The 56,914-nt window shown below is 68.7% G+C and carries 56 protein-coding genes (1 of these 56 cut by a window edge); 24 read left to right on the forward strand and 32 right to left on the reverse strand.

The window, feature by feature from the left end; translation table 11 throughout:
- The 4 genes from ON29_RS34885 to rimP all read right to left on the reverse strand — a co-directional run.
- Positions 1-619 (reverse strand): translation initiation factor IF-2 N-terminal domain-containing protein (locus tag ON29_RS34885; protein ID WP_306307222.1); only part of this gene is annotated, 619 nt, incomplete at its 3' end.
- A gap of 51 nt (positions 620-670) precedes the next feature.
- Positions 671-1,003 (reverse strand): YlxR family protein, encoded by a 333-nt coding sequence (locus ON29_RS19265; protein WP_040868140.1) that lies wholly within the window; start codon positions 1,001-1,003, stop codon positions 671-673.
- A gap of 122 nt (positions 1,004-1,125) precedes the next feature.
- The gene (gene nusA, locus ON29_RS19270; protein ID WP_040868142.1) at positions 1,126-2,154 is read right to left on the reverse strand and encodes a transcription termination factor NusA; all 1,029 of its coding nucleotides are present in this window, start codon (positions 2,152-2,154) and stop codon (positions 1,126-1,128) included.
- Positions 2,151-2,816, reverse strand: coding sequence for a ribosome maturation factor RimP (rimP, locus tag ON29_RS19275; RefSeq protein ID WP_040868144.1), 666 nt, complete (start codon positions 2,814-2,816; stop codon positions 2,151-2,153). The genes nusA and rimP overlap by 4 nt, the downstream gene beginning before the upstream one ends.
- Positions 2,817-2,976: 160 nt before the next feature.
- Between rimP and ON29_RS19280 the strand changes: the two genes are divergently transcribed.
- Together ON29_RS19280 and ON29_RS19285 are read left to right on the forward strand one after the other, a co-directional pair.
- Complete coding sequence (locus tag ON29_RS19280; protein ID WP_306307223.1) at positions 2,977-3,573, forward strand: hypothetical protein; 597 nt, start codon at positions 2,977-2,979, stop codon at positions 3,571-3,573.
- On the forward strand, positions 3,570-4,004 hold the full coding sequence (locus ON29_RS19285) for a ferritin-like domain-containing protein (RefSeq protein WP_040868148.1): 435 nt from the start codon (positions 3,570-3,572) through the stop codon (positions 4,002-4,004). Before ON29_RS19280 ends, ON29_RS19285 begins: the two co-directional genes overlap by 4 nt.
- Positions 4,005-4,106: 102 nt before the next feature.
- Here the strand turns inward: ON29_RS19285 and ON29_RS19290 are convergent, their stop codons facing one another.
- Both ON29_RS19290 and ON29_RS19295 read right to left on the reverse strand, forming a co-directional pair.
- Positions 4,107-5,858, reverse strand: a complete 1,752-nt coding sequence (locus ON29_RS19290; protein ID WP_040868150.1) for an acyl-CoA dehydrogenase family protein — start codon at positions 5,856-5,858, stop codon at positions 4,107-4,109.
- A gap of 187 nt (positions 5,859-6,045) precedes the next feature.
- Complete coding sequence (locus ON29_RS19295) at positions 6,046-7,803, reverse strand: proline--tRNA ligase (protein WP_040868151.1); 1,758 nt, start codon at positions 7,801-7,803, stop codon at positions 6,046-6,048.
- Positions 7,804-7,861: 58 nt separating this feature from the next.
- On the opposite strand from ON29_RS19295, the gene yaaA reads away from it, so the two are divergent.
- From yaaA to ON29_RS19310, 3 genes are all read left to right on the forward strand, one after another.
- Positions 7,862-8,605, forward strand: coding sequence for a peroxide stress protein YaaA (gene yaaA, locus ON29_RS19300; RefSeq protein ID WP_040868152.1), 744 nt, complete (start codon positions 7,862-7,864; stop codon positions 8,603-8,605).
- A gap of 288 nt (positions 8,606-8,893) precedes the next feature.
- Entirely contained in the window at positions 8,894-10,384 is a 1,491-nt protein-coding gene (locus ON29_RS19305) for a CoA-acylating methylmalonate-semialdehyde dehydrogenase (protein ID WP_040868153.1), read from the forward strand.
- Positions 10,385-10,456: 72 nt separating this feature from the next.
- Positions 10,457-10,870 (forward strand): PPOX class F420-dependent oxidoreductase, encoded by a 414-nt coding sequence (locus ON29_RS19310; protein ID WP_040868227.1) that lies wholly within the window; start codon positions 10,457-10,459, stop codon positions 10,868-10,870.
- A 7-nt stretch (positions 10,871-10,877) separates the two neighbouring features.
- On the opposite strand, the gene ON29_RS19315 is transcribed toward ON29_RS19310, so the two are convergent.
- A complete protein-coding gene (locus ON29_RS19315) occupies positions 10,878-12,338 on the reverse strand; it encodes an MFS transporter (protein WP_040868155.1) in 1,461 nt (486 codons plus the stop codon).
- A gap of 270 nt (positions 12,339-12,608) precedes the next feature.
- Positions 12,609-13,883, reverse strand: a complete 1,275-nt coding sequence (gene cobA / locus ON29_RS19320; protein WP_051175388.1) for a uroporphyrinogen-III C-methyltransferase — start codon at positions 13,881-13,883, stop codon at positions 12,609-12,611.
- Between the two features lie 244 nt (positions 13,884-14,127).
- Here cobA and ON29_RS19325 point away from each other — a divergent pair, with 244 nt between their 5' ends.
- Positions 14,128-14,571, forward strand: a complete 444-nt coding sequence (locus ON29_RS19325; protein WP_040868230.1) for a nucleoside deaminase — start codon at positions 14,128-14,130, stop codon at positions 14,569-14,571.
- Positions 14,572-14,596: 25 nt separating this feature from the next.
- Here the strand turns inward: ON29_RS19325 and ON29_RS19330 are convergent, their stop codons facing one another.
- Both ON29_RS19330 and ON29_RS19335 read right to left on the reverse strand, forming a co-directional pair.
- The gene (locus ON29_RS19330; RefSeq protein WP_245549024.1) at positions 14,597-15,937 is read right to left on the reverse strand and encodes a DoxX family protein; all 1,341 of its coding nucleotides are present in this window, start codon (positions 15,935-15,937) and stop codon (positions 14,597-14,599) included.
- A gap of 101 nt (positions 15,938-16,038) precedes the next feature.
- Positions 16,039-17,397 carry a DoxX family protein gene (locus tag ON29_RS19335; protein ID WP_245549025.1) on the reverse strand — a complete coding sequence of 453 codons (1,359 nt, stop codon included), beginning with the start codon at positions 17,395-17,397 and terminating at the stop codon, positions 16,039-16,041.
- A 238-nt stretch (positions 17,398-17,635) separates the two neighbouring features.
- On the opposite strand from ON29_RS19335, the gene ON29_RS19340 reads away from it, so the two are divergent.
- Positions 17,636-18,766: a phosphotransferase family protein gene (locus tag ON29_RS19340; RefSeq protein WP_040868156.1), complete on the forward strand. Its 1,131-nt coding sequence runs from the start codon at positions 17,636-17,638 to the stop codon at positions 18,764-18,766.
- A 2-nt stretch (positions 18,767-18,768) separates the two neighbouring features.
- Positions 18,769-19,866 (forward strand): Rv3169 family protein, encoded by a 1,098-nt coding sequence (locus ON29_RS19345; protein ID WP_040868236.1) that lies wholly within the window; start codon positions 18,769-18,771, stop codon positions 19,864-19,866.
- A gap of 340 nt (positions 19,867-20,206) precedes the next feature.
- Here the strand turns inward: ON29_RS19345 and ON29_RS19350 are convergent, their stop codons facing one another.
- From ON29_RS19350 to mqo, 6 genes are all read right to left on the reverse strand, one after another.
- A complete protein-coding gene (locus ON29_RS19350) occupies positions 20,207-20,575 on the reverse strand; it encodes a cobalamin biosynthesis protein (RefSeq protein ID WP_040868157.1) in 369 nt (122 codons plus the stop codon).
- Positions 20,562-21,992 (reverse strand): cobyrinic acid a,c-diamide synthase CobB, encoded by a 1,431-nt coding sequence (locus ON29_RS19355; RefSeq protein ID WP_040868158.1) that lies wholly within the window; start codon positions 21,990-21,992, stop codon positions 20,562-20,564. The genes ON29_RS19350 and ON29_RS19355 overlap by 14 nt, the downstream gene beginning before the upstream one ends.
- A 79-nt stretch (positions 21,993-22,071) precedes the next feature.
- Positions 22,072-22,686 (reverse strand): cob(I)yrinic acid a,c-diamide adenosyltransferase, encoded by a 615-nt coding sequence (gene cobO / locus ON29_RS19360; RefSeq protein ID WP_040868160.1) that lies wholly within the window; start codon positions 22,684-22,686, stop codon positions 22,072-22,074.
- 168 nt (positions 22,687-22,854) lie between these two features.
- Positions 22,855-24,789: a magnesium chelatase subunit D family protein gene (locus tag ON29_RS19365; RefSeq protein WP_040868162.1), complete on the reverse strand. Its 1,935-nt coding sequence runs from the start codon at positions 24,787-24,789 to the stop codon at positions 22,855-22,857.
- A 321-nt stretch (positions 24,790-25,110) separates the two neighbouring features.
- The gene (locus ON29_RS19370) at positions 25,111-25,560 is read right to left on the reverse strand and encodes a GNAT family N-acetyltransferase (RefSeq protein ID WP_040868163.1); all 450 of its coding nucleotides are present in this window, start codon (positions 25,558-25,560) and stop codon (positions 25,111-25,113) included.
- Positions 25,561-25,579: 19 nt separating this feature from the next.
- Complete coding sequence (gene mqo, locus ON29_RS19375; RefSeq protein ID WP_040868166.1) at positions 25,580-27,094, reverse strand: malate dehydrogenase (quinone); 1,515 nt, start codon at positions 27,092-27,094, stop codon at positions 25,580-25,582.
- Positions 27,095-27,392: 298 nt separating this feature from the next.
- Here mqo and ON29_RS19380 point away from each other — a divergent pair, with 298 nt between their 5' ends.
- Complete coding sequence (locus tag ON29_RS19380; RefSeq protein WP_051175390.1) at positions 27,393-28,454, forward strand: alpha/beta hydrolase; 1,062 nt, start codon at positions 27,393-27,395, stop codon at positions 28,452-28,454.
- Here the strand turns inward: ON29_RS19380 and ON29_RS19385 are convergent.
- From ON29_RS19385 to map, 5 genes are all read right to left on the reverse strand, one after another.
- Complete coding sequence (locus tag ON29_RS19385; protein ID WP_040868168.1) at positions 28,434-28,997, reverse strand: alpha/beta fold hydrolase; 564 nt, start codon at positions 28,995-28,997, stop codon at positions 28,434-28,436. The two genes, ON29_RS19380 and ON29_RS19385, sit on opposite strands and share 21 nt — an antisense overlap.
- A gap of 56 nt (positions 28,998-29,053) precedes the next feature.
- Positions 29,054-29,446 (reverse strand): type II toxin-antitoxin system VapC family toxin, encoded by a 393-nt coding sequence (locus ON29_RS19390; RefSeq protein WP_040868170.1) that lies wholly within the window; start codon positions 29,444-29,446, stop codon positions 29,054-29,056.
- Entirely contained in the window at positions 29,443-29,676 is a 234-nt protein-coding gene (locus tag ON29_RS19395) for an AbrB/MazE/SpoVT family DNA-binding domain-containing protein (RefSeq protein WP_245549026.1), read from the reverse strand. Before ON29_RS19395 ends, ON29_RS19390 begins: the two co-directional genes overlap by 4 nt.
- Positions 29,677-29,818: 142 nt before the next feature.
- The gene (locus tag ON29_RS19400; protein WP_040868171.1) at positions 29,819-31,357 is read right to left on the reverse strand and encodes a cobyric acid synthase; all 1,539 of its coding nucleotides are present in this window, start codon (positions 31,355-31,357) and stop codon (positions 29,819-29,821) included.
- Positions 31,358-31,409: 52 nt separating this feature from the next.
- Positions 31,410-32,273 (reverse strand): type I methionyl aminopeptidase, encoded by an 864-nt coding sequence (gene map, locus ON29_RS19405; RefSeq protein ID WP_040868172.1) that lies wholly within the window; start codon positions 32,271-32,273, stop codon positions 31,410-31,412.
- Between the two features lie 348 nt (positions 32,274-32,621).
- Here map and ON29_RS19410 point away from each other — a divergent pair, with 348 nt between their 5' ends.
- Both ON29_RS19410 and ON29_RS19415 read left to right on the forward strand, forming a co-directional pair.
- Positions 32,622-33,320 (forward strand): hypothetical protein, encoded by a 699-nt coding sequence (locus ON29_RS19410; RefSeq protein ID WP_157172831.1) that lies wholly within the window; start codon positions 32,622-32,624, stop codon positions 33,318-33,320.
- A gap of 169 nt (positions 33,321-33,489) precedes the next feature.
- Positions 33,490-34,107, forward strand: a complete 618-nt coding sequence (locus ON29_RS19415; protein ID WP_085994913.1) for a DUF4126 domain-containing protein — start codon at positions 33,490-33,492, stop codon at positions 34,105-34,107.
- Positions 34,108-34,325: 218 nt separating this feature from the next.
- Here the strand turns inward: ON29_RS19415 and ON29_RS19420 are convergent, their stop codons facing one another.
- The 3 genes from ON29_RS19420 to ON29_RS19430 all read right to left on the reverse strand — a co-directional run bounded on the left by ON29_RS19420 (position 34,326) and on the right by ON29_RS19430 (position 36,575).
- A complete protein-coding gene (locus ON29_RS19420) occupies positions 34,326-34,769 on the reverse strand; it encodes a DUF4254 domain-containing protein (RefSeq protein ID WP_040868174.1) in 444 nt (147 codons plus the stop codon).
- Between the two features lie 459 nt (positions 34,770-35,228).
- On the reverse strand, positions 35,229-35,609 hold the full coding sequence (locus ON29_RS19425) for a DUF1304 domain-containing protein (protein WP_040868175.1): 381 nt from the start codon (positions 35,607-35,609) through the stop codon (positions 35,229-35,231).
- A gap of 150 nt (positions 35,610-35,759) precedes the next feature.
- Entirely contained in the window at positions 35,760-36,575 is an 816-nt protein-coding gene (locus tag ON29_RS19430; protein ID WP_040868176.1) for an amidohydrolase family protein, read from the reverse strand.
- Between the two features lie 180 nt (positions 36,576-36,755).
- Between ON29_RS19430 and ON29_RS19435 the strand changes: the two genes are divergently transcribed.
- Positions 36,756-40,175 carry a serine/threonine-protein kinase gene (locus tag ON29_RS19435; protein ID WP_040868178.1) on the forward strand — a complete coding sequence of 1,140 codons (3,420 nt, stop codon included), beginning with the start codon at positions 36,756-36,758 and terminating at the stop codon, positions 40,173-40,175.
- 107 nt (positions 40,176-40,282) lie between these two features.
- Here the strand turns inward: ON29_RS19435 and ON29_RS19440 are convergent, their stop codons facing one another.
- From ON29_RS19440 to ON29_RS19450, 3 genes are all read right to left on the reverse strand, one after another.
- The gene (locus ON29_RS19440; RefSeq protein WP_245549027.1) at positions 40,283-41,572 is read right to left on the reverse strand and encodes a GGDEF domain-containing protein; all 1,290 of its coding nucleotides are present in this window, start codon (positions 41,570-41,572) and stop codon (positions 40,283-40,285) included.
- Positions 41,573-41,689: 117 nt separating this feature from the next.
- Positions 41,690-42,802, reverse strand: a complete 1,113-nt coding sequence (locus ON29_RS19445; protein WP_245549028.1) for a terpene synthase family protein — start codon at positions 42,800-42,802, stop codon at positions 41,690-41,692.
- 284 nt (positions 42,803-43,086) lie between these two features.
- The gene (locus ON29_RS19450; protein ID WP_040868180.1) at positions 43,087-43,758 is read right to left on the reverse strand and encodes a PAS and ANTAR domain-containing protein; all 672 of its coding nucleotides are present in this window, start codon (positions 43,756-43,758) and stop codon (positions 43,087-43,089) included.
- A gap of 567 nt (positions 43,759-44,325) precedes the next feature.
- Here ON29_RS19450 and ON29_RS19455 point away from each other — a divergent pair.
- The 3 genes from ON29_RS19455 (at position 44,326) to ON29_RS19465 (ending at position 47,264) form a co-directional block, all read left to right on the forward strand.
- A complete protein-coding gene (locus tag ON29_RS19455) occupies positions 44,326-45,195 on the forward strand; it encodes a helix-turn-helix domain-containing protein (protein WP_040868182.1) in 870 nt (289 codons plus the stop codon).
- A 90-nt stretch (positions 45,196-45,285) separates the two neighbouring features.
- Positions 45,286-46,674: an APC family permease gene (locus ON29_RS19460; protein WP_040868184.1), complete on the forward strand. Its 1,389-nt coding sequence runs from the start codon at positions 45,286-45,288 to the stop codon at positions 46,672-46,674.
- Between the two features lie 92 nt (positions 46,675-46,766).
- Positions 46,767-47,264, forward strand: a complete 498-nt coding sequence (locus ON29_RS19465; RefSeq protein ID WP_040868185.1) for a hypothetical protein — start codon at positions 46,767-46,769, stop codon at positions 47,262-47,264.
- Here ON29_RS19465 and ON29_RS19470 read toward each other — a convergent pair whose 3' ends face one another.
- On the reverse strand, positions 47,265-47,717 hold the full coding sequence (locus tag ON29_RS19470) for a DUF4254 domain-containing protein (RefSeq protein WP_040868187.1): 453 nt from the start codon (positions 47,715-47,717) through the stop codon (positions 47,265-47,267). It abuts the gene before it with no gap.
- A gap of 460 nt (positions 47,718-48,177) precedes the next feature.
- The gene (locus ON29_RS19475) at positions 48,178-48,942 is read right to left on the reverse strand and encodes an SDR family oxidoreductase (protein ID WP_051175385.1); all 765 of its coding nucleotides are present in this window, start codon (positions 48,940-48,942) and stop codon (positions 48,178-48,180) included.
- Between the two features lie 64 nt (positions 48,943-49,006).
- Between ON29_RS19475 and ON29_RS19480 the strand changes: the two genes are divergently transcribed.
- The 3 genes from ON29_RS19480 (at position 49,007) to ON29_RS19490 (ending at position 51,361) form a co-directional block, all read left to right on the forward strand.
- On the forward strand, positions 49,007-49,357 hold the full coding sequence (locus ON29_RS19480; protein ID WP_040868191.1) for a winged helix-turn-helix transcriptional regulator: 351 nt from the start codon (positions 49,007-49,009) through the stop codon (positions 49,355-49,357).
- A gap of 165 nt (positions 49,358-49,522) precedes the next feature.
- Positions 49,523-50,578 (forward strand): DNA polymerase III subunit beta family protein, encoded by a 1,056-nt coding sequence (locus ON29_RS19485; RefSeq protein ID WP_040868193.1) that lies wholly within the window; start codon positions 49,523-49,525, stop codon positions 50,576-50,578.
- A 282-nt stretch (positions 50,579-50,860) separates the two neighbouring features.
- Complete coding sequence (locus tag ON29_RS19490; protein ID WP_040868195.1) at positions 50,861-51,361, forward strand: hypothetical protein; 501 nt, start codon at positions 50,861-50,863, stop codon at positions 51,359-51,361.
- A gap of 48 nt (positions 51,362-51,409) precedes the next feature.
- Here ON29_RS19490 and ON29_RS19495 read toward each other — a convergent pair whose 3' ends face one another.
- Entirely contained in the window at positions 51,410-52,765 is a 1,356-nt protein-coding gene (locus tag ON29_RS19495; RefSeq protein WP_373283892.1) for a TIGR03118 family protein, read from the reverse strand.
- 114 nt (positions 52,766-52,879) lie between these two features.
- Here ON29_RS19495 and ON29_RS19500 point away from each other — a divergent pair, with 114 nt between their 5' ends.
- Entirely contained in the window at positions 52,880-53,377 is a 498-nt protein-coding gene (locus tag ON29_RS19500; RefSeq protein ID WP_083863801.1) for a peroxynitrite isomerase, read from the forward strand.
- 6 nt (positions 53,378-53,383) lie between these two features.
- Here the strand turns inward: ON29_RS19500 and ON29_RS19505 are convergent, their stop codons facing one another.
- Positions 53,384-53,812, reverse strand: coding sequence for a DUF4254 domain-containing protein (locus ON29_RS19505; protein ID WP_040868197.1), 429 nt, complete (start codon positions 53,810-53,812; stop codon positions 53,384-53,386).
- Positions 53,809-54,135: a hypothetical protein gene (locus ON29_RS19510; RefSeq protein ID WP_245549029.1), complete on the reverse strand. Its 327-nt coding sequence runs from the start codon at positions 54,133-54,135 to the stop codon at positions 53,809-53,811. The genes ON29_RS19505 and ON29_RS19510 overlap by 4 nt, the downstream gene beginning before the upstream one ends.
- A gap of 418 nt (positions 54,136-54,553) precedes the next feature.
- Here ON29_RS19510 and ON29_RS19515 point away from each other — a divergent pair, with 418 nt between their 5' ends.
- The 5 genes from ON29_RS19515 to ON29_RS19530 all read left to right on the forward strand — a co-directional run.
- Positions 54,554-55,402: a helix-turn-helix domain-containing protein gene (locus tag ON29_RS19515; protein WP_063825351.1), complete on the forward strand. Its 849-nt coding sequence runs from the start codon at positions 54,554-54,556 to the stop codon at positions 55,400-55,402.
- Positions 55,399-55,611, forward strand: a complete 213-nt coding sequence (locus ON29_RS34890) for a DUF397 domain-containing protein (protein WP_083863804.1) — start codon at positions 55,399-55,401, stop codon at positions 55,609-55,611. The genes ON29_RS19515 and ON29_RS34890 overlap by 4 nt, the downstream gene beginning before the upstream one ends.
- Positions 55,612-55,818: 207 nt before the next feature.
- Positions 55,819-56,391, forward strand: a complete 573-nt coding sequence (locus tag ON29_RS34315) for a DUF3558 domain-containing protein (RefSeq protein WP_040868202.1) — start codon at positions 55,819-55,821, stop codon at positions 56,389-56,391.
- A gap of 26 nt (positions 56,392-56,417) precedes the next feature.
- Positions 56,418-56,891 carry a hypothetical protein gene (locus ON29_RS19525; RefSeq protein ID WP_040868203.1) on the forward strand — a complete coding sequence of 158 codons (474 nt, stop codon included), beginning with the start codon at positions 56,418-56,420 and terminating at the stop codon, positions 56,889-56,891.
- A protein-coding gene (locus ON29_RS19530; RefSeq protein ID WP_040868204.1) for a hypothetical protein crosses the window boundary here: on the forward strand, positions 56,888-56,914 show its start. It continues 1,131 nt past the right edge of the window; only the first 27 of its 1,158 coding nucleotides appear in the window; it begins with the start codon at positions 56,888-56,890; its stop codon lies beyond the right edge, outside the window. The genes ON29_RS19525 and ON29_RS19530 overlap by 4 nt, the downstream gene beginning before the upstream one ends.

A 56,914-nucleotide genomic window follows, 5' to 3' on the forward strand; every position in this document is an offset into this window, starting at 1 on the left:
CCGGACGCGGCGCCACCCTGACGCTGGCCGCCCTGGGCGGGGGCGCCGGGACGCTGCTGCTGCTGCCCGGGACGGGGCCGCCCGGCGTCGGCCGTGGACCGGCCGGAGCGGGGGCGGAACTCGCGGTCGCGCCGGAGGCCGCGGCGGCCTGCGGGGCGACCGATTCCTGAACCGGGGGCTTGGGCGACGGCGCAGGCCCCGGACGCGCGGCGGGACCCGGCTTCACGGCCGGGGATTCGCCGGTGCGCGCGGCGGGAACGACGGTCTCCTGCGCGGTCGGCGCCGGTGTGGGCGTCGACGGACGGGGACCGGGACGCGGGCCACCGCCCGCGGGCTTGGGGGCCGGACGGCCGGACGGGCCGGGACGCGCACCCGACTTGTTGCCGTTCGACGGGGCGGATTTGGTCGCGAACGACTCACGCAGCCGACGCGCGACGGGAGCTTCCACCGTCGAGGACGCCGACTTCACGAACTCGCCTTGCTCCTTGAGCGTTGCGAGTAGTTCCTTGCTCGTGACACCGAGTTCTTTAGCCAACTCGTGCACGCGGGCCTTGCCTGCCACTGCTCTCCTCACTGAGAGGTCGAGCAGCTCCACCGTTCTGGGGACGGCGGCCCGCACGACCTCGGGTTATCTCCGATGGACGTTCATCGTTGGTACTTCACGGTGTGCTCATGAGTGCTCGTGCCTGTTCTCGAGGTAATGCTCCAGGGCTGAGATATCCAGATGTCCGGACACTCGTAGTGCTCTGCCGATCGCTCGGCGCCGCTCTGCCGCGCGCAGACAAGCCGAAAGGGGGTGCAGCCAGGCACCCCGTCCGGGAAGTCTGCGCCGCGGATCGGGAACGATCTCGATGACCTGAGAGCCGTCGCCGGCCTCGAGGTCCCGAGCCACGATCCGCAACAGATCGCCGGCCAGTTCGCGCTTCCGGCACCCGATACACGTCCGCACCGGAGCGGCTCGGCGCTGGGGCGCCGGGTACTGCTCGGTGGTGCGGTCGGGCATTGGAGCCGAGGGCTCGGACTGAACCTTCGACCACTCTACCGCTGCCACGCTCGGAACGCCGAACCCCTCCCCCACGGAAGTTACGAACATGTCATCCCGAGCACTCCGCGAGGGGGCTCCGGTCAACTCCGATGCGCCTCCGTTCGCACGGATCCGCCCATGTCAGGGGCGGCGTCGCTGCGGATATCGATGCGCCAGCCGGTCAGCCGCGCGGCCAGCCGGGCGTTCTGCCCCTCCTTGCCGATCGCCAGGGAAAGCTGGAAATCGGGCACTACGACGCGGGCCGCCCTGGCCTCGGCGTCGACAATTGTGACCGAAACCACTTTCGACGGCGAGAGGGCATTGCCCACGAAGGTCGCCGGATCCTCGGCGTAGTCGATGATGTCGATCTTCTCGCCGGCCAGTTCACTCATCACGTTGCGCACGCGTTGCCCCATCGGCCCGATACAGGCGCCCTTGGCGTTGACGCCGGGCACCGTGGTGCGCACGGCGATCTTGGAACGGTGACCCGCCTCGCGCGCGACGGCCACGATCTCCACCGAGCCGTCGGCGATCTCCGGCACCTCCAGTGCGAACAGGCGCCGCACCAGATTCGGGTGGGTGCGCGACAGCGTGATCTGCGGCCCGCGCGGACCACGGGAGACACCGACTACGTAGCACTTGATCCGGTCGCCGTGCTCGTAGGTCTCGCCCGGCACCTGCTCGGCGGGCGGGATCAGTCCCTCCGTGCCGTGCAGCTCGCTGCCGATGCGCACCACGACGGTGCCGCGGGCGTTGGCGCGCGCGTCGCGCTGCACCACGCCGCCGACGATGTCGCCCTCGTGGGTGGAGAATTCGCCGAAGGACTTCTCGTTCTCGGCGTCGCGCAGCCGCTGGAGCACCACCTGCCTGGCGGTGGTCGCCGCGATCCGGCCGAACCCCTCCGGGGTATCGTCCCATTCGGAGATCACGTTGCCGTCGGCGTCCAGTTCTCGCGCCATCACCCGGACCACGCCGGTCCGCTGGTTGATGTCGATGCGCGCGTTGGGCTGGTGGCCCTCGGTGTGGCGGTACGCGGTGAGCAGCGCCGACTCGATCGCGGAGATCACGGTCTCGATCGAGATCCCCTTGTCGGCGACGATCGCGCGCAGGGCTTCGATTTCGATGTTCATTCCACGATCCCTTCGGTCGGCGAATCGGACGCTGTTACGGATTCGGACAGTGCATTCGGTGTTCCTGGGTGCTGCGCGGCGTCGTCGATCGCCACCGCGTCTTCCTGGCCCGGAGCGGGCCGCCCCGGAACGACTCCGCCGGCGAGTTCCAGCTCCCGCGCGCCGGGCGGGGAGAACTCGACTTGGACGACGGCGGTGGCGATGTCGGCGAGCGGGACCGTCACGCGGTGCGGGTCGCGTTTGCCGCCGAGCACCAGCGCCACCGAGTCACCGGTGAGCGCGCCGACCCTGGCCTCAAAGGTCGCCGACCGCTCCGGCGGCTGCGCGCCTTCGCGCAGCGTGACGCGCACCTTCCGGCCGCGCGCCCGCCGCCAGTGCCGGTCGGCGGTCAGCGGGCGATCGATGCCGGGGGTGGTGACTTCCAGCAGGTAGGGCGTCTCGCCGAACTCCCCCGCGTCGTCCAGCAGCTCCGACAGCTCCGTGCTGAGACTCGCGAGCGCGTCCAGATCGGAGGTGTCGCGATCCACGGTCACCTGCACCCGAGCCTGCGCGTCCACGCGCGTGCCCGCCGTCGAGATCTCGACGCCCTCGAGGTCGAATCCTCGGCGTTCGACGAGACCAGCTAAGAGCTGGCTCACCCTTTCCTCGGTCGGCATCGGCATGTGGGCGGCTCCTGGTTCAGTTGTGACGCGGTGGGAAAATTCTCTACCAAAGGTCTAGCGTAACGCGCCACGAGAGTGTAAAGGACCAGTGGTCGAGGAGTACGCACGCCACGACCACCGCTCGTCCGGCGGCGCCCCGTGAGTCTGGCACGATGGTGCCGTGCCCATCCGCCTTCCCGCCCCGCCGCGTGCCGGGCGCACTACCGGCATGCCCTCCGACCGGCACGAGCCCCGCGCCGACGCCCTGGATCGTCGCAGCGCGATCCGTCTCGCGGGCGGTGCGACGGTGGGCGTGCTCGCCCTCGGCGCCGCGGCGGGCTGCACCGGCGACGACGTGGTCCACGAACCGGATCCCCTTGCCGCACAGGAGGTCGCGGCCCGTGCCGACGCCGCGGCGGCGACCGCGGCCATCGCCGTCGCACCCGACCGGCACGCCGCCTTGACGGCGATCGCGGCCGAGCGCACCGCGCACGCTGACGCCTTGCGCTCCGAAATCGACCGCGTCATCGGCGTTTACGCCGACGGCACCAAACCGGCGCACCGCACCCGCGCGAGCGAATCCGGCCCGTCGGCCGTGGCCTCGGGCAGCGCGGTGCCGCCCAACACCCCGCCGAGCGTCGAGACGCTGCGGGCGCGGCTGACCGAGTCACGGAAATCGGCCGCCGATCTGGCCCGCGCCCTGGACGGCTACCGGGCAGGCTTGCTCGCCTCGATCAGCGCGGCCTGCGCGGTGCAGGCGGGGGTGCTGCTGAGATGACCGAAGACGAACGCCAGGCCCTCACCGACGCGTTGAACGCCGAATACGGCGCGGTGTACGCCTACGGCGTGATCGCCGCCTACGCCTCACCCGAGCGCGCCAGGCTGGTTGCCGAGCACACCGCCGCGCACCGCGCCAGGCGCGACACCACCGTGGACACCCTCACGTTGGGCGGCGCGACGGTGCCGCCGCCCGACGCGGCCTACACGGTCCCGTTCCCGGTCACCGATCCGATCTCGGCCGCGCGGCTGGCCGTCACGGTCGAGTCCGACACCGCCGTCGCCTGGCGGTCGGTGGTCGAACGCGGTGCGTCCATGGCGATCCGGCGCGCCGGTGTCGACGCGCTCACCGAAGCCGCCGTCCGGCTGGCCACGTGGCAGTCGATCCTCGGCGCCGACCCGCCCACCATCGCGTTCCCCGGCAAGGCCTGATCCGGCGCCGACCCGAAGCGCCGCGGGCATTCTCGCGGCGAACGGCGAACGGCGAACGGCGGCCCGGTGCGGTGCCCGGCCGCCGTCGGCTCGACGCGCGACCTACGGCCGCATCTCGTAGGCGCCGTTGTAGGAGGCCACCTCGGCCCACACCCGGTCGAAGCGCGGGCGGTCGGCGACCGGCGGCCGCAGCGCCGAGGCCGCCCAGCCCTGCTGGGCGGGGCTGGCCGACGGCTTGCCGTACAGGGATGTGGCGTAGGCGTTGAAATCGCGGACCTGGAAGTCGAAGATCTGGTCGATCAGGTCGCGATCCAGGCCGGTGATCGCGGCCTGCTCCAGGATCAGCTGGCCGTAGACCACCAGCGAGAACAGGTGGCCGACGGTCAGCATGAAGTCCAGGTCCTTCTGCTGCCCGGCGTCCGGCGCCGCGGTGGTCAGCAGCGTGCGCAGCGCCTGCGCCTGCTCGTAGAACCGGCCCACGTTCGGGATGTCGGCATGCTTGTCGTAGATCGGCGTCCAGTCGGCGAAGCGCACCTTGCCCGCGCCCCGCGCCGGGCCCTGCCGCCAGAAGAACGCGTCGTCGGCCGCGTCCTGCCGGGTCCCGATCTCCGGGTAGTCCTGCGGGTCGAACAGGTAGTTGGGCATGAACTTCAGGATCTGCCCGACGTTCACGTGCACCGTGCCCTCCAGCCGGGGCAGCGTGCTGATCAGCCGCTGCACCTCGGCGAAGTAGGTGTTCTTCTCGAATCCCTTGGCGGCCAGCACATCCAGCAGCAACGTCATGACGGTCTCGCCCTCGGAGGTCACCTTGGACTTCGTCATCGGGTTGAACAGCAGGTACCGGCGGTCCTCCAGGCTCGCGCTGCGGAAGTAGTCGACGGCGCGGTCGCTGAACAGCTTCATCGCGAGGATGCGCGCGTAGGCGTCGACGAAGTTCGCCCGCACGTGCGGGAAGTCGGTGACCGGGTTGCCGTAGAGGATGCGATTGCCCGCGTGCGTGATCGCCTCGTAGAACGAGTGCTCGACCATGCCGATCCCGCCGTGGCAGAGGTTGAACTTGCCCACGTTCACGGTGTTGAGCGCCGCGGAGAATGCCTCGGGCCCCGTGTGCAGGATGTCCTCGGCGCGCACCGGGTAGTTCTCCAAGCGGAAGGTGCTGACATACATCTGCTGGTGCACGACGTTGCCGAGCAGGCGGTAGTTCTCGTGCCGGGAGTCGGCGGCGAACCAGACGTACGCGTCGGCGCCCTCGAGATCGGCGCGGCGGGAGAACACCGACACCATGCTGGCCACGTTGCCGTTGCCGATGTAGTACTTCTCGCCGTTGGCGCGGAACAGGATGCCCGCCTCCGCGTCCGCGCTGCCCGGTTCGGTCGGGGTCAGCACCAGGTCGGTGTTGTAGATGTCGGCGCCGTGGGTCTGCTCGGACAGACCGAACGCCATCACCTCACCGGCGAGCAGGTCGGCGGCGGCACGTTTCTTGGCCGCTTCGTTGTCGCTCTGCCAGATCGGGCCGAGGCCGAGAATGGTCACCTGCTCGGCGTACCAGTACGCCAGACCGTAGAAGCCGAAGATCTCCGACAGCGCCGCGTTGCGGGCGGCGTCCCAGCGGCGATTCGGGTCGCCGTCGGCGTAGGCCGCCGGGGTCAGGAAGGTGGCGAACAGCTTCTCCTTCTTCACGAAGTCGAGGAAGTCGGCCGTCCACACCGCGTTCGCGTCGTCGGCGAGCAGACGCTGTTTACCCCGGCCCTCGAACCACTCGATGGTGGCACGCAGCAGACGCCGCGTCTCCGCGTCGAACTGCTGCGGGTCATAGCTGGCGGGGTTGAACAACCGCGCGTCGGTGTTTGTCATGCCGGTTAACTTACCAGCGGGTAACAGCAGTCAGGACACGGTCCGCGGATCTGTGACCAGCGAATTCAGGTTACGGTCGCGTAAGTAATCGCCGCCCGGTCGCGGGGCTGCGAGCGCCTTCCCCTCGGCCTCGCTACTCGACAGGGAACGGGCCCCGGCGGATTCCGCCGGGAGCCGTTCACGTCGGTCAGCCGCGGACTCTGGCCACCACCGCGTCCACCGCGGACGCGGCGGGCAGTTCCTCGGTCTCGCCGGTGAAGCGGTCGCGCAGTTCGACCTTGCCCTCGGCCCAGCCGCGGCCGATCACCAGCACCAGCGGCATGCCGAGCAGTTCGGCGTCCTTGAACTTCACCCCCGGCGAGGCGGTGCGGTCGTCGAAGAGCACGTCCAGGCCCTGAGCGTGCAGGCCCGATACCACCTCTTCGGCGCCCGCGCGAGCGGCGTCGTCCTTGTTGGCGATGACGACGTGCACGTCGTAGGGCGCGACCGCGGCGGGCCAGCGCAGCCCCTTGTCGTCGTGCTGCTGTTCGGCGATCACCGCCACCATGCGGGAGACGCCGACACCGTAGGAGCCCATGGTCAGCCGCACCGGCTTGCCGTTCTCACCGAGCACGTCCACCTCGAACGCGTCGGTGTACTTGTTGCCGAGCTGGAAGATGTGGCCGATCTCGATGCCGCGGGCCGCCACCAGCGTGCCCCGGCCGTCGGGCGAGGGGTCGCCGTCGCGGACCTCCGCGGCCTCGATGGTGCCGTCGGGCGTGAAGTCGCGGCCCGCGACCAAGCCGACGACGTGCTTACCCGGTTCGTCGGCGCCGGTGATCCAGCTGGTGCCGGTGCCGACCCGCGGATCGACCAGATAGCGAACACCGTTGGCCTGCAGCGCCTTCGGGCCGATGTAGCCCTTGACCAGGAACGGATTCTCGGCGAAGTCGGCTTCGGTGAGCAGCTCCACCTCGGCCGGTTCGACCGAGGCGCCGAGGCGCTTGTCGTCGACCTCGCGGTCACCGGGAATGCCAATGCCGAGGATTTCGGTCTTCCCGTCCGGGTGACGCAGCTTGACCATGACGTTCTTCAAGGTGTCGGCCGCGGTGACCGGACGACCGTAGCGCTCGGCGATACCGGCGCCGTTGGCCCAGTCCACCAGCGTCGCGATGGTCGGAGTGTCCGGGGTGTCGTGCACGACGGCCTCCGGCTGTCCTTCGATCGGCAGCGGTTCGGGAGCGGGCGTGACCACCGCCTCCACATTGGCCGCGTAGCCGGATTCCGGGCAGCGCACGTAGGTGTCCTCGCCGACCGGGCTGTCGGCCAGGAATTCCTCCGACGCGCTGCCGCCCATCGCGCCCGAGGTGGCGGCCACGATGACGTACTTGACCCGCAGCCGATCGAAGATGCGCTGGTAGGCCTGGCGGTGCGCGTCGTAGCTGGCCTTGAGGCCGTCCTCGTCCAGGTCGAACGAGTAGGAGTCCTTCATCACGAACTCGCGCCCGCGCAGGATGCCCGCCCGGGGACGCTCCTCGTCGCGGTACTTGGTCTGGATCTGATACAGCGTGACCGGCAGGTCCTTGTAGGAGCTGTACTCGCCCTTCACGGTGAGGGCGAAGAGCTCCTCGTGGGTGGGGCCGAGCAGGTAGTCCGCGCCCTTGCGGTCGCGCAGCCGGAACAGGCCGTCGCCGTATTCGGTCCACCGGTTGGTGGTCTCGTACGGTTCGCGCGGCAGCAGCGCGGGTAGCGAGATCTCCTGGCCGCCGATCGCGTCCATCTCCGCGCGCACCACGTCCTCGACCTTGCGCAGCACGCGCAGGCCCAGCGGCAGCCACGAGTAGACACCCGGGGCGACGCGGCGCACGTAGCCGGCACGGACCAAGAGTTTGTGGCTCGGCACCTCGGCGTCGGCGGGATCGTCGCGGAGGGTTCGCAGGAACAGGCGGGAGAGGCGGGTGATCACGGAAGCACAGGGTAGTCGCTGGCCGGACGCCGTTCCCAGCGCATTACCGTATTCGTTCGTGCTGGTGCTGCTGCCTCCTTCCGAAACCAAGTCCGATGGCGGCGCCGGGGCGCCGCTCACCCTGGACTCGCTGGCGATGCCGCAGCTCACGGCGGTCCGCGCACGGCTGATCGAGGAAGTCGTGCGGTTGGCGGCCGACCCCGAACGCTCCCGGACCGTCCTGGGGCTCGGCAAGGGGGCCGACGGCGAGATCGCCCGCAACGCCGCGCTGCGCACCTCCCCGACCCGTCCCGCGCTGGAGCGCTACACCGGCGTCCTCTACGACGCGCTCGACGCCCGCTCGTTCACCAAGGCGCAGCGGGCCAAGGCGTATGCCCGCCTCGGCATCGGCTCCGCCCTGTTCGGCGCGGTCCGCGCCTGCGATCCGATCCCCGCCTACCGGCTCTCCGGCGGCGCCAAGCTGCCCGGACTGCCGACCCTCTCGGCCGTCTGGCGCGACGAGCTGGCCACCGCGCTGCTCACCGAGGCCGCGGGCGAGCCGGTCGTCGACCTCCGCTCGGGCACCTACCAGCAGCTGGGCCGGGTGCCCGGCGCGATCACCGCCAACGTGCTCACCGAGCACCCGGACGGGTCGCGCACGGTGGTGAGTCATTTCAACAAGCACCACAAGGGCCTGCTCGCCCGCGCCCTGGTGCTCACCAGAGCCGAACCGGCCGACGTCCGCGGTGTCGCGCGAGTGGCGGCCAAGGCCGGGCTGCGCGCCGAGATAGCCTCGCCTACCGAGCTTCTGATCATCACCTGACTTCGTCCGGCCGTTCGGCGGTGAGCGCCGCCGGCTCGGCATCGAGGTCGGCGCGCCGCCGTCTCGTAGCGGCGGCGAGCGGTGGGTGTCCGGAACGAGTACGGCTTGGCCCGCCCCGCCGTCGGATCACGGATCGGCAGCTCGGGTGCCCGATTCCGCACCGATCGCCGGAAGACCGGGAAAGGTGTATGCCGGACAGTGGTGGTCAGACGGCGTTCTCGCGATGTCACGACCGTAAGCGGTGGAACCCGCGGCACCGCCGATGCTCACCGAGCGAATCGAGGAGACATGCAGACCATCGCGCACTGGCTCGACGGCAAAGCCTTCGCGGGCACCAGCGAAGCGACGGCGCCGGTGACCAACCCGGCGACCGGCGCGGTGACCGGGCAGGTCGCGCTCGCGGGTGTCGCCGACGCCCGCGCGGCGATCGACTCCGCCGCGAAGGCGTTCCCGGCGTGGCGGGACACCTCGTTGACCCGGCGCACCCAGATCCTGTTCCGCTTCCGTGAGCTGCTGAACGAGCGCAGAGAGGAGCTGGCCCGGCTGATCACCGCCGAACACGGCAAGGTGCTCGCCGACGCGACCGGCGAGGTGGGCCGCGGCCTGGAAGTCGTCGAGTTCGCCTGCGGCATACCGCATCTGCTCCAGGGCGGCTACACCGAGAACGCCTCGACCAAGGTCGACATCTTCTCCGTCCGCCAACCGCTCGGCCCGGTCGCGATCATCTCGCCGTTCAACTTCCCCGCCATGGTGCCGATGTGGTTCTTCCCGCTCGCCATCGCCGCGGGCAACACGGTGGTACTCAAACCGAGCGAGAAGGATCCGTCCGCGTCGCTGTGGCTGGCGCGGCTGTGGGCCGAAGCCGAACTGCCCGCGGGCGTCTTCACGGTGCTGCAGGGCGACAAGGTCGCGGTCGACGAATTGCTCGACAACCCGGGCATCAAGGCGGTCTCTTTCGTCGGATCGACGCCGATCGCCCGGTACGTCTACCAGCGCGGCACCGCCGCGGGCAAGCGGGTGCAGGCGCTCGGCGGCGCGAAGAATCACATGGTGGTGCTGCCGGACGCGGACCTGGACCTGGCCGCCGACGCCGCGGTGAACGCCGGGTTCGGCTCGGCGGGCGAGCGGTGCATGGCGATCAGCGTGGTGGTCGCGGTGGGCGGGGCGGCTGACGAGCTGGTCGGCAAGATCGCCGAGCGGGCCGCGACCATCCGGACCGGCGACGGCACCCGGGGCGCCGACATGGGTCCGCTGGTCACCCGGGCGCACCGCGACCGAGTCGCCGGGTACATCGCCGCGGGCGAATCCGCCGGGGCCACCGTGGTTCTCGACGGCCGTGGCGTCGAGGCCGACGGCGCGGCCGAGGGCTTCTGGCTCGGGCCGACGATTCTCGACCATGTCGCCACCGACATGAGCGTCTACACCGACGAGATCTTCGGACCCGTGCTGTCGGTGGTGCGCGTCGGCAGCTACGACGACGCGCTGGCACTGGTCAACGCCAATCCCTACGGCAACGGCACCGCCCTGTTCACCAACGACGGCGGCGCCGCCCGCCGCTTCCACAACGAGGTCGAAGTCGGGATGGTCGGCATCAACGTACCGATCCCGGTCCCCATGTCGTACTACAGCTTCGGCGGCTGGAAGAACTCGCTGTTCGGCGACGCGCACGCGCACGGCGCCGACGGCGTGCGGTTCTTCACCCGCACCAAGGCGGTCACCACCCGCTGGCTCGATCCCAGCCACGGCGGGCTGAATCTCGGTTTCCCGCAGAACAAATAGGCGGCGCCCATCGAGTACGCCGCGAAGGAACCGGCGGGAATGTCGTGCCGGGCCACGTTGTTCGCTCAGAACGTGACCACTACCGCAGAGCTTTCCGATGCCCTCAAGAAGTACCTGGACGAAGAGAAGGTGTTCGCCACCGCGGCCACGATCGGGTCCAACGGGCAACCGCACCTGACCGTGATCTGGCTGAAGCGCGACGGCGACGATCTGCTGTTCTCCACCACGACCGACCGTCAGCAGGGCAAGAACCTCGCCCGCGACCCGCGCATCACCGTGCTGATCAACCCGCCGGACAACCCGTACGTCTACGCGGAGATCCGTGGCACCGCGACGATCACCCCGGACCCGGACAAGACACTGCCCGACGAACTCTCGGCGAAGTACACCGGGCAGAAGTACGCGGATTTCAACCCGGCCTCGGTCGACGACGGACCGCGGGTCATCGTGCGCGTGACACCCCGGCGGGTGGTGGGCCGCTTCTAGGCGCGGCTCACACCTGCTGGGCTTCTTCCTGGGCGTGCTGGGCCATGGCCAGTTGCTGCGGAGTGAAGCGCAATGTCAGGGCGACCAGTCCGGCCGCGAACGCGATCAGAGCGCAGACGAACAGCACCAGGGTGTAGCCGTCGCCCAGTGCGGCGATCTCCGCGGAGGTCATCCCGGCCACCTTCTCGGTGCGGCCGCCGAGCGACAGCGTGCGGGAGGCGGCGATCGGGGTGAGCAGGCCGATGGCCACGGGCGTGGCGAGGTTCATGAACATCTGCCCGACCGCGGCCAGCGGGCCGATATTCGCCGGTGGCACACCGACCAGCACACACAGCGGCGAGAGCACCATGGCGATACCGACGCCGAAGCCGATCACCACCAGCAGGGGCAGCAGCGTCGCGAAGTACATCACCTCGCCGTCGAGGGTCGAACCGAAGAGCAGGCCGACGCCGAGCACCACCGCTGAGCCCGCCAGCAGCCAGCGCGGCGCGATGTACAGCGCCGCCTTGGAAGCCACCGCGCCGCCGACGCCGATGCCGACGGTGAACGGAATGGCCGCCACACCCGCCTTGAGCGGACCGTATCCGATGACGTTCTGCATGAACTGGGCGACGAAGAAGGTCATCGCGCCCAGCACCCCACCGGCGAGGAAGATCAGCAGGAAGGTGGCCACGCGGTCGCGGCTGTCGAACAGCGACCAGGGCAGCAGCGGGTCGTCCACCCGTCGTTCCAGCGCGATGAAGACGATCAGCAGCACCACGCCCGCGATCAGCGAACCGATGATCGCCGGGTGTCCCCAGCCGATCTCCGGCCCCTCGGTCGCGCCGAACACGATCGCCGCGCAGGCGATGGTGCCGAGCACCGCGCCCGGGAGGTCCAGCGCCGAGCGGTGGTGTTCGGTGTCGGCCAGTTTGTAGGCCGCGCCGAGAATGATCAGCGCGCCGATCGGGACGTTGATCAGGAAGATCCACCGCCAGGACAGCTGGGTCAGCGCGCCGCCGACCACGAGCCCGCCCACGGAGCCGATGCCGACCATCGAGCCGAGGATCGCGATCGCCTGGTTGCGCGCCTTGCCCGGCGCGAAGGTCGTCGCCACGAGCGCGAAAGCGGTCGGCGCCGCGATCGCGGCGCCCGCACCCTGGATGGCTCGCGCCGCGAGCAGCATCGCCTGATTCTGCGCGAGCCCGCACAACAGCGAGGCCAGGGTGAACACCGCGACACCGACGACCAGCATGCGCTTGCGGCCGAATGCGTCGCCGAGGCGGCCGCCGAGCAGCATCAGGCCGGCGAAGGTGAGTCCGTAGGAGGTCACCGTCCACGCGCTACCCGCGCTGGACAACCCCATCTCCTCTTGCAGCCGCGGCAGCGCGAAGATCACCACCGTGCCGTCGAGCACGACCATGAGCTGCAATCCGCTCAGGACTAGGATCGCGAGCCCGAAGGCCCGCTGCGTCACTGGATACTGCATCGTCGCAGCGGGGTTCCGAAGCACAGTGAGTCACTGTAATTGATGCCGGGCCCCGCTTCGCCCGCCCACCGATCCGGCCGGGCCCGCGACGAGCACCGGCCCCGCCGATCCCGCGGGTGGGTGTCGTCGCGCACCATCAGCGGTATCGGGTCGAGGTGGTGGGCCATCGCCGGTGCTCCTTCCCCACTCAGGACGAGCAGCCGTCCTGGTCGACCGGGCCGCCGCCGTCACCGCGCGATTCGGTTCGAATCGCCGCGGTGGCCACGAGCGTCATCCGGCCGCGGAGTCGGCGTGCGGGACGATCGAGTCGGCGGAGAATCCGGCGGTCGGGCCGATCACCACGATCGCGGGTGGGCGGATGCCTTCGGCGCGCACCCGGGCGGCCACCGTGCCGAGATCGGCGCGCAGCACGCGCTGGGTGCGCAGCGTGCCCTCCTGGATGACGGTGGCGGGTGTGCCTGCCGGTCGCCCGCCCTCCAGCAGCGCGGTGGCGAACTGCTCGATCCGCTCCACCGCCATCATCAGCACCAAGGTGCCGCGCAGCCGCGCCAGCGCGGGCCAGTCCACCAGCGAATCCGGGTGATCCGGCGCGACGTGCCCGCTCACCACGACGAACTCGTGGGTGACACCGCGATGGGTGACCGGGATGCCCGCCGCGGCGGGCACCGAGATGGGACTGGTGACACCCGGCACCACCGTGACCGGAACCCCGGCGGCGACGCAGGCCTCCACCTCTTCGTAGCCGCGCCCGAACACGTACGGGTCGCCGCCCTTGAGCCGCACCACGAACTTGCCCGCTTTCGCGCCTTCGATCAGCGCGTTGTTGATCGCTTCCTGCGCCATGGCCCGTCCGTACGGGATCTTGGCGGCGTCGACCACCTCGACCTCGGGCCCGAGTTCGGCGAGCAGTTCCGGCGGCGCGAGCCGGTCGGCGACGACCAGATCCGCCCTGGCCAGCAACCGCCGCCCGCGCACGGTGATCAGGTCGGGATCGCCGGGCCCCCCGCCCACCAATGCGACACCGGGCGCGATGGGGGTCGAGTCGTCACTCACCACACCGGATTGCAGGGCCTCCAGCAACGCGTTGCGCACGGCCGCCGACCGACGGTGCTGCCCGCTCGCCAGCACGCCGAGGGTCAGCCCGTCGTAGCGTGCGGTGGCGGGGGTGACCGCGGTGCCCAGCCGTGCGGTGTCGGCGCGGACGCAGAAGATCCGCCGCCGGGTCGCCTCGTCGACCACCGCCGCGTTGGTCTCGGGCTCGTCGGTGCAGGCGATCGCGTACCAGGCGCCGTCGAGGTCGCCGTCGGCGTATTCACGCAGCGTGACGGTGATCTGTCCGGAGGTGGCCATTCCCTCGACCGCGGGGGTCACCGCGCGACTCACCACGTGGACGTCCGCGCCGGAGGCGATCAGCAGTCCCAGTCTGCGCTGCGCCACCGATCCGCCGCCGACCACGACGACACGCCGTCCGTGCAGATCGAGCCCTACCAGGTAGTTCGGGTCGCCGGTGGGCTGGTCTTGCGTTGCGTCTGACGTGTTCGGCACAAGTTTCGAGCCTACGGCGTGGCCCTCCGGCACCGGCAATCGCCCGGCGCGCCCGCCCATACACGTTCCGGCGAGCAGGCGCGACGATCACCACGGGCCTGCGCCGAGCCGCGCTCAGGGCGACGCCCGCCACACCTACTGTGACCAGTGGTAGCAAGCGTTTCGACCGTCGGCGACGGTAGGTTGCCGTGCAGGCGTTCTCGTTCGGAAAGGCGGACCGATGAAACGGCTGACACCGGCACGACTGCTCGACGTGGCCTACGACGAGGCGCTGCGCGGGCTCGCCGAAGGGGGGATCCCCATCGGCGCCGCCCTCTTCGACGCGGACGGCACGCTGCTCGGTCGCGGGCACAACCGCCGGGTGCAGTCCGGCGACCCCAGCATGCACGCCGAGACCGACGCCTTCCGCGCGGCGGGGCGGCGGCGCGACTATCGCGACACCGTCATGGTCACCACGCTCTCGCCGTGCTGGTATTGCAGCGGCCTGATCCGCCAGTTCGGCATCGGTTCGGTGGTGGTCGGGGAATCGCGGACCTTCTCCGGCGGGCACGAGTGGCTGGCCGGGCACGGCGTCGCCGTCACCGTCCTGGAAGACCGGCGCTGCGTCGATCTGATGACCCGGTTCATCGCCGAGCATCCCGCGCTGTGGCACGAGGACATCGGAGTCGCCGACGATCTCGAGGCATGAACTTGCGCCGCCCCGGCCGGGCGGCTCAGCGGAAGTACGGATACTCCTGCACCCAATGGAATCCCCTGCTACGCAACGGGAACTCGTCGACCGGGACCGAGGTCAGCGCGACCGAGACCGGCTGCCCGGCGAGCGTGCCCGTCAAGGTCAGCCGCTCCGGCGCGGGCCGGTCGAAGCCGAAGCTGCCCAAGGGTTCCGTTCGCGGCGGCGCGACCACGACCAGGGTGCGCGCCGCCGGATCGACCATCGCGAGCACCGGAACCAACCGGCCGTCCATCCGCTGCACGGTGGCGCCGTCCCGGTCGAAGACCAGGCGCTGCCAGCGCCGTTCGTCGGTGGTCAGTGGCGGAAGCGGTGTGCCGCCGACACTGAATTCGGTGACCGCCCAGATGCCGTACAGCGGCGGTTCCGGCCGCCCCGCGCCCTGCTCGGTCCACCTTTCCCAGCCCGTGTACGCGTTCGAGAACAGCAACCACACCCCGAGCGCGATCTGCGCCGCCGCCGCGATCCGCTCGGCTCGCGGCGTGCGCAGCAGCGGCGGCGTGCTCGATGGTCCGGCCGGGCGGTTCAGCACGAGCACGTTCGCCAGACGCCCGGCCTCCGGGGCGAGCAGCACCAGGCACAGCAGCATCAGGTGGAACGACAGGAGCTTCGCGGGTACGTCGTAGGTCATGTCCAGCACGAACACCTGTGTCGTGCACACCAGGCTCAGCATCGCGCCCACCAGCGCGGTGCGCGGCACGAACAGCAGCACGCCGCCGAGCAGTTCCGCGCAGCCGAGCAGGATCTCGTACTGCGGCGATATTCCGATGTGGTTCCAGAGCACCGCCATCGGACTGAAATTCCCGTAGGGCTCGAGCAACCGGCTCAGCGGTGTCGGCGGCATCTGGGTCGGGATGGCCTTGGCCATGCCGTAGGCGATCATCTGCCCGGCCAGGCACAGGCGCACGAACAACAGGAACCAGGGCAGCACGGCCCGGTAGTGCGGCCGGTTCCGATCCAGCATGCTCCAGACCAGTGTGCCGAGCACCGCGACGACGAGGACGACGAACACCAGCACCCAGAAGTAGGCCTGGTCGCCACTGATCGAAGCCGTGTTGGCCGCCACGGACGTACCGAACACCCGTGTTCCGGTCCCCTCGATCACCGGGCGCAGGGCACGGGCGACGCCGGAGTTCACCGAGTCCGGCAACCACTCGCGCGCCAGTCCGAGGAACTCGGGGACGACCGACGGATACACCAGGCAGAACAGCCCGAAATACAGGAAACCGAAGCGGAACGCCACCCGGGTCGCCCCGCGCCAAGGCCTGGTATCGGAACCCACCGCGTCCGCGGTGTCTGTTCGATCGAGGATCGCTTCGGTCACGGCGGTCCCTCCAGTTCGGTCGATGCAGACCGAAGGTATCGAAAAGCGCCGCGGCCGTAGCGGGTTTCGGCTGGATCACCCGCTGCCACCGGATCAGGGGGTCAGCGGAAGTACGGGTATTCCTGGACGAAGTGGAAGCCCCGGTTGCGCAACGGGAAGGAGTTCGGGTCCATCCGGTTGAGCGACAGGCTCACCGGCGTTCCGTTCAACTCACCGGTGAGCCGCAACGTGTCCGGGGTGGGCTGAGTGAAGGTGAAGGCGCCCAGGCGGTTCGGCGGTGTGTCCGGCGGAGCCGCGGACAGCGCGATGGTGTGCGCGGCCTCGTCGACCACGGCTACGACCGGCAGGAACGAGTCGTCCATCTTCTGCACCGTCGTACCCCGGCGGTCGACGATCAGCCGACGCCAGCGGCCCTCGTCGGTGATCAGCGGCGGCGCCGGTTGCCCGTCCCTGGTGAACTCGCCGACGGTCCAGATGCCGTAGAGCGGAGGTTTCGGCGCGCCGTCGCCCGCCTCGCGCCAGGTTTGCCAGCCGATGTGCACCCCACCGAGCAGCACCCACAGTCCCAGAGCCACTTGCAGCGCCGCCGCCACCCGGTTCGCGCGGCGGGAAGCGAACAGCGCGGGTTGCGTGGCCGGTTCGGACGGGCGTTCGAGCATGAGCACATTTGCCAACCGCCCGGCCTGCGGCGCCAGCACGACCAGCGACAGCAGCAGCAAGTGGAACGAGAGGATCTTCACCGGCACGTCGTAGGTCATGTTCAGTACGAACACCTGCGCCATGCTCACCAGGCTGACCAGCGCGCCCGCCGTCGCGGTGCGCGGCGCGAACAGCAGCAGCCCGCCGAGCACTTCCGCCGTGCCGAGCAGGACCTCGTATACGGGCGCGGCGCCGACCTGGTTCCAGAGCACCGATGCCGGGCTCATCGTCCCGTACGGTTGCAGCAGCGCGGTGAGCGACGGCGCGGGCATCTGTGACGGAATCGCCTTGGCCAGACCGTAGAAGAGCATCTGGCCGCCCAGGCACAGCCGGGCGAACAGCACGAACCAGGCGCGCAGGGTGAGGTAGTCCCGGCGGCGTCTATCCAGGATCGACCAGACGAGCGTGATCAGCGCCGCCGCGACGAGTTCGCAGAAGATCAGCAACCAGATGGCGGCCTGGTCGCCGCTGCCGGAATCCTCGTGCAAGACGGCGTCCACACCGAAGGCGTGGTCGCCGACCCAGCCGACGAGCGGGCTCGTCGCGCGCATCTGCCAGATGACGGCGTTCTCCGGCAGCCACTTGCTCAGGATGCCGGTGAACACGAAGAGGATCTGCGCGAACAGCACGCAGAACAGCCCGAAGTAGGCGAAGGCGAAGCGGAACGCGATCCGCGCCTGCGGGCTCCATGGACGACGCTCGTCACCGGCCCGCGTTCGGCCACCGCGGGGCTCCACCACATCCGTTTCGACGGTACGCACACCGCTCCCCTCGCCGGTCGACACTCTGGCTTGCCGAACGTATCCGACCAGGTCATGGGATGACCTCCGGGTAAACCCCCGATTTCCGGGTACCTCTTTCGGCCTACATGCCTGCCCCACCCTGCTCAGCGGGATTCGTCTCCGGTTCCGGCCCGCCGACAACTAGAACGCGTTACAGTCGCGTATCCCGGCGCACCGCGGGCGGTGCATCCAGGCCGCACGTGTCAGGAGGACATTGATGACCGACGATCCGGACCCGGCACAGCGACACCAGCTGACCGTCAGCGAACGCGACCTGGACGCACTCGCCGGCGACTTGGCGCGCTGGCTGCACGCGAAGGTCGCCGCGGACGATCTGCCGCGGATCTCCGAATTGTCGCGTCCACAGTCCGGCGGCATGTCCAGCACGTCGATCCTGTTCGACGCCGAGTGGAGCGCCGCAGGGCGGCCGCAGCGCGGATCGTTCGTCGCGCGGATGGCGCCGGAGGCCGGGTCGTTCCCGGTCTTCGAGACCTACGACCTCGCCACCCAGTACCAGGTGATGGCGGGCGTGGCCGCGGCCACCGACGTGCCGGTGCCGGGCCTGTGCTGGCTGGAGAACGACGAGAAGCCGCTCGGCGCACCGTTCTTCGTGATGCGCCGCGTCGACGGCCGGGTGCCGACGGACAACCCGCCGTACGTGTTCGTCGGCTGGCTGTTCGACGCCGACCCGGCCGAGCGGCTGCGGCTCACGCACAACACCGTCGAGGTGATCGCCAAGATCCACGGCATTCCCGATCCCGCGACGCTGTTCCCGATGCTGAGCGGACCGGGCGAGGCGCTGCGCAGGCACGTCGCCGCCCAGCGCTCGTGGTACCGGTGGGCGCTCGCGGACGACGGCTTCGAGATCCCGCTGATCGAGCGGAGTTTCGCGTGGCTGGACGAGCACTGGCCCGCCGAGACCGGCCCGGACGTGCTCAGCTGGGGCGACGCCCGCCCGGGCAACATCATCTACCGCGAATTCGACCCGGTGGCGGTGCTGGACTGGGAGATGGCCGCGCTGGCGCCGCGCGAGCTGGATCTGGGCTGGCTGATCTTCATCCATCGGTTCTTCCAGGATCTGGCCACTCGCTTCGGGCAGCCCGGGCTGCCCGATTTCCTGCGCCGCGACGACGTGGTGTCGAAATACGAGGAGCTGACCGGTCACTCGGTGCGCGATCTCGACTTCTACATCGTCTACGCCGCGTTGCGGCACGCGATCGTCATGGCGCGGGTGAAGCGCAGGATGATCCACTTCGGCGAGGACACCGACACGCCGGATCGCGACGACTACGTCATGCACCGGGCAAGCCTGGAAGCGCTGCTCGACGGAACCTACGAATGGGACTGACCATGCCTGTGCCTTTGGACGAGTACCCCATCCATCAGACCCCGCTGTCGCTGGCCCGGGTGGCCTCCAGCGATCGGAACTTCTACGACCGCAGCTACTTCAACGCCCACGACCGCGACGGCGGCACGTTTCTGATCACCGGTTTCGGCGTGTATCCCAACCTCGGGGTGACCGACGCCTACGCCGCCGTCCGCCGTGGCGACGCGGTGCGCGCGGTGCGCTTCTCCGACGCGCTCGGCGACCGGGGCCTCGACCAGCGCGTCGGCGGCTACCGCATCGAGGTGCTGGAGCCGCTGCGGCGCCTGCGGGTGGTCTGCGAACACGACGATCTGAGCTTCGACCTGACCTGGAGCGGCGCCTTTCCCGCCGTCCAGGAACAACCGCACCTGATTCTCGCGGGCAACCGGCCGATCATCGACGCGTCCCGGTTCGCGCAGGTCGGCTCGTGGGCGGGGACGCTGCACGTGGACGGCGACGACATCACCGTCGACCCGGCGGTGTGGACCGGGACCAGGGACCGCTCGTGGGGCATCCGGCCGGTCGGGGAGACCGAGCCGCCCGGACGCGCGGCCACCGAGCCCTCGGGCGGGTTCTGGTGGCTGTACGTGCCGCTGCGGTTCGAGGACTTCGCCGTCGTGATCATCGTGCAGGAGGAGCCGGACGGCAGGCGCACGCTCAACGACGCGACCCGGATCTGGCCGGACGGGCGCACCGAACAGCTCGGCTGGCCCCGCATATCCATCGACTATCGCTCCGGCACAAGACATCCCGTCGGTGCGCGACTGGAGCTGACCACGCCGGACGGCAAGCCACTGGAGATCGAGATAACGCCGGGTATCGGCGTCCCGCTGCACGTCGGCTGCGGCTACGGCGGCGATCCCGACTGGCAGCACGGCCAGTGGAAGGGTCGCGACTGGTCTTCCTCCAGCCGCTACGACCTCACCGATCCGGCGATCGTCGCCCGCGCTCCCTACGGGGTGACCGACCACGTCGCGCGTGCCCGCTGCGGCGATGCCGAGGGGTGGGGGCTGTTCGAACACGCCAGCATCGGCCGCCACGACCCCACCGGCTTCGCCGACTGGGGCTCGGTCGCCCCCTGAACCCGGCGCCGCACCGCCGCCGACACGGGTGTCCGTGACCAGTTCCCGGTAGACGTGCGTGCCCGGACGCAACGCGCAGCGACGGCGCATCCAGCAGCAGCTGAGCCAGCGCCAACGGCGCACCGCCGTCGTAGCCGAACGGCTCCGCCCCGAGCTGTGATCGGAGCTTCGCGATCTGCTCGGATACCGCCACAGGCCGGGCCGAACAGCGCATCCGGAGCCTGCGGTCCGGGCCGGTTGCGCGGCGGCTACAGCGTGGCGACAGTCGCCGATCGTGCGACACCGCGATTGTCGCGGACAGCGCAGCGCTCGCGGCCGAGCCCGCGTTCGGTGGATGGTTCTACCGCTCGAGCTGCGCTGCCGCGAGCACCACGCCTTGCACGACGCGCTTCGGTATCACCAGCGGCCCGCCCCCGGCGGCGAGCAGCGCCGCGGCCTCCGCGACGCTCGCCGTGCCGACGGCCGCCTGTGTGCGGCTTCCCGGGTTGGGGACGGCGACGTTCGCCAGTTCCGCGGCGGAGTAGGACCGCAGCGGCACCTGGTACTCCGCGGCGACGGCGCGCAGTCCGGGCTCGGTGAAGCGCTGCGAGATGGTGGCCAGGCACGCTATCCGGTAGCCACCCACGCCCTCGCGCAGCGCGGCGCGGATCGCGGCCGCCGATGTGCCCGGCCGTAGTCCGATGCCGACGACGACGTCAGCCGACGGCACCGGAACTCGCGAAGCGCATTGCCGCGGTGACGAATCGCCGCACCGCCGCGGGATTCCCCGCCGGGTGGGTGTGCAGGTACGACGCGTGCACGTTGCCGCTCAGCGTCCCCTCCCGGACGACCTCTCCCGCGCCGCCGCGCCAGCCCCAAGCCGGATTCGGCGGCGCCGACACCAGACGGGTGCGGTGGAACTCGTGCCCCCTGACCCGTTCGCCGACCCGCCACAGCGGCGAGTCGGCCAGTGCGACGGCGTCCCGGTAGCCGAGTGTCAGACGCGGTCCGAACGCGGCGTCGGCATCCACCACCCCCGCCATCGGGTGGCCGTCCAGCGATCGGGTCAGATACAGCAGCCCGGCGCATTCGGCGTGCACCGGCATCCCGTGCCGAGCGGCGTCGGCCACCGCCCGCAGCAGGATGGAATTGGCCGCCAGGTCCGCGGCGTGTTCCTCGGGAAACCCACCTGGCAGCACCAATGCCGCTGTCCCGGTGGGCAATTCGTCGTGCAGCGGGTCGAAAACGACCACCTGCGCCCCCGCGGCCACCAGCAACTCACGATGCTCGGCGTAGCCGAACGTGAATGCCGGGCCACCGGCTACGGCGATCACCGGACCCTCCCGATCGGCCGGGAAGCGGGCGGCGACCGGAAACTCCTCGGTGGACACCTCTTCTGCTTCCAGACCGCGCACGGCGGCGGCGGGATCCCACGCGGGTCCGGTGACCGACGAGCGAGCGAGTGCCGCGATGGCGTGCAGGTCGACGTGCGCGGCGACGAGATCCGTCATCGCCGCCACCGCCGCCGTCGCGGCCGAGCCGTGTTCCACGGCGGGGATCAGGCCGAGATGCCGGGACGGGACTTCGAGTTCGGCCAGGCGCGGCAACGACCCGAGCACCGCCAGCCCGACTCGATCGCAGGCGGCGCGCAGTACCTGATCGTGCCGTTCGCTGCCGACCCGGTTCAGGATCACCCCGCCGAGCCGGACGCCGCTGTCGAAGGTCGCGAATCCGTGCAGCAGTGCCGCGAGGCTCTGGCTGTGTCCTCGCGCGTCCACCACCAGCACCACCGGCGCTCCCAGCAAGGCCGCGACCTGCGCCGTCGACCCCTCCGCCACCGGACCGGCGTACTCGTCATCGATCCGCCCGTCGAACAACCCCATCACGCCCTCGACCACCGCGAGATCGCACCCCCGCGCCCCGTGCCGGAACAGCGGTACAACCCGCTCCACCCCCACCAGCACAGGATCCAGGTTTCTCCCCGGCCGCCCCGCCGCCAACCCGTGATACCCCGGATCGATGTAGTCGGGCCCCACCTTGAACGGCGCCACCCGATGCCCCACCTTCCGCAACGCCCCCACCAGCCCGGTCGCCACCGTCGTCTTCCCGCTCCCCGACGCCGGTGCCGCCACCACCACCGCCTTCATCGCCGCTCCCGCCCCGCGAGTGGCACACCATCGTGCGGCCCTCTCGCGATTCGCCGCAGCGATGTGCCACTCGCGGGGATCACCATTCGATGCCTCGTTGGCCTTTGCGGCCCGCGTCCATGGGGTGCTTGAGTTTGGTCATTTCGGTGACCAGGTCGGCGGCTTCCAGGAGGGGTTGGGGGGCGTCGCGGCCGGTGATGACGACGTGCTGGTTGCCGGGGCGGGCGTTGAGGGTGCCGACCACCTCGTCCACGTCGACCCAGCCCCATTTCAGGGGGTAGGTGAACTCGTCCAGGACGTAGAAGCGGTGCTGTTCGGCCCGCAGGCGGCGGGCGATCTCCTGCCAGCCGGCCAGCGCGGCGGCGGCGTGGTCCTGCTCGGTGCCCTGTTTGCGGGTCCAGGACCAGCCCTCGCCCATCTTGTGCCACTCGACCGGCGCGCCCGCGCCGGTCTGCTCGTGCAGTGCGCCGAGGGCGCGGAAGGCGGCTTCCTCCCCGACCTTCCACTTGGCGCTCTTCACGAATTGGAACACCGCGACGTCGAAGCCTTGGTTCCACGCTCGCAGCGCCATCCCGAACGCAGCCGTCGACTTCCCCTTGCCCGGCCCGGTATGCACCGCGAGCACCGGCTGATTGCGCCGCTGCCGTGTGGTCAGCCCGTCGTCGGGAACTGTCTCCGGAACACCCTTGGGCATCGAATCTCCTTGCTCGTCCTCGGATCACTCCGAACCTGTGCACCGCGTCCGGACCGGAAGCCGCGCGAACCGCCCACCACCGCTGGACGCCGACTCACCGGGTCTCCCCGCCGTCTCCGAAGCGGCGGCCGCGCGGCCTCCACCGGGCACACGGTTCGGAAGTCGTGCTCACGCCGCTCGCGCCGGACTACCGTTCCCGGAACTCGCGCGGACGACGTCCGCGACCGCCGCACCGGTCAGCTCGGCCAGTCTCAGGTAGCCGCCGCGCAGGTCGCGGGCCAGATCCACGGCGAGGCCGAGGCGGATCATGCCGCGTTCGCAGTCGACGACGACCGAGGTGACCGTGTCCCTGGCGAGTAAGCGGGCCGCGGCGCGGGCGCGGGGAACCGGGTCGGTCCCGCCCGTCGCGCGACCGTCGGTCAGCAGCACCAGCATCGGCCTGCGGCGCGGATCGCGCACACGCTCGCGCAGCACGATTTCCCTGGCCTTCAGCAGGCCCGCCGCCAGCGGGGTCTTCCCGCCCGTGCGCATTCCGGACAGCCGGCGCACCGCGATGTCGACCGACGAAGTGGGCGGCAGGACGAGTTCGGCCTCCGCGCCGCGCACGCTGACGACGGCGACTTTGTCGCGGCGCTGATACGCGTCCCGCAGCAATGTCACCACCGCGCCGGTGACGGCGGACAGCCGGTCGCGGGCGGCCATGGACCCGGAGGCGTCGACCACGAAGACGACCAGATTCCCTTCGCGCCCTTCCCGATACGCGCCGCGGAGGTCTTCGGCGGCCAGCCGCAACGGCCCGTTCCCGCGGCCGCGGGAACGCTGATGCGGGGCGGCCGCGAAGACGGTTCCGAGCAGATGCAGGCCCGAAGACGTGTCGGCACTCGGACGCACCACCCGCCCGTGCCGTGATTCCGCGCGGGAGCGCCGCCCCGGAGCGCCTTCGCCGACGCCGGGCACCTCCCAGCGCGGTGTTCGCGAACCGGCGGAAGTCGGTGCGCCACTGCGCCCTTCACGCGATTGCCCACCGCCCGGACCTTCGGGCGGCGACGGGTTTTCCGGGCCACCGTCCGGATCGTCGCCCGGCTCCTCGGCATCCCGGGGCGTGCCGTCCGGCCCGCTCGGCGTGGAGGTCTCCTCCTCGGGCCGCGCCTGCTCGGCCGCGTCGCGCATGGCGTCGTCGAGCTGCTGCTCGCTGATACCGGGCTCGTCGAACGGATCGCGCCTGCGCCGGTGCGGCAGCGCCAGTTCGGCGGCCACCCGCACGTCGTCCTCGGTCACCGCGTCGGCACCGCGCCAGGCGGCATGCGCGGTCGCGGTGCGCGCGACGACCAGATCGGCCCGCATCCCGTCCACGTCGAACGCGGCGCACAGCGCGGCGATGCGGCGCAGCTCCACGTCGTCGAGCACCACCTGCCCCAGCCGGTCGCGGGCGGCGAGGATCTGCTCGGCCACCTCGTGGTCCGCCGCGGCGTACCGGGCGGCGAATCCGGCCGGGTCGGCCTCGTAGTCCAGCCTGCGGCGCACCACCGCCATCCGCACGTCCACGTCCCGGGAGGCGGCCACGTCCACGGTCAGGCCGAACCGGTCCAGCAGCTGCGGACGCAGTTCGCCCTCCTCCGGATTCATGGTGCCGACCAGCACGAAGCGCGCCGGATGCGAGTGCGAGACGCCGTCGCGTTCGATGTGCACCCGCCCCATCGCCGCGGCGTCCAGCAGCACGTCCACCAGATGGTCGTGCAGCAGGTTGACCTCGTCGACGTACAACACACCGTGATGGGCGGCTGCCAGCAGGCCCGGGCGGAACGCCTGCTCCCCGTCGCGCAGCACACGCTCCAGGTCCAGCGAGCCGACCACGCGGTCCTCCGTCGCGCCCACCGGCAGCTCCACCAGGCGGGCGGGCCGCGCGCCGGTCTCGTCCACCACGGGCGGCAGCAGCTGCGCGAGCGCGCGCACCACGGTCGACTTCGCGGTGCCCTTCTCACCACGCACCAGGACGCCGCCGATGCCGGGATGGACCGCGCAGAGGATCAGCGCCAGCTGCAGCCGTTCCTGACCGACCACCGCCGAGAAGGGAAATCCCGCTTCACCGTCCGAACCCGGCATCGTCCGGCTGCGCTGGTCGGACGTCGGCACTGTTTCGGCATGGGAGACGGACACGCCCCCAACTCTAAGCGTGGGGCCGCACCGGCCCCCACAGTGCCCTTCGATTCAGAACCGATGCGCGCACCCCTGAACCGCACCTACCGTCGATCCACTCATGGCTCCGCAGGGGTGCCGCGCAGGAGGCACCGATTCGAGCGAACCAGCGCGCCCCGCTCGCCTCCACCACGTTTCCGAGCGACGCGAGCCCGAGTATGCGCCGTTCGCGTCCGAGCGGTCGCCGCCGCGACGAAGTCGCCGACGGTGGCCGCTCGGACACGAAGATCAACCTCTGCGCATGGGCACGTGCGGGATGCCGTCTTCTTCGAATTCCGGCCCGTCTACCTTGAAGCCGTGTTTGGTGTACAGGTCGATCAGGTAGCTCTGGGCGCTCAGGCGAACCGTCGCCGAACCGGCCTCGGCCAGCGCCGCCTGCAGCAGTCGCGTGGTGTAGCCGTGCCCGCGGGCGGGCGCCGCCGTGCAGAGCCTGCCGATCCGGAAGCTCTTCACTCCGTCGTGGTGCTCCTCGCACAGCCGCAGCGTGGCGATGACCTCGCCCTCGTCATCGAGCCAGAAGTGCCGGGTCTCCGGGAGGAGGTCGTTGCCGTCCAGTTCGGGGTACGCGCACTTCTGCTCGACGACGAACACTTCGACGCGGAGTTTCAACAGCCGGTAGAGCGTCGCGGTATCGAGATCCTGCGCCCAGGAGCGTTTGAGAGCAACCGTTGACATCATCGCGCCTTGCTATCACAACCTAGGCGTTCGCCGCGACCCCTGCATGTCGCGGCGTGTTGTCGCCGCCGTCGACGAGGTTCAACGTCTTGGAGGTCCAATCCCACACTTCGTGGAACAGCGCCGGGTCCTCGGACAGCTTGATGCCCAGTGAGGGCACCATCTCCTTCAGCTTCGGCGTCCACGTGGCGTACTCCTGCGGGAAGCACCGCTGCATGACGTCCAGCATTGCGGTGACGCAGGTGGAGGCGCCCGGGGACGCGCCGAGCAGACCGGCGATGGTGCCGTCCTCCGCGGAGATCACGGCGGTGCCGAACTCCAGCACGCCGCCGGCGCCCTTACGTCGGATGACCTGCACGCGCTGGCCCGCGGTGATCAGCTCCCAATCCTTGGCCTCGGCGCGCGGGATGAACTCCGACAGCGTGATGACCTTGCCAGCCTCCGACTTCAGCAGCTCGCTGACCAGGTACTTGGTCAGACCGAGCTCGGTGACGCCCACGCCGAGCAGCGAGAAGATGTTGTTCGGCCGCACCGACTTGAACAGGTCGGTGTTCTTGCCGTCCTTGAGGAACTTCGGTGTCCAGCCCGCGTACGGGCCGAACAACAGGCCCGGCTTGCCCTTGATCACACGGGTGTCCAGATGCGGCACCGACATCGGCGGAGCACCGACCGCCGCCTTGCCGTACACCTTGGCCTCGTGCTGGTTGATCAGCGCCGGGTTGACGCAGCGGAAGAACTGGCCGCTGACCGGGAACCCGCCGAATCCCTTCGCCTCCTTGATACCCGCCTTCTGCAGCAGCGGCAGCGCGCCGCCACCCGCGCCGACGAAGACGAATTTGCTGATCAGCGTGCGCGTCTCGCGGGTGCGCAGGTTGCGCACCGTGACCAGCCAGGATCCGTCCGACTGCTTGGACAGGTCGCGTACCTCGTGCCCGAAGGCCAGGTCCGCGCCGGAGGAGCCGAGGTAGGCGAGCAGTTCCTGGGTGAGGGAGCCGAAGTCGATATCGGTGCCGCCGTCGCTCCAGTTCAGCGCGACCGGGTCGGAGAAGTCCCGCCCGCGGGCCATCAACGGCAACCGCCGGGTGAACTCGTCGGGACTGTCGATGAACTCCATGCCCTCGAACAGCGGGTGCGGCGCCAGCGCTTCGTACCGCTTGCGCAGGTATTCCACATTGTCGGCGCCGTGCACGAAGCTGACGTGCGGGATCGGGTTGATGAAGGTGGACGGATCGCGCAGGATGCCGTTCTCCACGCCGTAGGACCAGAACTGGCGGGAGACCTGGAACCGCTCGTTGATATCGACGGCCTTGGTGATGTCCACCGAGCCGTCGGGTAGCTGCGGGCTGTAGTTCAGCTCGCAGAGCGCGGAGTGTCCGGTACCCGCGTTGTTCCACGGATCGCTGCTCTCGGCCGCGGCGGCGTCGAGCCGCTCGAACAGGGAGATCGACCACTCCGGCTGCAGCTGCCGCAGCAGCGCGCCGAGAGTGGCACTCATGATGCCGGCACCGATGAGTACTACATCGGTCTTTTCAGTCATGGCAGCGTTCGGCACGGGTAGATCGACTTCCTTGTCCTTCTGCGCGGGCCCACCGGGCGGGTGGACCTGCCTGGGCACGGTGTAGTTGTGGCTCGGTTCCGGCGTCCGCCGGTTCCGAACGGCGTGGCGGGAGTCAGGTTACCCGCCGTTCACCTAGCCCAATTGTGCACCTCACCACGCCGCCGCCCGGCAACGAGCCTGCGGAATGTGCGGAATGCGACAGAGATCGTCGTCACTTCGGCGGCCGATGGACCGCCGTGGTCTGTCGGTGCGTGACACCGTCCAATACATTGGTCGCGTGACGAACGAACAGTCGCTTGCCGCGCCGGTCAGCACTTCTCCGGAGGGTGAAGGCTGGCGCCCCGACGTCCTGGGCCCGCAGTACCAGCAGCGCACGCTGCCCCTCGGCCCCGATCCCGACGGCGAAGGCGAGGTGGTCGCCACGCTGGTGCGCTACGTGCCCTCCGGCGCCGTCGAGCAGACCGCGGGCGCGGTGCTCTACGTCCACGGATTCACCGACTACTTCTTCCAGGAACACCTCGCCGAGCACTTCGCCGCGCGCGGATTCCAGTTCTACGCGCTCGACCTGCGCAAATGCGGCCGCTCACTGCGCGAGGGGCACACCCCGCACTATGTGACGGATCTCGCTTTCTACGACCGCGAGCTCGCGGAGTCGCTGCGGATCGTCCGGGCCGAGACCGGCGCCCCCGTGGTCGTCAACGCCCACTCCACCGGCGGCCTGGTCGTGTCGCTGTGGCTGGACCGGCTCAACCGCGCGCAGGGTACGGCCGCCGCGGGCATCACCGGCGTGGTGCTCAACAGCCCGTGGTTCGACCTGCAGGGTCCCGCGTACTACCGGACCGTCGGAACGCCGATCATCAAAGCGGTCGGACGCTTCCGGAGGATGGTCCAGCTGCCCGGCGCCAAGATCAGCACCTATGGCGACAGCCTGCACCGCTCCGCGTCCGGCGAGTGGGATTACAACCTGGACTGGAAACCGCTGCACGGCTTCCCGGTGCGGCTCGGCTGGCTGCGCGCGATCCGCAACGGCCACGCGCAGCTGCACCAGGGCCTCGACATCGGTGTGCCCTCACTGATCCTGCGCTCCCGGATGACGAAGTTCGCCAAGGAGTACGGCCCCGCCGTGGACGTGGCCGACGCGGTGCTCGACGTCAAGCAGATCCAGCGCTGGTCGGGCTGCCTGGGCGACCGCACCAACATGGTGCCCATCGACGGCGCCAAGCACGACGTGTTCCTCTCCGGCCCCGAACCGCTGGCCCAGGCCTTCAGCGAACTCGACAACTGGCTCGAATGGCTCGCGGGCTACCAGGGCGCGAAGTCACCAGAGGCTGGTGCGTAGCACGATCTCGGTGGCCAGCTCGTGGCCTGCTTCGGTGGCCACGTCGGTGACGTCGACCTCGACCACCCGGAACTCGCCGTAGACGAACCGTCCCGACGCGTCGGCCACCGAGCGCGGCAGATTCTTGGTGACCAGCAGCGTGGTCGGCACCTCGACCGGGCCGGTCGACGCGTCCGCCACCGCTCCGTCGGACCCGGGCGTGGCAGGGTGGCCGCGATCGGCCACGACCAGGCTCTGGAAGCGGCCGAATCCGCGGGCGCACGCCTGCCACGCCAGCACCGCGCCCGCGCCGCAACCGGCCACGTTCACCCACGGCAGGCCGAGTTCGTCCAGGATCGCGGTCACGGCGGCCGCGTCGAGACCCTCGATCGACTCCACCGCGAAGGTGCGCAGATCCGAGGTGTGCAGACGGGCGCACACCTGATCGAAGACGTCCGCCGAATCACCCGCGCCGGGCAGCAGCAGCACGCTGTGCCGGGATTCCGGCCCATCGATCCGCACGGTCCACGCCCGGTCACCCACCGTGATCTGCCGAGATTCCATGCCGAATCACGCTACACGGATCAGGGCATTACGGCGGCAGGTCGGGGGTGGCGGAATCAGGCGAGCAGGCGCATCCCGGCCCGCTCACCTGCGTTGTGATCGAAGGTGACGGTCAGTTCGCAACCGGCCTCCTGGCCGAGCTGCTGGATCAGCGCGTCGGCGAAGTCCGCGCCGTCTGCGGCTCGCCGCAGCGCTTGGCGCACGGTGTCGGCGCGCTCCACCACGATTTCGCTCGAGTCGAGCAGCCCGAGCAGCACATCGGTGACGGCCTCGGGATCCTGTTTGTAGCCACGGCGCAGTACCCAGTGGATCTCGGCGAGCACGATCATCGTGACGTAGCCGGGTTCGCTCTCGCTGAGCCCGTCGATCACCTGGTTGGCCCGGGCGGACTGCTCCGGGTCGTCCTGGGTGAGGTAGCGGATCAGCACATTCGCGTCCAGCCCGATCATCCGCGCTTGCCTTCCACGACGTTGCCCGCGATCGCCTCGTTCATCTCCGCGAGGCCGATGGGCGAGCCGGACCAGCCGAGGATGCCTTTGAGCGACTTGATCGTGCGCGTCTCGGGCACCAGCTCATAGGTGCCGTTGGGCGTGGGCACGAACGCGACCCGCACGCCCGCGCGCAACCCCATCGCCACGCGCACATCGATCGGGATCGTGATCTGTCCCTTACTGGTCACCGTCGCCGACACCACATTCGTCCCTCGGCCGCTGGGCCTCTTGTCCGCCGCCATCATCCTCACACCCGACCGTGCCGACCGACCCCAAGCCTTACCTGGAGCCGAATTCCTTACTGCAAGGTAAGGCGCTGGGTGGCCCGCGTCAACCGATACGGTCGCCCGCGAGCACCGCGTCGGTGGCCAGGATGGGCAACCCGGCGGGCGCGCCCTCGGAGAGCAACCGCTCCAGCGCGGCGATGTCGAGGTGCTCCTCGATCAGATCGGCCAGTAGATCGAGCTGTGCGGCACGCATCGCCGACACCGAGACATTCTCGGCCACAACGAAACCCGTGCGGCTCGCCGCCGTAGCGACCGCGCGGAGCCAGGCGCGGCGCAACTCGTCGGACTCGAGCAGCCCGTGCAGATGGGTGCCCCACACCGCGCCGCGAACGCTGCCCTCCGGCTCGCCCTCGACCGTGAGCCATGCCGGGTCGCCACGGTGCGTGACGCGCCCGTGGTGGATCTCGTAGCCGCGCACGGCGATTCCCGCGGCGTGCCCTTCGCTACGGCGCAACACCTTGGATTCGGCGAACTCGACGGTCAGATCGAGCAACCCCAGCCCGTCGACCTCGCCGGCGCCGGATTCGACACGGTCCAGGATGCGAGTGCCGAGCATCTGGTACCCGCCGCAGACGCCCAGGATCGGCTCGCCGGCGGCGGCGCGTGCCCGCAGGGCGTCGGCGAGGCCGGTACGCCGCAGCCACCGCAGATCCGACACCGTCGCCTTGCTGCCGGGCAGGACCACCAGATCGGCGCCCGCAAGCCGGGACGGCTCGGTCACCCAGCGCACCGCCACGCCGGGTTCGCAGGCCAGCGCCTCGACGTCGGTGGAGTTGGAGATGCGCGGCAGCCGGATCGCGGCGACGGTCAGCCAGTCGGCGCCCAGCGGAGGCCGAGGGCGCCCGACCGGTGCGTCGGCGAGGGTGCCCAGCGAGTCCTCCGCATCGATCCAGAGGTCCTCGGCGTACGGCAGCACTCCGAGGGTGGGGCGACCGGTGAGTTCGGTGAGACGCTCCAGCCCCGGCCGCAGCAGCTCGACCGCGCCGCGGAACTTGTTGACGATGAAACCCGAGATCAGGCGCTGATCCTCGGGTTCGAGGATGGCGACGGTGCCGAACAGGTGGGCGAGCACGCCACCGCGATCGATGTCTCCGACGAGCAGCACGGGCAGTTCCGCGGCGCGCGCGAGCCCCATGTTCGCCAGATCCGTCGCGCGCAGGTTGATCTCGGCGGGCGAACCGGCGCCCTCGCAGACGACCACGTCGAATTCGGCGCGCAGCGCGGCGAGGTCGGCGGCCACCACGTCGCGCAGCTCCCGGCGATGCCGGAAGTAGTCTTCCGCGCCGACGGTGCCGATCGCCCTTCCCCGCACGACCAGCTGGGAACGACGGTCACTGCCCGGCTTGAGCAGGACCGGATTGAACCGCACGCTGGGCTCCAGCCCGCACGCCGTAGCCTGCAACGCCTGCGCCCGCCCGATCTCCCCGCCGTCGAGCGTGACCACGGAGTTGTTGGACATGTTCTGCGCTTTGAACGGGGCGACGCGCACGCCGCGCCGTGCCAGCATCCGGCAGATCCCGGCCACGACGACGCTCTTGCCCGCATCCGAGGTCGTGCCCGCGACGAGCAGCGCGCCCTTCATCGCCGTCCGGTCATCCGGTGAGCGGCCACCCGGGCGGCCGGATCGCGGCCGGTCACGGGAGGGTCAGGATCTCGGTCCCCGACTCGGTGACCACCAAGGTGTGCTCGAACTGCGCGGTCCACTTGCGGTCCTTGGTGACCACGGTCCAGCCGTCGTCCCAGATCTCGTAGTCGATGCCGCCGAGGTTGATCATCGGCTCGATGGTGAACGTCATGCCCGGTTCGATAACGGTCTCCACCGCGGGCTGGTCGTAGTGCAGCACGACCAGCCCGCTGTGGAACGTCGGGCCGACACCGTGGCCGGTGAAGTCGCGCACCACGCCGTAGCCGAACCGGTTGGCGTAGGACTCGATGACGCGGCCGATCACGTTCAGCGCCCGGCCCGGCCGCACGGCTTTGATCGCCCGCATGGTGGCCTCCTCGGTCCGCTCGACCAGCAGGCGCACCTCCTCGTCGACATCTCCGGCGAGGAAGGTCTTGTTGGTGTCGCCGTGCACGCCGTCGATGTAGGCGGTGACGTCGATGTTGACGATGTCGCCGTCCTCGATCACGGTGGAGTCCGGGATGCCGTGGCAGATCACCTCGTTCAGCGAAGTGCAGCACGACTTGGGGAAACCCTTGTACCCCAGGGTCGACGGGTAGGCGCCGTGGTCGCACATGTACTCGTGCGCGATGCGGTCCAGCTCGTCGGTGGTGACACCGGGCGCGACCGCCTTGCCCGCCTCTTCCAGCGCCTGCGCGGCGATCTTGCCCGCGATGCGCATCTTCTCGATCGTCTCCGCGGTCTGCACCCAGGGCTCGCGTCCCTCGTCGGCGGTCTTCTTCCACGCGTATTCCGGGCGCTCGATGGCACGCGGGACTTCACGGGTGGGCGACAACGTACCGGGGACGAGGGGCTTGCGAGTACGGACAGACATAGCGAACAGCGTAATCAACCGACCCCGCCGATGCCGAGGGCCAGCGGGAACAGGGCGGGACACCGTCCGGTTCCCTCCGGCGCGCATCGCCTCGGCCTCGAATCGCTCTGTGCGGGGCGGTGGCCGCCGCCCACGACCTCCGCGTCCGTGACACCGATCGATTATTCTCGAACGCACTCTTCGATAATCGCCCCCGCGATCGGTGACCACATTCACACCGATAAAAGCTGAACAATGGTCCGGTATACGTAATAATTACCGGCGCTGGAATTCGCGCCTCCGCTCGCACACGCATCAGCGCATGCGATAATCGGTCGACCTGTAGTTACTCTTCGGGCGGGAGTAGAGATGGCCACCGAACCAGCCTCTCGATCACATTCGGACGAAACGGCTTCGACGCCTGATATGGGTCCGGGCCAGCCGCAGGGAAACTCCGCGACAGGTTCGGCGGCAGAACCGGATGAGCACGCGCACCAGGACGATGCGACCACCCGCAGCGCACGCTACGCACTCATAGCAGCTCTGTGCGCCGCGCTCATTTCCAGCTTCGTGTCCGCCTCGGCGGCCGTGTACGTCACGGTCAACAAGGCGGACCGCGAAGAGAGGCTGGCATTGGTACAGGTGGCACAGAAAAATCGCAAGGAAGCCTACTATGATTTCCTCCGGAGCGCGTTCGCTCTCACGGCACACGTGGGCCGGATGGCCGGATTTCTTCGCGCGGACAACTTCGAGGGATTTCGCTCCGCGATGGGAGATTTCAGCCAGCGGATGACCGACTCCATAGCGGCCGTTTCTGTCGCGATCATGGCGTCCAGCGACGACATGATCCAGCTACTGAACAGATTTCCGGACACGGTCAGAGAAATGATTTACCAGCACTATGTTCCCTTCACCGACAAGTACATGACATCGGCCGTACCTCCCTCCGCTACCGGTGAACGCGACCGCGACCGCGAAGCCCTCGCTACCGCGTTCGTCGAGTTCACGAACAGGCTCGGCGCATGGTTGGACGATTTCATGACCCAGGGCCGCGCGGACATGAACTAGCCGCCGGCCGACAGCTCGGCGACGACTCGTGGATGCGCCGCTCGGGCTCTCCCCTCCCCCGGCCGTGCAGGCCGCGCCGAACGCGGGTCCTCGGACCACAGCCCTCGCTCGGCCCCGCATCCGTGCCGACTCATCACACCTCCGGCACCGAACGCCCGCTCGCCATACCATGGGCGAGGTGTCCGTACTACCTCTGATCTTCACCGCAGGCTGGGCCAGTGGCGTGAACGCCTACGCGGTGGTCCTGTTGCTCGGGCTCTTCGGCCGGTTCGGATTCACCGATTCCGTGCCGGAAGCGTTGCAGCGCACCGACGTCCTGATCGCGGCGGCGGTGTTGTTCCTGATCGAGGCCGTGGCGGACAAGATCCCCTATCTCGACTCGTTCTGGGACGCGGTGCACACCGTGGTGCGGCCGACCGCGGGAGCCGTGGTCGCCGCGCTGCTGGCCGGACAGGACGGATCGCTGCCGGAGCTCGCGGCGGGCGCGGTCGGCGGCACCGCCGCGCTGATGAGCCACCTGGTGAAAGCCGGAACGCGGATGGCCGTCAACACCTCCCCCGAGCCCGCCAGCAATATCGTGGTCAGCACCGCCGAGGACGTGACCGTCGCCGGGGTTGTCTCCCTCGCCGTTTTCCACCCGGTAGCCGCGGCGGTGATCGCGGCGATTCTGCTCGTCCTCGGTCTGGCGCTGGTGTATTTCTGCGCGAGCCGAATCCGTCGTTATCTCCGGCGGCGGCGCGCCCGCCGGGCAGCGCGCGTGGGCGACCGCGTACAAGTCGCGGAATAATTGCCAGCAGCGGAATAGGTGGCAGGGCGTGCCGCGCCAGTCGACCACGCGGCACGCCGGGCGGGGCGCCCCATTGCGCCCGCCGTCACTGTGCCGGCGACAAAATCGCCCGGCCGAAGCCACTGGTCGGATGACTCGGAACCGGGACGTCGCCATTCGGACGAGTGACGCTGCGGGGCAGTGTCACTACCGCGGACGAGACCACCGTCGCGACGAAATCATTGTTCGGGCAAACGGCGGCGGCCACCGGCCACGTCGGTTACCAGATCAGTGTACCCGTCCACCAGTTCGGCCAGTTGATACCAATGTTTATGGGTATTGTCGCTGCGCGCGCCCTCGGTGTGAATGACCCGATTCGCGTTCACCCAGCTACGCGCCATCCGGTCCACTACGGCGCCGAGGCTTTCGGTGTGCAGCGAGGCCCCGTTGCGATGCTGCGGGATCTCCTGCGCGACCCAGTCGTTGATCTCGTCGACGAGTTCGCGGCGCCGACAGTCGATTTCGGCGAGGAGCGCGGCGTCCACCACCTGCACGCGGTGCTGATGCAGCTCGGCGAGTGCGTGCGCGGACCGCAGTAGTTCCCTGTCCTGGAAACGCCGTCCCTGGAAAGCACACAGCAATTGTGGTGCGGTCGGTAAGACGCCCACCGTCGGCGCGCTCATCGGCGCCCCCCGAGTTCACCCGACACCAACGCTCTTTGTACCAACATAATTGGCTCTCGATTCCGTTATCCCGGCCATCGGATCGGTTGTCACAACTAGGCTAGCTGGATCATGCACGTACAGATGCAAGAACGCAAGATTGCGTCCGCATTCTGCGGTCAAGGGCTCCTGACGGCGCGCGAACGCCCAGAGCAGACCGGCCGCAACCCTTTTCGGCTCCCCGGTCGAGTCCACTCCACACCCGTCGGCGATGGTGCGCATCGCCGCTCGTTCCCGACTCGTGGTCACCTTCGCGGGCCGCTCACCCGCCCGCGAGTACGAAATTCGGCCACCACCGCGAACCTTCGGTCGGCACCGGTGAGCCGATGGTGCCCGCAGGCCCCGGCGAGGCGATGAGAACCCTTCGCGCGATCACCCGATACCGATGCGGCGCACCGATCCCCGGTGCGTGAGCCGCGTTCAGAGCTGGGTCGCCGCAGCCAGCAACGTCAACACCGGTAGCGTTCCCTGCACCACCGCGCCTCTGGCGAACCGGCGGTCGTGCGCCACCAGCACCACCGCGGCGGCCAGCATCGACCCGCAGCCGCTGAGCACCAGCGCCCATCCCGCTTCCGGCACCGACCGCAGGATCGCCACGCCCACCAGTGTCGTCACCGCGAGAAACAGGTTGTAGAAGCCCTGATTGAACGCCCATGGCCGCACCGAGGGCAGTTCGGCCTCGGAAATCCGGAAGACCCCCTGGTAGACCTTCGGGTCGCCGAACCGTACCGACTCCATGACGAAGATGCCGACATGGAGCACGGCGGCTGCGGCGGCGAACACCTGTACCACCCAGAGCATTCGACCTCCTCACGATGCGCGCCGACCGGCGACGCCGACGATGGATCCCGCGGAGATCCGCGCGACAGCCCGGTCGACTCCGGCGTGCCGAGGAATCTTATGGCCGAAGCATCGCGCAGCACCTACCCGACACGCCGCCATACGATTCGGTCAACCGGCCAGTCCGAAAACACGCCGCGCATTGCCGTCGAGGTACAGCGAGCGCGTCTCGTCGTCCAGGCCGAGGGCGGCGAGGCCGTCGAGCGCGTGCTGCGGAAAGATCATCGGATAGTTCGTACCGAACAGCACCTTGCGGCGACCGCTACGGGACTTCAGATAGGAGACCAGTTCGGGCGGAAGGCGTTTCGTGGTGTACGCCGAGGTGTCGATGACGACGTTCTCGTGCTTGCGCGCGACGGCGATCATCTCCTCGGTCCACGGGTAGCCGATGTGCCCGCAGACGATGGTCAGTTCTGGGAAGTCGAGCGCCACCTGATCGATGTACGGGATAGGGCGCCCGGTCTCCGACGGCCGCAGCGGACCGGTGTGCCCCACCTGGGTGCAGAACGGGACACCCAATTCCACACAGGCCGCGAACAACGGGTAGAAGCGCCGATCGGTCGGCGGTAGTTCCCACAGCCACGGAAGCACCCGCAGGCCCTTGAACCCCTGCTCGACCCGGCGGCGCAGTTCCCGGACCGCCTCCATCGGCCTGCGCAGGTCCACCGACGCGATCGCGAGCAGGCGCTCCGGCGCCTCGGCCACCCAGGCCGCGACCTCGTCGTTGGAGATGAGGATGCCTTCCGGCGCGTGCCACGCCGAGATGAGAGCTCGGTCGACGCCCGCGGCGTCCATCGCGTCGAGGGTGACCTCGAGCGGGATCTCGTCGGTCGGTATCACGGCTCCGGTCCACCGCCGTAACGAGGCGAACATGTCGTGGGCGAGGAATCGCCGGGTCGGATGTTGCGCCCAGACGTCGATGGTCATGCGCGGATTCTGACACACGTCATAGCTGCCCGACAGTCCTGCGCCGACGTCCGCTATGGGAGGTTTTCCGGGCTCTCCACCTTATGTTCTATATCGAACGTAATAACCGGGGGCGGGATTCGCTGGGCATAAACTGGGTATCTACCGCAGGACTACAGCCATCCGACGCAGGGCAGGACCATGGCCGGTTCGGACCCGTTCGCCACACAGCACGATCGGCCTCCAGGTATCGAGCGGGAACTGGAGGGCGTGGGCCTCGACGACCCCGAAGTGATCGGCAAGGGCGGGTTCGGTGTCGTCTACCGCTGCCGGCAGCGGGCGTTGAATCGCAGCGTCGCGGTCAAGGTCCTCACCGCACGGCCGGAGCTGGAACCGGAGAACGTCGAACGATTCCTACGCGAGCAACAGGCGATGGGCGCGCTGTCCGGTCACCCGAATATCGTGCCGATCCTGCAAGTGGGCACCACCCGCAGCGGGCGGCCCTACCTCGTGATGCCGTATCACTCGCGCGGTTCGCTGGAGGACCGTATCCGCCGGGAAGGTTTTCTGCCCGTGCCCGAGGCGATCGGGATCACCGTGAAATTGGCCGGCGCTCTGGAGACCGCGCACCGTGCCGGAATCCTGCACCGCGACATCAAGCCGGGGAATGTCCTGCTGACCGATTACGGCGAGCCGCAACTCACCGATTTCGGGATCGCCCGGGTGGAAGGCGGATTCGAGACCACCACGGGAGTGGTGGCCGGCTCCCCCGCGTTCACCGCGCCCGAGGTGCTGCGTTCCGGCGTTCCCTCGGTCGCCTCGGACATCTACGGACTCGGCGCGACGCTGTTCGCCATGATCACCGGTCACGCGGCGTACGAGCGCCGCTCCGGCGAGCAGATCGTCGCCCAGTTCCTGCGCATCAGCGCCGAACCGCTGCCGAATCTGCGGCTCGACGGCATCCCCGACGAGGTGGCCACCGCCATCGAGGTCAGCATGGCGCACAACCCCGCCGACCGTCCGGCCTCGGCCGCCGCGTTCGGCGAGATCCTGCGCGATATCCAGCGCGGCAACGACATGCCGGTCGAGCACATGACCCTGCCCGCAGGCGATCAGCCCGCGCCCGAAGACCTCAGCACGCGGCCGTTGACCGCCACCGCGCGATTCTCCACTCCGCACCCCAAGACACCGCCGACACCCGAGACCAAGTTCCGCCCTGCGATGCCCACCCGGCCGCTGGTCCAGCGCGAGCGCCTGATCGACGCGTTGCAGACCGAGCCGCGGCCGCGCCTGGCCGTCATCCATGCCCCGGCCGGGTTCGGGAAGAGCACGCTGGCCGCCCAGTGGGCCAGGCGTCTCGCCGAGACCGAGAAAGTGGTGGTGGCCTGGTTGAACATCGACCGTGACGACAACAACGTCGTCTGGTTGCTGACGCATCTGATCGAGGCGTTCAACCGCGTGAGCCCGGCGCTGGCGCCCGACCTGGCACCGGTCCTGGAGGAGGGCGACGCGGCTGCCGCGCGCTACGTGCTCACCACGCTGGTCGACGCCATCGACAAACGCGACGAGCGGTTCGCCTTGGTGATCGACGACTGGGATCGGATCACCGATCCGGCCGCCGTCGACGCCCTGCTCTACCTGATCGAGGAGGGCCCGCAGCACCTGCAGATCATCCTGACCAGCCGATCGCTCCAGGGCCTGCCGCTCGGCACCATGCGCGTGCGCCACCAGCTGGTCGAAATCGACGCAGCCGCATTGCGTTTCGACGCCGAGGAGGCGCGGACGTTCCTCGCCGAGCAGACCGGGCTCACCCTGGCGGACACCGAGAGCGCCGAGCTGCGCGACTACACCGAGGGCTGGGCGGCGGCATTGCAACTGGCGTCGCTGTCGCTGCGCGAGCACCCCGACCCGGCTTCGCTGATCGCCCACCTGTCCGGGCGTGACCACGCTATCGCCGAATACCTGGCCGAGAACGTGCTGGACACCGTCGAACCGGAGCTACTCGACGTACTGCTCAAAACATCACTGCCGCAACGGGTCTCGGGCAGCCTGGCCACGGTCCTGACCGGGCGGCCGCACGGGCAGGACCTGCTGGAGAACCTCGAACGCCGCAATCTGTTCTTGCGCCGCGTCGACGAGAGCGGCGACTGGTTCCGCTACCACCATCTGTTCGCGGAGTTCCTGCGCAGGCGACTCGAACGAGACCATCCCGAGCAGGTTCCGGGACTCCACCGCGCGGCGGCCGCCTGGTTCGGCGATCACGGGATGCTCAGCGAGGCCATCGACCACGCGCTGGCCGGCGACGCCGGGGAGATGGCCGTCGACATCCTCGAGGCGAAATCCCGCGAGCTGGTGGAAGACGCGCAACTCGCGACGTTTCTCGGACTGGTCGCCAAGCTTCCGCCCGCGGCCGCCGCCGCGCGTCCTCGGCTGCAGATCGCGATCGCCTGGGCGCACGCGGTGCTGCGCAGGCCCACCGAATCGCACGCCGCGTTACGGCTGGTGCGGGCCGGGCTGGAGAAGGCTCCGGCCCCCGACCCCGATCTGGCACTCGAAGCCGACCTCATCGAGTGTGTGGAGCGCGCGTTCGCCGACCATCCGGAAGGTGTGGACGCCGTGGTGAGCAAATGCCTGAGCCGGGCCGACACGCTGGGGCCGTGGGTGCTGGGCGAAGCCGCGAACCTGGCCGCGTACACGGCGTTCAGCCGGTTCGACTTCGATCGGGCCCGGGAATGGCACGACTGGGCAACACCGTTCTACCGGCAAACCCGCAGCACGTTCATCTTGATGTACAGCCACAGCCTGGTCGGCGTCGCGGCACGCGAACAGCTCGACATGGGGGAGGCGGAACGCAGCTTCCAGACCGCGCTCGACATCGCCAAGTCATCGGGTCCGCGCTCCTACGCCGCTCGCCTGGCAGGCGCCATGCTCGGCGAGCTGCTCTACGAACGCGACCAGCTCGCCGCCGCCGAGCGCCTGCTGGACGAAGCGGGCCGGCTCGGCACCGAGGGCGGGCCGGTCGACTTCCTGATGGCCAACTACGCCACCGGCGCGCGGATCAAAGCCTTACGCGGTGACCTGGCGGCCGCCGCGCGCCGACTGGACGAAGGCGCCGAGGTGGCGCGCGCGCTGAAGCTGCCGCGGCTGGCCACCCGCATCGCCAACGAACAGGTCCGGCTCGGCCTGACGGCCACCTACGTCACCGAGCCACCGGCCGGGGAAAGCGGTATCGCGACGATGACCGCGGAAATGCGCGAGGATTCCGCGATCCGGATGCTGCTGCGTTCCGGAGCCGCCAAGAGGGTCGCCGCCGCGTCCGCGCGTGCCCGGCAGTTGCGAGATTCCATCGACGCCGATCGGCGCCCCCGGGCCGCCGCTCAGGCGTCACTACTGCTCGCCTCCTGCCTCGCGGCGGCGGGAAAGACCGAATCGGCGAAGGACGAATTGGTCCCGGTAGTGATCCGGTACGCCGACGCCGGGCTCATCCGTCCGTTACTCGACGAGGGGCCCTGGATCATGTCGCTGTTGCGCAGCTTGGACTACGACCTGCGCGAAGGGCACTGGGACGACGAGCGGCCGATGGTCCCGCCGAGGTTCCTGCACAGGCTGCTGGCGCGCTGAACGCCCGCGCGAACAATCGTCACTCCGGCTACGGGGCGTCGGTCACGCCACATCACAGACCGGAATCGCCCAGCGCGAGGATCACGCCAACGGATCGTTCGCGCGGCTCACAACACCGGTTGCGGACCGCGTGAGGTATCGGTGTCCAGGATGTGCAACACCCACCGCCCCTTACCGTCGGCCTTCGCCCGGTAGAGGCCGGTGTCGGCGGCGTCGAGCAGCGATTCGGCGTCCGCGCCCGCGACCGCGGTGACGACGGCACCGATGCTGATCGACATGCGTAGTCGCCGGTCGCCCGCCGTGATGGGATCGACAAGCGCTTCGAGCAGGCTGTTCGCCACGGTGGCCACTCGGTGGTCGCTGGCCGGCGGCGGGATCAGCGCGACGAACTCGTCGCCGCCGATGCGGGCGACCAGGCACCCCGATTCGCGCACACTGTCCTGCAGGCGCCCGGCGACCGCGGTCAAGATCTGGTCACCCGTGCCGTGGCCGTAGCGATCGTTGATGTGCTTGAAGCGGTCGATGTCGACGAAACACAATCCCGCGCGATCCCCGTTGCGGGCGTCGGCGATCATCGCGTCGATCCGTTCGATGAGATGACGCCGGTTCGGCAGCCCGGTCAGCGGGTCGTGCCGGGCCTGCCGGTGCAACTCCTCGCGCATCCGGTGCTGCTCGGTGACGTCCTCACCGACCGCGAGCAGGTAATCGCTCTGCCCGTCGACGCCCTTGACGAAGGTGATGGCGAACGACGCCCACCCGTAGCTGTCGTCGGCGCGGCGGATCCGCTGTTCCAGTCGCACCGTGCCTTGCCCGGCCGGGACCAGCTTCTCGTACACCAGCGTGCGGATGCCCTCGCGGTCGCTGGGGTGCGCGAAGTCGTAGACGGACACCCCGCGCAGGGCTTCCGCCGGTACCCCGATCATCTCCGCCAAGCCGCGGTTGACGTCCAGCAAGGTGCCGTCGGTGTCGCCGATGGCGATCGCGATCGCGGCGTTGTCGAAGACCACGCGGAACCGCGCGTCGTCGGAACGGCGGGCCTCGCGCACCGCCTCCTCGTGCGCGCGCGCCTGAGCTTCGTATCCCTGCCCGACCGCCGCGAGCAGCGCCGCGAGCCGCCGTCCGGTCTCCGGAGCCGCCCGGTGTTCGGCCAGCTCGTACAGGACCTGGGCGGACGTACTGGGCACGGCCGGGCCGAGCAGCCCCGCGGAGACCAGCGCCGAGCCCACGCGGTGACCGACGCCCGCGTCGAAGGGTTCGGCCTCCAGGCCGGCAGCCAACTCCTCGACCATCCCGAGCAGCACGACCTCTGGGTCCGGTACAGACGCGGACCCACCGGCGACGGCCTGCAGGGCGCGCCACCACAAGTTCGCCATCCTGGCGAGTTCGATCTGTTCCACCGCAACCCCCTCACCATTCAGGCCGGAGATAGCCCCCGACGCATCGTATCCACAGATGTTCGAGACCGTCGAGTACTGCCGCCTGGAAGCATTCCCAGCAATGGCGAGATAGCGGGATTATTGCAACCCGTTCTCCCTGAAGATCGACGCGCCTTTGTACCGCAGGGTTGTGACCTGCCAGACCCAGGTCGCCTGGACGCACGCGACCAGATCGGCGAGATGCGTCGAGACCGTGGCCGCCAAGGCGGCATCCTGCGCGGCCAGGCGGTCGCACCGTTCGGCGGCTACCGCGCCCAGCTCACGGAACTCGGCGAGCCGGGCGCGCACGATCTCGGTGGCGCCCTGCACGGCGTCCTCCAGTGACCATCCGGGATGGTTCAGCAGAACCGCCGGGATCAAATTGAAATCCGCCAGATCGACGATGCACTCCTTCTCGAACGAGAACACGTCATTCATCAGCGCGCCGATCTCGACGGTCAGTATCCGCAACCGGTGCAGATCCTCGGCCAGCCCGGCGTGCCGGATGCGCTCCCACGACAGGTAGTCGTCCCGGCCGAACTCGCACAGCGCGATCGCCGGATACATGCCGGATACTTGCGCCCGCAGATCGATGTACTCCGCGACGCCGAGCAACCCGCCGCGAGCCCGGGCGTTCTGGTCCTGGATCGCGGGCCGCAGGTGCTCGATGGTGGATTCGACGAACCGGTCGAGCCAGGCCGGGTCCGCGAGGGCGGACAGCATCGCGAGGAACGCCGACGTCGAGGTCTCCAGAGCGGTGGCGTCCTCGGGGAGCGACCGGGTGCGCAGGAGCACGCACAGCCGGTCGATCGCCACCCGCGCCTCGCGCTGTTCGTCGTCGCGGAGGTGCCCGAACTTCTCCCGGCCGACGGTGTCGTTGAGCCAGAACAGGATCGCGTTGTAGAGACCGATGATCGTCATCCGCTCGGCGCTGACGGCGCCGGGGTGCAGGTAGGGCGTCATGCTGTTGTAGTGCGGTCCCGCGCGCTCGAGCCAGATGCCGTGCTCGCGGCAGAAACGTTCCACCTCCGCGCACGCTTGCTCGCCGAACCGGTTGGGCCGGAAGTCGCGGCAGTAATCGACGATGTCCCAGTCGGGTGTGCCGAACATCGCGCGCAACGACCACTGCCGCCCTGCCTGCAGCAACACCTGGTGTTGCCCGCGCATGTCGAGGATTTCCCGCTCGAGTGCCGATGTGTACTCACTGACCACAACGGACTCCCTCCCACTATGGTTACTTTCTATGAATTGTCTCCGACTTATCGGGAGTGGGATCGGTCGAAGGGCGAAGATCACGCAACACCCTCGCCCCGTATAGCGTTGGGACGCCGGGCATTCGACGGCGACGCCGCGGCAAACGATGGGTGCGGCCCACGGCGGGAGGTGGCGGTGGCGCATGGAGGCAAGCGGCCGGTTCCGGACGCGCGGCAGCGACCGGAGCCCTCCGGCGCGCGACCTACGCTCGATTTATCGGCTGACGGTCACGAACGCGGCACTCACTTCGACGCGAGCACGTCGTGCATGGTCAGCAACAGATGGTCGAAGCAGGCTCGTTGCGAGGCCGGGCCGCCGCCCAGCGCGGGGACCTCGCCGACCAGTTGGCCCGCCAGCGTCCGCAGCTTGATGTTGGTTTCCTGGGAACGCCACTGCAAAACCCGGAACGCCTGTTCGGCGTTGATGCCGTACACCACCATGAGCACGCCCTTGGCCTGCTCGATCACCGCCCGCGATTCGACCAGTTCGGGCAGGGTGTCGTCGAGGATCTCCTGCCGGTTCTCCTCGAGGGTGCCGGACACGTCGATGAAGTAGCCCGCGGTGCCGACCACCAGCCCCCGGTCGTCGAGCAGGCGATCGGCGACGACGATGACGTGGTGGGTTCGCCCGGCGGTGTCGATGACGCGGTGGCGGCCACAGAACGGCTCACCGGTTCGCACCGCGGTGGCGATGGACTGGGCGACCAGCGCGCGATCGTCGGGGTGCTTGTGCGCCAGCAGCAACTCCGTACTGGGTTGCGCCTCCCCCTCGGCGTAGCCGTATATCGCGGCCGCTTCGTCCGACCATTCCCATCGCTGATCCTCGAACCAGAAGCGGAAGCCGCCCACGCTCTGCGGCGTGCCCGCGATGACGCTCGCTATCGCGGAGGCGCTTCTCAGCGCGAGGTCATCCATCCTCGTCACGCGGCCATTATCCATCGGCGTCCGCGGCCCACGGTCCGGAACACGAGATGAAATCAAATTGTGGCAAACTCTCCGCATACTCCATAAAGATCTGTCTACCTGCATAGAACAACCCTTTTGATTAGCTCTGAAACCTCTAGCAATTAAGCTGCAATACCGGGTTCGTGACGCTCGAGAGCCGGAATCCACGCGCAAGCGCCGCCCTGCGGCACGGCAGCGCACCAGCCGACTCCACCCTCCGGCGGACGAAGCGGACGCATGGGATGGCATCCGGCGGTCGCTTTCCGGCCGCACGGCCTTCTCGCCGCCCGCATGCCGACGCGGAGCGGGTCCGCGAGTATCCGCACGCCGGCTCAACCGAGTAGCCGGTTCGGTTCACCCCTCGATCTCGGCCGCCGAACGCAGCGCCCGCGAAAACACTGACCATAACGTGGATCACTGGAGGTAGTCTCTGTTGCTGTGCCCACCCTCGGCACAGATCCGCTGCACATAGGCCGCATTCGAGGGCGAACGTCATAACACGTTCCAGCAAGTGCGTAGACCGAAGGGGTTGTACTGATGGCAGGCAAGCGCACCGTACTGACCGTCCGGTTGCGGCGGCTGGCCGCGATGCTGCACGAGATGCGCGAGAATGCCCAGCTCAGCAAGGAAGAGGTCAGCGCGAAGACCGGCATCAACGTCACCACGCTGTACCGGATCGAGACCGCCCAGGCCCGTCCGCAGCGACGCACCCTCATGGCGATGCTCGACCTCTACCGCATCGCGGACGAGCAGCGCGAGGATGCACTGGAGCTGCTGTCCGACGCGCTGAAGCCCGGCATGTCGCGCGCCTACGAGGGCAGCGTGTCGGAGGTCTACGCCGCCTACATCAACTTCGAGTCCGAGGCGTTGTCGGCCCGGCACTACCAAACCTCCATCATCCCAGGGCTTTTGCAGACCTATGAGTACGCGACGGCGGTGATCGACACCTCGATGCCGAAGCTGGAGGCGGCGGTCATGGAGAGCAGGGCGAAGGCCAGGATGGACCGCGCCGTCAACCTGACCAAGGAGAATCCGCTCGAGTTGTGGGTGGTCATGGACGAGGCCGCGATCCGTCGTACCGTCGGCGGACCCGCCGTGATGCGCGGCCAGCTCGACCGGCTCATGCAAGAGATCAAGCGCAAGAACGTGATTCTGCAGATCCTGCCGTTCGACGCGGGCGCGCACCCCGGCATGGCGGGCTCCTTCACCCTGCTGGATTTCCCCGATCCCGCCGATCCCGAACTGGTCTACGTGGAGGGCATCGCGGGCGACGAGCTGATCGAGGGCCACACCGAAATCCGCCGTTTCGGCGTCATTTTCGATCAGCTGCGGGCCATGGCGCTGAGCCCGCGCGACTCCGCGGCCATGATCGTGGAGGCCGCGCGCCGGATGGACCGGATGGAGTAGGGCGTCCGCTCCCCGCGAAACACGGCCCGGCTGAACGACTATTCCGCGGCCGAATGGGTACCCTCGCCCTTACTGCCGAGGGGAGGACGCATGTCCGAAGTCACCGCGAATCCGACATCGGAATCGGGGCCGGAACTCAACCGGGTGATGGGGCCGGGGCTGCTCTTGCTGTTCGTGGTCGGCGACATCCTCGGCACCGGCATCTACGCGCTCACCGGCAAGGTGGCCAACGAGGTCGGCGGGGCCGTGTGGGTGCCGTTCCTCGTGGCGTTCCTGGTCGCGCTGATCACCGGTTTGAGCTATCTCGAGCTGGTCACCAAATATCCGCACGCCGCGGGCGCGGCCCTGTACACGCACAAGGCGTTCGGCATCCACTTCCTCACCTTCATGGTCGCGTTCGCGGTGATGAGTTCGGGGATCACCTCCGCTTCCACCGCCTCGCGGGCCTTCGCGGCCAACTTCGCCGAAGCCTTCGACCTGGAACTCGGCAGCGGGGCCGCGGTGACGGTGATCGCGCTGCTGTTCATGGCCGTCGTGGCGGCGATCAACCTGCGCGGCGTGAGCGAGGGCGTGAAGCTCAACGTGGTGCTCACCTGTGTGGAGCTGACCGGTCTGCTGATCGTCATCGCGATCGGCTGCTGGGCCTTGGGCGTCGGTGACGGCGACTTCTCGCGCATCGTCGAGTTCGATACCGGGGAGCGCAACGCGGTGGGCGGCGTCATCGTGGCCACCACGCTCGCGTTCTACGCGATGGTCGGTTTCGAGGACTCGGTGAACATGGCCGAGGAGTGCAAGGAGCCCACCCGCATCTTCCCGAAGGTCCTGCTCGCCGGACTGCTCATCACCGGGCTGATCTATGTTCTGGTGTCGATCAGCGCGGTCGCGCTCGTCCCCGCCGACCAGCTCGGCGAAGGTGACACGCCCCTGCTGAAGGTGGTCGAGGTCGGCGCGCCGAGCTTCCCGACCCACGTCTTCGCCTATATCACCATGTTCGCCGTCGCCAATTCGGCGCTGATCAACATGCTGATGGCCAGCCGCCTGATCTACGGCATGGCCCGGCAAGGGGTCTTGCCCCGGCCGTTCGGCCGAGTACACGAGCGGCGCCGGACACCCTACAACGCCATCATCTTCACCACGCTGCTCGCGCTCGGGCTGATCCTGCTCGTCGGTGAAGTGCCCGAACTCGGCGGTACCACGGCGCTGCTGCTGCTCGCGGTGTTCACCGTGGTCAACGTCGCCGTGCTGGTGCTGCGCCGAGACCCGGTGCCGCACAAACACTTCAAGACGCCGACGCCGCTGCCCGTGCTGGGTGCGCTCAGCTGTGGCTTTCTGGTCACACCGTTCACCGACCGCAACCCGGCGCAATACGCCATCGCCGGTGTGCTGCTGGCCATCGGAATCGCGCTGTGGGGCCTGAACTACCTGGCCATCCGCGCCATGCGGGCGCAACCCTTGGACAGCGGGCCCCCCGCGGAGTGACCGATCGGCTTGTGCCGCTGCGGATCACCTCCCTCGGTGTGCCGGAATTCCGTAGATGACTAGTCGCCGCCCGATAGGTAAGGTGGGCGCCGATGACCAGCATGGAAGCCCGTTTCGGGGATGCCACCCGGACCGTGCCCCTCCCCAACCCGTGGAATCTCACCGCTTATCTGGCTGCGGTGGCGGCCCATCGCGGACGTTCTATCAGCCTGCACCCCGTGCCCAAGGCGATGTTGGCCGACACGGGCTGCGGCGGAGGCGGCCTGTGGGTGGCACGCAAGCACGACGACATCATCGTCTACGACGCCGCGGCGACCGGACGCAACGCCGATCACGTCATCCTGCACGAGATCGGTCACATGCTGCTGGGTCACCACAAAGATCAGGAACGTGGCGATCCGTTGCCGCCCTCCTTGGCCGTCATCCTGCCCTCGATCTCACCGCATTCGATCGAACACGTACTCGGCCGTGCCGATTTCGGCGTCGATCGCGAGCGGGAAGCCGAGGTCTTCGCCGACATGACCATGGTGTATTCGACCCTGCCGCGTCGGCGCAAACGGTCGTTCCGGCTGTTCGGGCGCAACCGATAGCTACCAGCGGTCGTAGCGCCCCTCGGGTAGTCGCCTCGCCCCGGCGCGCAGATCCTCGACGAGATCCTGATATCCGTCGGCCAATTCGTCGATTCGGACCCACGCGTCGTAGAAGACCGATTCCGGCGCGTGCGCGAGCGCGACGAACGCCTGGGCGGCCAGCATGGCCAGCCGGTCCACCATGCGGCCCACGGTCTCGGCGTGCTCGGGAGCGGCGGGCGGCGGGATCGGTGTCGCCAGGGTGACCCAGCGGTCGATGCCGCGCACGAGTTGTGCCCGGCGCCGGTCGAGTTTGTCGCATCGGTTCGCTGGCGTGCGTTCGCGCGTCTGGTGCAGCTGAGCCAGTTCGCCGGCGGCGTCCAGCATCGGATGATCCATGTGCGGCAACCCACGGAAGGCGGCCAGCAGCAGTTCTTTGCCGGGAATCACCCGAGCCTCGGATGCCAGGTCCATTTCCGGAACTTCCCTTCCGACCAGGATGGACGCGTCTCGGCCACGTCCTCGATGCCTTGCCTCGCCGGTGTCCCGGCACTGCCCGAACATCCACATGTGCCTAGCGTGACCGAGAGTCGCGTCTGCCGCCTCGGATTCGGCGAGTTCCGCTCACGCGACACGCCCATCACCCCGATTTTCCGGTCCCGGCCCAGCCCCTCTGCCGTGGCAAACATCCAGTGACCTTGCGTTTTTCGTGGATAGAGCCATCTTTTCTGCGACTATCGCCATCCGGCCCGACACGCCAGCCACTCGCGAGCGAGCGGGGCAAACGCCGATTGATGCTGTCGCAAACAGGGCGAACGCGGCGGCCCCGGCTTCCGGCAGGCCGCGGCCCAGTGGTCGGCGAGCGCGCAGGCGAAGGCATCGTCCGAGCCTTACCCGCGACCCGCCAACGAATTCTTCGTCTTCGCACGAAGGCTCAAGAGGTGGCCTCGCAGGTGTCGAGGTAGTCCTGGCCGCCGATGTATGTGGTGTGGCCCGGATCTGCGGAAGCGGTGGTGGCCAGGGCGACGGCGGTGGCGAACTCCGCGACGGTGGGCAACGTGCCCTGGCCGCGGCGCGCGGCGACCGCGTCGGGGTTTCGGCGCTCCAGCAGCTGGACGATGATCGTGCCGTCGATCATGTCGCCGGAGACGACGTGCAAGGCGATGCCCTCGGCGGAGAGTTCCGGGATCATGGCGCGTAGCGCGTCCTCGCCCGCGCGCTTGCTGGCGGCGATGGGTTCGTAGTCGGCGGGCACCGGTTTGCGGCCGTGGAAGTGGGCCTGATGGCTGGTCACGAACACGATCCGCGAACCGGAAGGCATATGCGGCACGGCGAGTCGAACGAGCCGTTCCTGCGCGTCACGGTTGAGGGCCATCGCGTAACCGGGCGAGGCGTTGCGCTCCAGCCCGCCGGAGGCGTTGAGGATCAGCACATCCAACCGGCCGAACTCCTCGACGACCCCGGCCACTAGGGCGCCTGCCGAATCCGCGTCGGCGATGTCGGCGCCCGCCGTGGACGCACTGCCGCCCGCTTGCCGGATCGCCTCCGCCAGCGTGTCGGCCCGCTTGGCCTTCTCCCGGTAGTTGATCACCACGTGGTCACCCCGTGCCGCGAGCACCCGAGCGGTCTCCGCGCCGATACCGCGGGAGGCGCCCGTGATCAGAACGATTCGCCGTCCGGTCGTGTCGTCCACTGTCACCCTCTCGGTCCGCCCGGCGGCCCGGGCCGGTGCTTCTATTTCAGAATCACTATGCTGGTTCTAAATGAGAAGCGCAAACGAACCCAAGCCGCCGCGCGGCCGCGACGACCCGGCGAACGCGCCGCTGCTGGCCACCATGGACATGCTCGGCCAGCGCTGGATCATGCGCATCCTGTGGGAACTGGAACCCGATCGCCTCGGCTTCCTCGAACTGCGCAGACGCATGGGCAATTGCTCCTCCAGCATGCTGTCGGTGCGGTTGCAGCACTTGCAGTCCGCAGGTCTGATCGCGAAGAATCCCGACAAGTCGTATGAATTGACCACCGCGGGCATCGAACTCGGCACGGCGTTGGGGCCGGTCTGGGACTGGTCGCGCCGCTGGCGGATGACTCCCACCGACGCCGGTACCGACTGATCGGCTCCGCCCTGTGCCTGCGCAACGTCCCCGCTGGTCGAATCAGCGGAGCTTGCCGCGCTCCGCATCCGAGCCCGAGACTTTTCGGCGAAGTGTGTGAGCTGGTGAGTCGCGCCGGGAGGGCGGGGTTGACCTTCGAGTTGGTTGAGACTCCATGATGGCCGGGTGACGAGTTCGGAGCCCGCAGGGTTGATCACGATCGGTGTGCTCGCGCGGGCCAGTGGGCTCACGGCGAGCGCGCTGCGGTTCTACGACGACTGTGGACTGCTCGTTCCGGCCCGGGTCGACCCGCTGACCGGATACCGCTATTACGCCGAGGCGCAGCGGGAACGCGCGACGCTCATCCGGCAGCTGCGGGCGATCGAGTTGCCGCTGGAGGCGATCGCGGAGATTCTCGCCGGTGACGCCGAGCGCGCGCACCACCTGCTCGATCGTCACGTGGCGGAACTGACGCGCAGAGCGCGTGAAGCCGCGCACGTCGCCGCGGCAGTCAAACAGTCGCTCGGCACTCACGTGGCGGTCGACGCGGCGGCGCTGGCGCAGGCGCTCGAGCAGGTCCGCACCGCCGCTGCCCGGACCCGGGAGATTCCCGTGCTGGCGGGCATTCTGCTGGAAGCGGGCGCGAACGCCGTCACCCTCACGGCGACCGACCGCTACCGCCTATCCACCCGCACGGTGGTGGCGAAGCGGCAGCACGGCGGCGAATGGTCCGTGGTGCTCGATCCGAACGGACTCGAGTCGATCACCGAGCGGCTGCGCGACATGGACGAGGTCGTCGCCGCACCGGCCGACGACGAACTGATTCTGACCGGAGCCGCCGTCACACACCGGTTCGGTGTCATCGACGAATCCTTTCCGGATCACCGCGCCGTGCTGTCGGGACTGGGAGCGGTCCGCACCAGGGCGATGGTCGCACGGGACGGGATGCTTGGCTTGCTCGAAAGATTGGATACGCCAGTAGAATTCGTGATCAACCCGACCGGAATCTTGGCGTCCCCACCCGGCGAAGCTCATCGCCTGCCCGCGACGGTCACCGGCTGCGCCGTCACCCTGTCGTTCGACCCAGCGACACTGCTGCCCGCCGTCCAGAACGCGCTCGGTCCCGATCTCATGCTCGACATCATCGCGGCCGATCAGCCGGTGATCCTGCGCTCCGCGACCGACGGAGACCTGACCACCCTGGCTATGCCGGTCCGTCCCTTCGACCACAACACCCGGTGATAGACGCGCGGACGACCATCGAGCACGCATCCCCCAGTCGGCCCACGCCCAACCGCGCCACCTCTTGTCAACCGGCGCCGCAATCCGTCTTCCCACCTCGCGGTGCCCGGCACAGTTACCGCTGATCGTCAGCCCCGGCCCCTCGGTCGAGCGACCGCAAGCGCCCAATTCGCAGCCGCACGTCATCGACTTCGATTGCCGTCCACCCCGCACTCGAGTCGGCCGTCCGGATGCGCCCACGAGCACCACCTCATCCATGCACACTGCCCGAAGGAGACCCGCATGAACTCGGCAACCGACCCCACCATGGACGCCATCACCAGCGCTGTCGCGCTCGGCCGCGAGGGCCGTCCGGACGACGCGCGCAACGCTCTGCTCACCGCGTGGGCCTCGCTCGGCCCGCAAGGCGACCCGCTGCACCGATGCACGCTCGCCCACTATCTCGCCGACCTGTACGACGACGCCGCCGAAGCGCTCACCTGGGATATCCGCGCGCTGGACGCCGCCGACAGCCTTACCGACGATCGCGCGCGGAACTACGACGGATCGCTACAGGTGGCCGCGTTCTACCCCTCGCTGCACCTCAACCTCGCCGACGACTACCGCAGGCTCGGCTCGTTCGACGCCGCGCAGCGCGAAATCGACGCCGCCCGCGCGTATCTGCACACGCTCGCCGACGACGGCTACGGGGCGACGATCCGAACGGCGGTCGACGAAGTCGAGTCGGCGATCCGCGAACGGCGCACCGAACGCCGGGACTCGGCGCCGACCGGGGGCCGATAACGCGCGAGCAGCCCGCACCGATCCGGTGCGGGCTGCTCGGGAACGGGCCTACTTCAAGCGCAGCTTGCCGAACAGACCGTCCTTCTCGTCGTCGGGCCCGGCTGTGAAGTACAGCGAGTCCGCGTCACCGAGGCTCTCGCCGTTGCCGAACATCAACGCCCACAGTCCCTCGATCGCGACCGGCTTGCCGTCGGCATCGCGCAGGTAATCGGCGAACTTGCCGGTGGTGTCGTCGTAGGCCAGCACGTGCCCGGCGCCGCCGAAGTTGCCGACCAGCAGTTTGCCGCTGAGCGGCCCGAACCCGTCCGGCGCGATCGTCACCGCCCATGGCGCGTTGAGGCGCTTGCCGTCGTCGATGATGCGCACCAGCTTGCCGTTGGCGTCGAACTCGGCGAGCTTGCCCTTGTCCGGCTTGCCGCCCGCGTCCTGCTCTTCGTCCTTGTCCAGCGAATCCTCCTCGCCGGCGTCGAACCCGGTCGCGTCCTTCTCGTCCGGCTGCGTGGTGGCGTAGGCGACGAACACGCGGTTACCGATGGTCGAGACGTTGAACGGCGCCGGGTCACCGGGCTTGGCCTTCTTGCCCTTCTCCGGCGCGGCCGGGTCGATCGCGTCGCCGGTGGCGAACGGGTTGGCGAAGCCGGCGGTCGGGATCAGCTGCCAGTTGCGGTCGAACGTCCGGACCTGCGGGTCGGCGCCGAAGTCGGCGGCCAGCAGCTTGTCACCGGACGGGGCGAGCGCGAGGCCGAAGAACTGCATCCCCTGCGGCTGGCCGTCGAAGACCAGGTTGGCGGGCCCGTCGTGGCGCACGATCCGGCCCTCGAGTCCCAGCTCGGTCCAAGCGGAGATCTTGCCGGAGTCGGTGGCGAAGATGAACCGCGCCGAACCGTTCAGCGGCCCGCCTTCCGCCTCCACCGGCTGATCGTGCACGACGAACAGATCGGAGGTGATCGGCGCCGGATTGAACACCACGCCGGTGGTCTTGCCCGCGCTCTTGTCCGAAGTGTCGGCATCGGCGCCGGGAATGGTGACGATCTTCAAATCGTCCTGGAAGAGCTTCTGCACCTTCCCGTCCGAGGACCTGGTCACATCGCCGACGAACTGGAACGATTTACCGCCCGCACCGACCCAGAAGTGCCCACCGGCGCCCTTGGGCCGGTCGGCCAGCCCCCAGGCGTTCACCAGGTCGGGAAAAGTGAACTGCGCCTTGTACTCCGCGTTGTTGGCCGCGAGATTGGTCTGGACGTATTTGTTGCCGTCGAGCGCGGGCACGTCGTCCGACTTCGAGTCCGAGCAGCCCGCCGCCACGATCAACGCGACACCGAGCGCCGACGCGCGCAGCAGACCACTCCGGGTCCGCGACCGAGGCAGACCGCCACGGTGCGACTCATTCCAACGTCCGTTCAACTTCTTGTTCCTTTCCGACCACACCACATTGGTGATAAGGCGAAGCTAACCTTAGCGTGGAGCAAATTCGGGAGTACCCGAACGGTTCAACGAGGACGGGTTAGGCTGTTCGCCGTGGTCGAACCCCAGCCTCCTATTGCTCTCCATCCCGATATCGCTCCACTCGCTCCGCTGCTCGGCACCTGGCGCGGCAACGGGCAGGGGGAATACCCGACCATTCAGCCGTTCGGTTATGTCGAGGAAATCCGGTTCGGCCATCTCGGCCGCCCCTTCCTCACCTACCGGCAGAAGACCCGCGCCGCAGACGACGGCCGGCCGCTGCACGCCGAGACCGGCTATCTGCGTTGCCCACGCCCGGACCGCGTCGAATTGATCCTCGCCCATCCCACCGGTATCACCGAAATCTGTGAGGGCTCGCTCGCCGTCGAGGACGGCACGCTGCGCATGGAATTGGACTCCACCGCCATCGGTCGCAGCAGCACCGCGAAACTCGTCACGGCCCTCGGGCGATCGCTGCGCCTGTCCGGCGACACCATCGACTACACATTGCGGATGGCGGCGGTCGGCGAACCACTGCAACATCACCTCGCCGCCACCCTGCTGCGCGACTGAACCGCACTAGAAAGCGCTCGGCAACCGGCGCCGCCCACTGCTCAGCTCGCTGACCAGATCCTCGTAGGCGACCGCCGCTTCGGCCAGCCGCTCCCACGCGAACCACAGATCCCACTCCTGATCGTCGGCCATGGCCGCGTACGCGCATGCGCTGAGCCGCGCCAGGCGGTCGACCACCGACCCGAACGATTCGGTGTGCAGATAGGCTCCGCCGCGCGCCGTGGGCAGACGAACCCCGATCCAACGATCGATGTCCCTGATCAATCGGTCCCGCTGCCCATCGGCGCCACAGCGACATCCCCGATCCATGCGGATGCGGCGGAAATGCAGGTCGGCCAGGGTGCGCGCCCGCAGTAGCACCGGATGTCCCGCCAGCGGCGCATCCTCCCGGCAGGCGTGCAGCAGTTGACTTCGCGTCGGCAGTCCGTCGCTCATACCGCGCCTCTCCTGCCCGCGCGGGCCAGCACGCAGTTCACGATCACCATCCCGGAGGGACGGAACGTATCCCTCGGCGGCACCACCCATCGACGAAATCCTCCGTTCGCGTCGCCGGGTGAGGGCAACGCGATTTCGCTGCCGAAAGGCACGATCGAAACGTCGATCCGGAACAACGCGGCGAACAGCCGCACGTCGTCGGGTACATCCGGCCGGCACAAGAAAGTCCATCGGCGAGAACGAATATGCGCGACCACCGGGCCGACCGCCTGGCCACGGAACAGCATGTCGTCGCGCACACACTGCCCCAGCCCGTCAGGCATCGTGATCCCGCCCACCACACCCGCCTTCACGACGATGCGGCCGATCTCCGGATGTATCCCGGCGGGCAGCCCACAAGTGCGGCGGTAAAACGCACAGCGAGACGCGGGAGTGTCCGCGAATGCCGCATGATTCATGCACCAGCCTCGATTCACATAGTTCGGTAGGCGAGAAATCCCGGACGCTGGACCTGGAACCGTTGGCGCGGTTAAGGTTTCAGCACTTCTTCGATTGGGTCCGGGCGCGTTCAGTGAAGCACCGGATATTGCTGGGCGGGAATGTTCTCAGTGGTGGAATCGGGCGGAATCCGCCCAGGTTCCAAGGCCCCCCGCCATTCGGTTCCAGTTAGGTACCCGGCCGATAGTTCGGCTACGAAAGGGATTCGTCGTGACTTCAACAGGTTCCACCCTGCCCCGTCGGATGTTGGGGCGGCAGCTGCGGGCGATGCGGATCAGCGCGGGCATCGGCGCGGAGTACGCCCGCGACGCGATCGACGTCAGCAAACAAACACTGTGGCGGATGGAGACCGGGCAGCCGGTCCGGCTCCATCCCCTGTTCGTGGAGGGGCTGTGCAAGCTATACGGGGCGTCCGAAGAACGCACCGCCATCCTGCTCAACCTGGTCGAGGAGACCAAGCGCAGCGGATGGTGGCATGCGTTCAATGACACCATCCTCGAGGACTTCAACCTCTTCGTGGAGTTGGAGGCGACAGCCAAACGCATCGGCTCCTATCAATCAACCCTCCTCCCCGGACTGCTGCAAACCGACGAGTATCGGCGTGCCTTGATCTGGGTCCGCTTCGCGGCGATGTCCGGGGCGGAGGTCGAGCGAAAGATGGAGGCTTTCAGGCAACGGAAATCGCGCTTGGACAATGACTCTGACCCGGTACGTTTCGAAGCCGTCATCGATGAATCCGCACTGCGCCGGGCGATCGGTGGTCCCGCGGTCATGGAGGGCCAGCTCGAACACCTCGTGCGAGTCGGTGAACAACCGAATGTTTCGGTGCGTGTGGTGCCCCTTGCCGCAGAGGCGTACGCCGGGCTGAACGTCGGCTCGTTCGTGATTCTCGACTTCCCGCAGCACCCGATAGCCCATCTCACCGAGCCACCGGTTGTCTACGTGCAGGGATTCACCGGTGACCTGTATCTTGAGAAGCCTGAGGAGGTCCGGGCTCACCGCCAGGCGTTCGCCGACCTCTTCCGAACGGCCCTCGACCAGGAGAGAAGCCGAGCCCTCATCCGCAAGATCGCCGAGGAGTATGCCGAATGAGCGCCAGCCTATCCGACGCCACCTGGTTCAAGAGCAGCTACAGCAGCGCGGACAGAGACTGCGTGGAGGTCGCGTTCCTGCACGAAGGCTTGGTCGGGGTACGAGACTCGAAGAACCCCGCCGGTCCAGCACTCGTATTCACAACGGGCGAGTGGCATTCCTTCACGACTCGCGTGACAAGCGCAGGACGACATCGGTCGGAGTCCTGAGGAAGCTTCTATTCGCGACCCCGGAACCTCCCTCGCCAAGGGTTCCGGGCCCGCGCGCCCGGCCCGACACTCTCGAGCCGTCAACTTGCTCACCAGACCGCTTGCACCCGACGAAACCCGCCGGTAGCGTCGACATTCGCTGCGGGGGGCGGGGAAGCCGGTCCGGCCTCGAAGAGCCAGGACACTAACCGGTGTGCAAGGGGAACGATGACATCAGGGTGGAATTTTCGGCGACTGGCCATCCTCTTTGCCGGTGCCGCGCTCGCTCTGACAGGCTGCGACTCCTCGACCGCCCGCGATGACGCTCCGCCTGCAAGTTCGACGGCTGGTCAAAGCGTTGCTGCTGAGACACCCACCGGTTACGACACTTGCAAGGACATACCGCAGAGCGTCCTGGACTCGGAGAAACTCCGTCGTCGCAACGAAGCCGATTCGGATGCCAGCGGCGGTATCAAGTGGCGAGGGTGTCGATATGGACGCACTGACGGCTACTTCGCCACCATCACCACCTCGAACCTCACAGTTGAGATGACTCGAGCCAAGCACTTCCCCGAGGCGACCGAGTTCACCGTCGGCGGACGCCAGGCGATCTCGACCCGTCAGTTCGATGGCCCGAACATCAAGGACGCGTGCACCGTGAATGTGGCTATGCAGGGCGGCAGCCTTGACATCAATCTGCTCAATCCGGCCTCGAACCGCGATACCGGGTCTGTCGATTCGTGCCAACTTGCTCGGGCGCTGGCCGAGAAGATCGTGCCAACCATACCTAGCAACGCATAATCTCAGAACTCGTCGGGAGGGATGAAATGAGCGACGACAACGCGCCGCGGCCGATGGCGAACATGCTCAGCGCGGCCCGGGAGGGGCAGTTAGCGGTCGATATGAACGCTGAGGACTTCGTCTACATAGACCGCGACTGCAATTTTTTCAAGGACGCCATCCGCGACATACAGACAACAGTGGCCGATATCGCGCGAGCGGAACGATGGGGCCTCGGCGAGAAGTCCGAAGGTATGGTTTCGGCCAGCACCGTGGTCGAGCGGTTCCGTACGAAGGCAAACGGGGCAACGGATGGCAACAGCGTCTATCAAATCCTGGAAGATCACTACCGCATCGTCGAGGACATCCAAGAGACCTACAGGATCGTACGTGATCGAATGATGCAGGCGGACAGTGATTTCGCCGCAGAATTCAGCCGCTTGAATACGGACCTTCCCGAGCGTCCACCCGTCCAGCTCCCATACGCACCGACCTACCTCCCGGTTGGGACAGGCAAATGAGCGGCTACGAGAATCCCCGTATT

Origin of the sequence: Nocardia exalbida NBRC 100660 (assembly GCF_000308575.1) — a bacterium.
Lineage (GTDB): Bacteria > Actinomycetota > Actinomycetes > Mycobacteriales > Mycobacteriaceae > Nocardia > Nocardia exalbida.

Bases quoted from the DNA above. Each gene is read 5' to 3' on its own strand.
- ON29_RS19315 (WP_040868155.1), bottom strand. From the start codon at position 12,338: ATGCAGTATCCAGTGACGCAGCGGGCCTTCGGGCTCGCGATCCTAGTC.
- ON29_RS19385 (WP_040868168.1), bottom strand. From the start codon at position 28,997: ATGGAATCTCGGCAGATCACGGTGGGTGACCGGGCGTGGACCGTGCGG.
- ON29_RS19525 (WP_040868203.1), top strand. From the start codon at position 56,418: ATGAGCGACGACAACGCGCCGCGGCCGATGGCGAACATGCTCAGCGCG.
- ON29_RS19425 (WP_040868175.1), bottom strand. From the start codon at position 35,609: ATGCTCTGGGTGGTACAGGTGTTCGCCGCCGCAGCCGCCGTGCTCCAT.
- ON29_RS19480 (WP_040868191.1), top strand. From the start codon at position 49,007: ATGAGAAGCGCAAACGAACCCAAGCCGCCGCGCGGCCGCGACGACCCG.
- ON29_RS19305 (WP_040868153.1), top strand. From the start codon at position 8,894: ATGCAGACCATCGCGCACTGGCTCGACGGCAAAGCCTTCGCGGGCACC.
- ON29_RS19345 (WP_040868236.1), top strand. From the start codon at position 18,769: ATGCCTGTGCCTTTGGACGAGTACCCCATCCATCAGACCCCGCTGTCG.
- ON29_RS34890 (WP_083863804.1), top strand. From the start codon at position 55,399: ATGAGCGCCAGCCTATCCGACGCCACCTGGTTCAAGAGCAGCTACAGC.
- ON29_RS19430 (WP_040868176.1), bottom strand. From the start codon at position 36,575: ATGACCATCGACGTCTGGGCGCAACATCCGACCCGGCGATTCCTCGCC.
- ON29_RS19265 (WP_040868140.1), bottom strand. From the start codon at position 1,003: ATGCCCGACCGCACCACCGAGCAGTACCCGGCGCCCCAGCGCCGAGCC.
- ON29_RS19455 (WP_040868182.1), top strand. From the start codon at position 44,326: ATGGCAGGCAAGCGCACCGTACTGACCGTCCGGTTGCGGCGGCTGGCC.
- ON29_RS19465 (WP_040868185.1), top strand. From the start codon at position 46,767: ATGACCAGCATGGAAGCCCGTTTCGGGGATGCCACCCGGACCGTGCCC.
- mqo (WP_040868166.1), bottom strand. From the start codon at position 27,094: ATGACTGAAAAGACCGATGTAGTACTCATCGGTGCCGGCATCATGAGT.
- ON29_RS19515 (WP_063825351.1), top strand. From the start codon at position 54,554: ATGTTGGGGCGGCAGCTGCGGGCGATGCGGATCAGCGCGGGCATCGGC.
- ON29_RS19460 (WP_040868184.1), top strand. From the start codon at position 45,286: ATGTCCGAAGTCACCGCGAATCCGACATCGGAATCGGGGCCGGAACTC.
- rimP (WP_040868144.1), bottom strand. From the start codon at position 2,816: ATGCCGATGCCGACCGAGGAAAGGGTGAGCCAGCTCTTAGCTGGTCTC.
- cobO (WP_040868160.1), bottom strand. From the start codon at position 22,686: ATGCCCAAGGGTGTTCCGGAGACAGTTCCCGACGACGGGCTGACCACA.
- ON29_RS19355 (WP_040868158.1), bottom strand. From the start codon at position 21,992: ATGAAGGCGGTGGTGGTGGCGGCACCGGCGTCGGGGAGCGGGAAGACG.
- ON29_RS19370 (WP_040868163.1), bottom strand. From the start codon at position 25,560: ATGATGTCAACGGTTGCTCTCAAACGCTCCTGGGCGCAGGATCTCGAT.
- ON29_RS19435 (WP_040868178.1), top strand. From the start codon at position 36,756: ATGGCCGGTTCGGACCCGTTCGCCACACAGCACGATCGGCCTCCAGGT.
- ON29_RS19400 (WP_040868171.1), bottom strand. From the start codon at position 31,357: ATGAAGGGCGCGCTGCTCGTCGCGGGCACGACCTCGGATGCGGGCAAG.
- map (WP_040868172.1), bottom strand. From the start codon at position 32,273: ATGTCTGTCCGTACTCGCAAGCCCCTCGTCCCCGGTACGTTGTCGCCC.
- nusA (WP_040868142.1), bottom strand. From the start codon at position 2,154: ATGAACATCGAAATCGAAGCCCTGCGCGCGATCGTCGCCGACAAGGGG.
- ON29_RS19285 (WP_040868148.1), top strand. From the start codon at position 3,570: ATGACCGAAGACGAACGCCAGGCCCTCACCGACGCGTTGAACGCCGAA.
- ON29_RS19340 (WP_040868156.1), top strand. From the start codon at position 17,636: ATGACCGACGATCCGGACCCGGCACAGCGACACCAGCTGACCGTCAGC.
- ON29_RS19450 (WP_040868180.1), bottom strand. From the start codon at position 43,758: ATGGATGACCTCGCGCTGAGAAGCGCCTCCGCGATAGCGAGCGTCATC.
- ON29_RS19505 (WP_040868197.1), bottom strand. From the start codon at position 53,812: ATGAGCGACGGACTGCCGACGCGAAGTCAACTGCTGCACGCCTGCCGG.
- ON29_RS19365 (WP_040868162.1), bottom strand. From the start codon at position 24,789: ATGCCGGGTTCGGACGGTGAAGCGGGATTTCCCTTCTCGGCGGTGGTC.
- ON29_RS19410 (WP_157172831.1), top strand. From the start codon at position 32,622: ATGGCCACCGAACCAGCCTCTCGATCACATTCGGACGAAACGGCTTCG.
- ON29_RS19390 (WP_040868170.1), bottom strand. From the start codon at position 29,446: ATGATCGGGCTGGACGCGAATGTGCTGATCCGCTACCTCACCCAGGAC.
- ON29_RS19490 (WP_040868195.1), top strand. From the start codon at position 50,861: ATGAACTCGGCAACCGACCCCACCATGGACGCCATCACCAGCGCTGTC.
- ON29_RS19510 (WP_245549029.1), bottom strand. From the start codon at position 54,135: ATGCCTGACGGGCTGGGGCAGTGTGTGCGCGACGACATGCTGTTCCGT.
- ON29_RS19290 (WP_040868150.1), bottom strand. From the start codon at position 5,858: ATGACAAACACCGACGCGCGGTTGTTCAACCCCGCCAGCTATGACCCG.
- ON29_RS34315 (WP_040868202.1), top strand. From the start codon at position 55,819: ATGACATCAGGGTGGAATTTTCGGCGACTGGCCATCCTCTTTGCCGGT.
- ON29_RS19470 (WP_040868187.1), bottom strand. From the start codon at position 47,717: ATGGACCTGGCATCCGAGGCTCGGGTGATTCCCGGCAAAGAACTGCTG.
- ON29_RS19420 (WP_040868174.1), bottom strand. From the start codon at position 34,769: ATGAGCGCGCCGACGGTGGGCGTCTTACCGACCGCACCACAATTGCTG.
- ON29_RS19415 (WP_085994913.1), top strand. From the start codon at position 33,490: ATGGGCGAGGTGTCCGTACTACCTCTGATCTTCACCGCAGGCTGGGCC.